Genomic DNA, 56,687 nt, shown 5'->3' on the forward strand with positions numbered 1-56,687 from the left:
AACACGGCCCATTGCCCTTCCAAACCGCTCATGCCATACCAACGAATCACCGAGCGGAAAGCCACGAGTTAAAGATCTGCACGCCCTTACTGATCATTTCAGAATGAGTGTGCGCAGGCGCCGGACACAGAAATCCAGATGACAGAGTGATCCACTGATGCCTACGGTCCGCCCGTGACTTTTGACCTCGCCAGTCTTGCCCGCCGTCCGATCACCGCGACGGACTCCGCCGCGCTGGCCGAACGGCTCAACGCGATCGAGGTCGTCGACGTCCTCGGCGAGTACTACTCCGAGGAGGACACCACTGACCAGATCAACGCCCCTCTGCTCGACCTCGAGCGCGGCACGGTCGGCGTGTTCGACGGCGACCGCATGGTCGGCTACTCCTCCGCCGCGCACAAGCCGCTCGCCGAGGAGGTGCACCGGGTTGTCGTCAGCGGCGGCGTACATCCGGATTATCGGCGCCGGGGGATCGGTGCTGAGCTGCTGGCGGCAGGGATCGCGAGCGCGAAGACGCTGCATACGATCCATCACCCCGGCCTGCCGCTTGCCGTCGACGTCCAGAACAACGCGCTCAACGACAGGGCACGCGCCTGCTACCAAGCCGTCGGCATGACGCCCGTTCGCTGGTACTCGCACATGCGGCATCCACTCGGAGCCGCCATCGTCGATGTGCCGCCGCCGGACGGACTGGTCTTCGAGGGCTATTCCGCCGACAACGACGCCGAGTTCCTCGCAGTCAGGAACGAGGCCTTCCTCGACCGCTGGGGCGGGGGCGCGACGCCCCAGGAGCAGTGGCGCGCGTTCCTCGGCTGGCCGGCCTTCCGCCGGGCCCTCAGCTTCCTGCTGCGCGACGCGGACAGCGGCGTGGCCGTCGGCATGCTGCTGACGTACTCCTGGGACGCGGACACCGAGGCGACCGGCGTCCGTGACGCACACTTCATGACCATCGGCACCCACCGCGCATACCGCAAGCGCGGCGTGGCCAGCGCGTTGATCAGCCACGCACTGCGTTCCGCACAGGACGACGGCTTCGACCGAGCGAGCATCGAGGTGGACGCCGACAGCCCGACCGGAGCGAACGGCCTGTACGAGCGAGCCGGTTTCACCGTCGCCCGCACTGAAGTCCGTTACACCCTCAACGCCTGAACGCAGATCCGTCGATTGCGGCGCAGCTCTTGAGTCGCCTGCTTGGCGAGCCATGCTCAAGACCTGTGGATCGGTTCCGGGAGGGCACGCGGAGGGCGTACCTTCCCGAATGATCCTCAAGGTCTCCGAGTAGGCCCGCCTTGCAACGCGGGTCGGGAAGGCCGACTTGGCGGCCGAGACTGATGAGGCCGGCCGACGGTGTTGCCGCCCACAGAGGCCAGCAGGATCATCGCCCGCCGGTAGCGCACGCTGTTCGTGTTGCCCCGCCCGACGATCTCTTCTGCCCTTCGTAGTCGGCGATCCTGCGGACTTGAAACCCCTGGTGTCACCACGTTTCCTGACGCTGGATCGGGTCGATCGATCCCACCCGATCGCATCGGCAGCCAGACAGGACACCCGTGAACCGGTGAACCGTCCCGGTCGCAGCACAATCGTGTTGACCGCCCCCGGCAGGCAGTGCTTGAGTCGGCGCGTGGACAGCATTTCTTCCAACCGGCGGTTCTGGAACCAGATCAGCAGCGCCTACCAGCACAAGCACGACCCGCAGATCGGCGCAACGCCCCGGCTGTGGGGCACGTACGCCATCCCCGACGCGCACCTGCACGCCCTGGGCGACGTCACCGGCAAGCGCGTCCTCGAACTCGGCTGCGGCGCCGGCCAGTGGTCCAGGGCGCTCGCCGCCGAGGGCGCCACCGTGGTCGGGCTCGACCTGTCCGAAGCCCAGCTCGCCGCGGCAGCTCGCGCGATGGGAGCGGCCCGCTACCCGCTGGTGCAAGGCGCCGCCGAACACCTCCCCTTCGCCGCCGACAGCTTCGACCTGGTGTTCTGTGACTACGGCGGGCTCAGCTGGGCGCCCCCGCACCTGGCCGTCCCGCAGGCCGCACGCATCCTGCGCCGCGGTGGGCGCCTGGTGTTCAACGTCGCCAGCCCATGGTTCGAAGCCTGCTACGACGAAGCCGCCAGCCGCGCAACCACGACGCTGCACCAGGACTACTTCGGGCTGGACACCATCGCCGAAGGCCAGGGCGCGGTCAGCTATCAGCTCACCTACGGCGACTGGATCAAGGTCCTGCGCGGCGCAGGCCTCATCATCGACGACCTCATCGAGCCGCGGCCCGAACCCGGAACAGCCAACGGCTACAACCAAACCGACCCGCCTGACTGGGCATACCGCTGGCCGGCAGAAATGCTCTGGGTCACCCACAAACCGTAAACACCGCCGCACCGAGACGTGAAGGTATCCCCTCCCCGGGTGGCCCTAGGTCGTGTCCGCAAAGTCAGGGCAGCCGGAGTCGTAGGCAGGCGAGGGTGACCAGGGCCTGGTAGTGGCGGGCGCGTTTGTCGTAGCGGGTAGCCAGGGCTTTGTTGTGCTTGAGTCGGTTGAAGCAGCGCTCGACGACGTTGCGGCGCCGGTAGGCCGCCCGGTCGAGTCGGCGGCGGCTCTCGCCTCGTCGGATGCGTCCGTGATCTGGCCGATCCGCTCGGGGACTCGCATTGCGCCGTCCACGGGTCGGCCAACTCCTCGATCAAGTCGCCGAGATATGCACGATCAAGGCCGCAGAAGGCAGGATGGGACATGGCCGCGTGGGCCGAGAAGGACGTCACAATCCACTCAACCCGCGCGGCCGTCGCCATGTCACGCGCTACGGGGCCGAGCTGCCTTGTTCGATCTGGTGGATAAGGCGCTTGAGGTGGGTGATCTCATCTTGGAGAGCTTGGCCGCCGGCCGGGGTGAGGGTGATCCAGGTGCGTGGGCGCCGGCCCTCGTAGCCCTTCTCGATGTGGATGAGTCCGTTCTTCTCCAGGAGGGTGAGGTGCTGGCTGAGGTTTCCGGCGGTGAGCTCGAGGGTGGTGCGCAGGAAGCCGAACTCGACGCGGCGGGCTTGGTGAGTGACGGTGAGGATGCCGAGGCGGACGCGCTGATGGACGACGTCATCAAGGCCATTGACGGGATGCTGATCGGCTTGGTCGGTCATGACGTGGTGTGCTGACGGGGAGGCTGGGTCAGGGCGAAGCCGAGGGCGCCGAGCAGGAGGAACGCCGCAGGGACAGCCAGGCGGGGCAGACTCGACCAGGGTGAGATGGCGGGGATACCCACCCAGCCGGGAGCGATCGGCGCCAGCTCAAGGGCCAAGTAGGCCAGGGTGAAGAGCAGCAGGACGCGGCTGCGTTCCACCCAGGACAGCACCAGCAGCGGGATCCCAACGAACGCGGCTGGTCCGGTGAACCGCTCGAGGAGCACCGTCGGTCCTGCGTTGGGATCGAGGTGCAGGCCCCAGAAGTCGATCGTGGTGCTGGGTGTCGTCATGTGAGCGGTACCCCAGAACTCGGTGGCGGCGAACAGGACGGCGATGCCGATCCCGGCGAGGACGTAGGGGCGGACAGTCGTGCCGACTCCGCGCTTGCGAGAGCGGCGGATGTAGAAGAACGCGATCGCGGCATAGGCGAGGAGGCACCCGATCGACCAGTAGAACGGCGTGCCTTGCTTGGTGAGGACGCAGCTCGTCGTGCCCGGTGGGGTGTGACCTGCTGGGCAGGGGGTGGTCTGGATGCTGAAGGTGAAGCGGTTGGCGAGGATCCCGCCGAGGGTGACCACGCCGAACAGCAGGAGGGGGAACCAGGTGCCGCGCTGGGCGGCGCGGACCTTGCGGGTGAGGTCGCCGAGGTCGGCGAGGACTTCGCGCGGGGAGTCCGGCGAGGGCACTGATGCGGCTGCCATACGGATAGCTTTGCATCACAAACTAGTCATGGCAAGAGACTGCTCGCGTCAGGCGTTGGCGCCCTCTTCGTGGACGGTCTGTTGACGGACTCCGTGACGCGCACGCCGCAGCACAGCAGCTCACTTCCTCCGTCTGAAGTGGCGAGAGAGCGGCCCCGCCTGGTGCGGGGTCGACGGCCGCGTTGGTGCAGAAGAGCTCGTAACCCGATCGCGCACAGATCAGAAGGCGCTTGCCGCCCTTCTCCGCCAGTCGAGCGGTGACAGGCCGGTCGCGACACTCCCCTTTCGCACGAACATGGGAGCCGTTCACGCACCCCGGCGATCAGTCGGGTTGGTCGACCGCACGACACCGCCGTTCATACAACCGTCTTACACATGCGTCTTGTACATGCGTATAGATGTCCTCTACGGTGAGCCCATGAACATCGACAACGCCACGCGTTCCGCGCTCACTGTCGACGGCCGCACCCTGTCCTACGTGGACTTCGGCGGACCGGGCCGCCCGCTGCTCGCCCTGCACGGACACATGTCCGAGGGCATGTCGTACGCCGATTTCGCCGCCCGTCTCGCTCGGGACTGGCGGGTCATAGCGCCCGACCAGCGCGGCCACGGCGACTCGGACCGGGCGGCCGACTACAGCCGGGAGGGCTACCTCGCCGACCTGGAAGCCCTCATGGGCCACCTGGGACTGGACCGGGCGGCTCTTCTCGGGCACTCGCTCGGCGCGATCAATGCCTACCAGTTCGCCGCCCGCCACCCCGAGCGCGTGACCGCGCTGGTCAACGGCGAGGGCTGTGCCGAGCTCGGCCTGGACGGCAGCAACCCGCTAACGTTCGTGCTGAACCTTCCGGAGGGTACTTGCCCCAGCCGGGAGGCGTTCGTGGCGCAGCTGGGCCCGTTCGCCCCCTTTCTCGAATCCGCTGTTCGTGAGCGGCCGGACGGAACTTGGGGCCTGCACTTCCACCCCAAGGACATCTACGAATCCGAGGACCAGGTCCACGGCGACCACTGGGCCGACTGGACCGGCTCCGCCTGCCCGGCGCTGCTGATACGCGGTGCCGAAGGCGGTGTGCTGTCGGCGGAGCAGGCAGCACGGATGGTCGCTCGGCGGCCCGGTACCCGTCTCGTCGAACTGGGGACGGACCACTTCTTGTACGCCAACGACCCGGTCGGCTTCGCGGACGCGGTCCGGGACTTCCTTGCCTCGGCATAGCCGTGGCCTCAGCCTTTCCGGCGCCCCGCCGATGGATCTCGATGCGGCCTTCTTGAGGCGCCTCCAGCAGATGAGGCTGCAGGCCAGTGAGATGAAAGCGTCGTGGACTTCGAGGCGCCTCTCCCAGCGCACGGCAAGGCGTTTGAACTGGTCGAGCAGGGCGAAGGTCTGCTCCGTGGAACGGCTCTGTCCCACCCCACGGCTAACGGCCTGCCCCGCGATTGATGTTGGGCCGTGCTGGCCTTGTCGTTCGGCTGGTGGGTGATTCAGCTGGGCGTCGTGCCGACGAGCACGAGTTCGGCAGTCGGTTTGTGCCGGCTGGGCCGCTGGGCTGCTCGGTCAGAAACCAGGCTGGCGATGGCGCGGTGGGTCTCGGCGTACTCCTCGCGTCGTCCGGTGTACCGCTGTAGCGGGCGCCACTGCCGGTGCTCGGCGTTGGCGTGCTCGACGCAGATCCGTCGAGAGGATTGACGGCGGCGCATCTCACGCCAGCCGTACCGCTCGGTCAGCGGTGTGTTGCCGATGTCCTTCGGTTTCCTGGGCGGTGCGCTGACCTGGCCGGGGAACTCGTTGGCCAGACCTCGGTAGCCCTCGTCGACCTCGACTTTCACGGCGGGATACTGCCGAAACTGCTCTGCGATGCCCTCGGTGCGCACGGCGGTCTGGTCATGCATCCGGCCGGGCCGGGTGGCGCCGGACCACAGCGTGCGGCCCTGGTGGTCGCTGATCGTGGTGGTTTTGATCGTGTTCTGCCTACGCTTGCCAGAGACGAAGGCCCGGCGCCCGGGGCGGTGCGCCTGCGGGCGGCGGACCTGGGTCTCGGTGCCGTCGATCCCCAGCGTGACGTTCTCGGCCGCGGCATAGGCGAACACGTCCTCCAGCGTCCGTAGCCGAAGGCCAGGCCGGTCCGGCACCGCGAATCCACGCGCGGCCAGCAGCGGACGGATCTCGCTGATCGGCCGCCCGATGGTGGAAGAACCCACCTCGTAGATCACTCCGAGTGCCTCGTGGGTCAGTCCCGTCCGCAGGTGGACGAGTGTCACCAGGACTCGGTCGGTGAAGACCAGCTCGTACTTCGGACCGGCGCCAGCTTTCCGCCTCCGGGCTCCGTGCCGCCGCTCGTGCCGGGTTGCTTCACACCGTGCGCCCCAGCGTGTCGCGAGCTCGGCGACCAGCTCTCCCACATGACGAGCCGAGATGCCGCAGAACGCACGGTGCGACATGGCGGCACGAGCCTGCTTGATCTTCACACCTCAAGAACCTAGCGGGGCGCATCCATGTCACGGCAGAGTGCTGACGGATTACTCGCGTCTACCCTCACCTGTATGACCACCGATTGGATGGCGGAATACCAACGCATGGCTCGGGGGCGGCGCTTTGATGAGCTCAGCCGTCCACCCGCGAGGCAGGTCGCCTCCCCGCCGCCGCTGTCCGAAGCGGAGATCTGCAAAGCAGAGGCGGAGTTGGGCATCGCGTTCCCGGACCAGTACCGAGAGTACTTGCTCCGACAGAGCGCCGGCGGCGCGGTGAACCGCCTATGCCGATCCGCGGCAGGCTGGGGCTGGCATGGGGACTCAAGCACCAACTACGACTTGCTCACTACTGACTTCCCGCATCCCGACTCCTACCGTGCTTACGAGGATGAGCTGGACGCGCGTGAGCCGCTGGCGCAGGACTTCCCGGACCACAACGCCTACCGGGCGGCATGGGAGCAGTGGGACGCTGAGTACGGAGTGTTCCAGGAGCGCAAGACGTCCGGCGCTGTATTCATCCAGGAAAACGGCTGTGGCTTCTCGACCCTGCTCGCTGTCACCGGTCCGCACCGGGGCTCACTGTGGTTCGACGGCCGGGCCACCTGCGACCAGATCCTTCCTCTTAACCTGGGCGGTCAGCCCGTATCGTTCATGGACTGGCTCGCTCGAGGGTCCATGAATCTGGTCGGCTGGTGAACACGGCCGGGCCGCCACCGGGCGGAGCCGGTCCGGCAGCCCGGTCGCAAAATCCTCGACTTAACTACCGATGAGAACTCGGTCGGGCTAGGGCCTGTCCGGGCGATCACGAGCGAAGCCAGGTGACCAGGGCTGCGACGGTGACGGTGCCGAGGAAGACGTAGCCGCGTTTGTCGAAACGTGTCGCGACGGCCCGGTGGGCCTTGAGTCTATTGATGGCGCGTTCGACTGTGTTGCGCTTTTTGTACCGCTCCTTGTCGAAGCGGGGTGGCCTACCGCCGTGCGAACCCCGGCGCAGGCGGGCGAACTTGTGGTCCTTCTTCTCCGGAATGGCGTGGCGGATGCCGCGTCGTCGCAGGTAGGCGCGGATGGTGCGGTTGCTGTACGCCTTGTCCGCGCTGAGGCTGTCCGGGCGTCGGCGGGGGCGGCCGAGCCCGGCGCGGGGCACGCGGATCTTGTCCATGACCGATTCGAACTCGGTGCAGTCCGCCTGCTGTCCGGGGGGGACGGTGAGGGACAGCGGGCGACAGCGGCCATCCGCGCTCAGGTGGACCTTGGTGGTGAACCCGCCGCGGGAGCGGCCCAGGCCCTCGCCCGCCGCACCACCGCCACCCGGCGGCCGGGCAGCCTCGACCCGGACCTCTCGCCCTGGTGTTCTGCCACGACGGCCCCCTTTGAACCGTGCGGGGCTGGCGGCGGGGTCCTGCCGGCGCCAGCGGCGTGCTGGTGGGCCCGCATCACCGTCGAGTCCACTGAGATGTCCCAGTCGATCTCACCGTCCGCGTCGGCGGCGGCCTGCACCTGCTGGAACAGCCGCTCCCAGGTGCCGTCGGCCGACCACAGCCGATGGCGCTCATACGCGGTCTTCCAGGGGCCGAATCGTTCCGGCAGGTCCCGCCACGGCACCCCGGTCCGCACCCGGTGCAGTATCCCGTTGATCACCTGCCGGTGGTCCCGCCACCGCCCGCACCGGCCGTTACTCACCGGCAGCAACGGCTCCAGTCGCTCCCACTGCCCGTCCGAAAGATCTCCCCGCCCCGTCATGCCACGGTCAATGCTTCCGACCAGCAGATGGTCACGGCCCTAGACTCGACGGAGGCTTCCTGGGGGAGCGGCATCGACGAGCACGAGGGTGCGAGTTCACTCTGAGTACAGGACGAAAGGGACCGCCAGGGTTCTGGCGGTCCCTTTCGGCGGTTACCTCTGCTGTCGGCGTTGAGCGTTCTTCTCGAGCGTCTGACGCTTCACTTGTCTCCACGAGTACACCGTGAGGACGAGAGACACGCAGCCGACCGCCAGGAACATCAATCGCTTGGCGATGCCATCAAGATTGATGGCGCCTCCGAATCCTCCCACGAGGCCGCAAATGCCGAGGAAAAGAGATCGCCAGCCCAGCAGCTCATCAGCCAAGCCTCTGATGAATCCGCCGCCTTGCAGCGAGTTCCAGTATTCTCTCAGTGTCATCTCATCACCGCGTCAGGAGATCGGGGGCTGCGCAGGACGGTTGAACGGGCCGGGTGCGATGTAGCGGACCGGACCGCCCTGCGGGAGCAAATAGACTACGACCGTCGCTCCGAGAGCCACGGGCACACCGAACACCACCTGGCTTCGCTCGTGATCGCCCGGACAGGCCCTAATCGCGGGTCAGGTCGTAAGGTCCAGACCATGACCCAAGGTGATCGGATACGGGCCGAACAGACCCGCGCCGCCTGGGCACGGATCGAGGCATGGCTCAGGAACAACGCGCCCCGCAACTATGCCGCGCTGCCCCCGCCGTGCACCGAGGAGGAGATCCGTGCCCATGAAGCGCGGCTCGGAACCGGCCTGCCCGCCGATGTGCGGGCCTTCTACCTGCTGCGCAACGGCACCGGGCACGAGGACGAGTTCGACGGGCCCGAGCCCAAGAGCATGGGCCGCAGACGGAACGCGGAGGGGGAGCGGTGGGAACCCCTCGCGCCATGCTGCTACTTCCTGCCCGAAGACACCGGCATCCACCCACTCCAGACCCTACTACCTCGACCTCCACGGGTTGGAGGAGTGCGCATACCTGAAGTACCTGCCGCTGATCAGCAACGGGGAGGACGGCCTGTTCGGCGACTTCATCGACCTGACCCCTGGTTCGGAGACCTACGGGCAGTTCGGCTACTACAGCCGCTACGACGCCCCCAAGATGCGCGCGCAGACGCTGGCCGAGTACCTGACCGGCATCGCCGACGCGTTCGACCAAGGACGCGGATGGCCCGACGGGGACTTCGGGCCCCCGCCGGTCGTCAGAGGCCGCCTCGACTGGGACTCGTAGTCACCGGCTCCCGCCTCCGCATCAGGGGCGTTGTCCGTTCGAGATCCACTTCTGGCGGGTTCTGGCTTCGTTTCGGTCGGACCTGATGGTGTGTCCGGAGATGCGGAGAGCGTGTTCAAGGTCCCAGCGGCCGCGCCCGCCGTCCTCCTCGACCTCGTCCCGGGCTACTGCCCGCAGCAGGCGGCCCTCCGCGTCCGGCACGTCGGCGACCTCGGCGAGCATGGACCTCTGCTCCAGTCCCGTGTGTCCGGCCGACACCCGACGCAGCGTCGCGTCGTCGAGCTGCTGCGCCCGGCCGAGCCCGACTGACCCCGGTCAGTCCTTCCGGTGAATCCACGTCCGGGCGAGTTCCGCGACCCAGGTGGCCACCGTGTCGGGAGCGGGTGGGGGTGCGCCGACGACCACGAGTTCTGTGACGCCCGCTGAAGCGAGGGCGGGCAGGTGCTCCGGTGTGCCGTCGCTCAACGCGACGGCAACGGTGAGCTCGTCGAAGGCGCGACCGTGGCGGGCGCACTCGTCGGCGAGGATGGCGACGCGCGAGCGGACGTCGGCCGCCGGGATGTTGAAGCCGTACCAGCCGTCGGCGAGCGTGACCGCGCGGCGCAGGGCGGCGTCGCTGTTGCCGCCGACCACGACCGGGAGCCGGCCGCCGGGCAGCGGCTTCGGGTTGACGCGGATCGCGTCGAAGCGGGTGAACTCCCCCGCGAAGGAGGCCGGGTCCTCGGTCCAGAGGGTGCGCATCGCGGCGAGGTACTCTTCGGTGCGCCGCCCGCGCTTGGCGAAGGGGACTCCGAGCGCTGCGAACTCCTCGGCCGACCAGCCGACCCCGACACCGAGGGTGAACCGCCCGGCTGAGAGCACGTCGAGTGTGGCGGCCTGTTTGGCGACCACGACCGGGTTGTGCTCAGGCAGCAGGAGCATGCCGGTGGCGAGCTCGATCCGGCTGGTGACCGCTGCCGCGAAGCTCAGGGCGAGCAGCGGGTCCAGCCAGTCCGCGTCCGCGGGCACCGCGATCCGGCCGTCCGCGGAGTAGGGGTAACGGGAGATGGGCGCGTCCACGAGCACCACGTGCTCGCCGCACCAGAGCCTCGCGAAGCCGTGCAACTCCGCGGCTGTGGCCATCGCCTCGATGACCTCCGGACGGGCACCGTCACCGATGCCGAGTGCGTGCAAGCCCACTCGCATCCGCCACCTCCTGGCGGCACCCTAAGTGCGCAGCGCGGACGCGTTCGGGTGACGTGGCATGCCGCGCGTGGAGTCGGCACGGCATGTCACCCGCACGGGCGAGGCCACCGCCTGTGCCTGCGCTGTCATTCCGGCCCTGGGTGGGGACGTTTTGCGGGCGTGAAAGCATGGGGGCGGCGCCAGGCCGGAGCCGTGCGGAACTCCGCGTCGGGCGATTACCGGCTTGATGCCGCGCTTCCACAGGAGCCGACGGTACTTGTCGAAGTCGTAGCCCCGGTCGGCGAACAACTGCCGCGGCCGGTGACGGGGGCGACCGGTCACTCCGCGGATCCGCGGGATCGCGTCGAGGAAGGGCAGCAGCTGGGTGATGTCGTGGCGGCTGCCACCGGTCAGGGTGATGGCGAGCGGGGTGCCGCCTGCGTCGGTGATGACGTGGTGCTTCGAGTCGGGCCGGGCACGGTCGACCGGGCTCGGCCCGGTTTTGGGCCGCCCCGACGGGCCTGGTGGTGGGAGCCGTCGATCACCGCCGGGGACCAGTCCAGCTTCCCGGCACGGTGCAGGCAACCACGGTCGTCCAGTGGCAGCCGGCCGGGATGGCGCGGACGCCGCTGCCTGACCGGCAGCAACGGCTCGATCCGGCCCCACAGGTCATCCGGCATTCTCCACGGAGGACCGTTCCCCTTCCCCATGACTGGTTCAACGAGCCAGCCAGGAAGGGGATATGGCTACGACCAGGCATTCTATTAGGTGCTCTAACTCCCGCAGCTGACGGCCTGGAAAATAGGGTGCGGTCGGCTGAGCTGGGGTGATAGGTAAGCGATGTGACAGAGAGTCCTGAGTACTCCGCCCTGCTGCAACTGATCGACGAGCGGTCGGCCGCGTTCCGGAGTGCGGTTGCCGCCGCGCCCAGCCTTGACGCGCCGGTGCCGTCCTGCCCCGAGTGGACGTTGTTCGATCTGGTGCAGCACCTGGGTACGGGCCAGCGCTGGTGGGCCGCGATCGTCGCCGCGGGCCCGGCCGAGGCTCCGCCGGCCAAGGATGCCGCGGAGGTGCCGCGCGAGCTCGAGGCACTGCTGGCCTGGTACGCCGAGTCGAACGAGCTGCTGCTGAGTGCGCTGCGCGAGGCTGGCCCGGAGCGCGAGTGCTGGGTGTGGTGGGGCGCCGGTGTGTCGCCGGCGAATGCCTGGGGCGTTGCCCGGCGCCGGGTGCACGAGGTGCTGGTGCACACCTACGACGCCCAGCTTGCCGCAGGCGCCGTGCAGCCGATGCCGGCGGACGTTGCCATCGACGGCGTGGCCGAGTTTCTCGACACCTGCAACTCCACCCCGGCGGCCTGGCCACACGAGGCCGCCACCATCCACTACCACGCCACCGAGGGCCGCTCCTGGCTCCTCGCGCTGGACGGTACCGGCGCCTGGCCCGCACCCCTCACGGACGACGCCGCGCCCGCCTCCGCTTCGGCCACGGGCACGGCCGAGCAGCTGCTCCTCTTCGTCTGGGGCCGCCTCGCGCTGAGCGACCTGAAGATCAAGGGCGACCAGCAGGTGTTCGAGCAGCTGATCGCCTGGGAGCCCGAGGAGTAGCCAGTCAATACCGCCAGCGGACTGCCTCGATGACGTCCGCGTCGGTGAACATCGCGAACAGCTCCGCCTCCGCGCGGCGGACGGCCAGTACGGCCTCGTAGAGCTCGGGCCCGAGCGCCTCCCTCAGCACTGCCGACTCAGCCAGGAAGGGGATATGGCTACGACCAGGCTTACTGTTAGGCACTCTTACTGATCGTTTCAGAATGCGGTGCGTAGCCGTCTCAAGCAGATGATGATGCAGGCGAGTTGGAGTCTTGCCCAGGCCGGAGCCGTGCGGGGCGCCGCGTCGGGCGATCTTCGGAACGATGCCGCGGGCCCACAGGAGCCGACGGTGCTTGCGGAAGTCGTAGCCTCGGTCGGCGTACAGGCGCTTCGGTTTGTGGCGGGGACGGCCGCGTCGGCCTCGGATACGCGGAGTCGCGTCCAGGAGCGGGATGAGCTGGGTGACGTCGTGCCGGTTGCAGCCGGTGAGTGAGATGGCGAGTGGGGTGCCGTGGCGGTCGACGATCACATGGTGCTTGCTGCCGGGGCGGCTGCGGTCGACAGGTGATGGCCTTGTGTGAGCCCCCCTTTGAGGGCCCTGACGTGCGAGCCGTCGATCGCACAGTTGTCCATGTCCAGCATGTCGGCGTGTCGCAGCTCGACGAGCAGGGCCTCGTGCAGCCGGAGCCATACCCCAGCCTCGGTCCAGTCCCGCAGCCGCCGCCAGCAGGTGACCCCCGAGCAGCCAATCCGTTCCGCAGGCACGTCAGCCCAGGAGGCCCCTTTGCGCAGGACATTTAAGGTCCCGGCCAGCGCAGGCTGTTCCGGAAGTCCGCGGCGGCGGGCGACTTCTCCGGCATGATCAACCTGGCCACCCTGCTGAGGCGGTCCGGGCGCCGGGCGGAGGCCGGGCAGTGGCTCCGCAAGGCGGCGACGGTACCGACCCCCGCGTCACCGCTCGCGCCGGCCGACTCGCCGCTCGCCGGCTCCGACCGCGACGCCGTCACCCGCTGGCTCTCCGGGGCGGCCTGCACGGGGGCGGCGGGAGCCGCGAGCGACACTGGGGGCACCGCGGGGGATGGCCTACGGCGCCCCGACGAGGACGACTGACGACCGCTGTGCCGTGCCGCCTGCTGCCGTCCTTGTTTCCCTCACGGAAAACGCTACGTTGCGTTCACGGATGGGCCAATTCCTTCGTTGAGGCCTCGTCCAAAGGACGGCCCTCCTCATGGGGAGGGCCCGCGTTGACGCATGGAACTTCCCAGTCAGCCGTGACAAGTTGCGTCAGCTGCTGGTGGGGTGGGCGAGCACGCCGGAGGGACCAAGGGCTATGCCCGTCCATTCGTTGACGAGGAGCGGCGCGACGCCCGGGCTCGGCAGGTCCTGCCCGTGCGGGCGTCGAGAGCAACCGGACCGTGGCTTACTTGGCCGCCGTGCGGAGGATGTCCCGCTCGGTCGCGAGCTTGCGTTCGCTGGCCTCGAGTTCCCGCAGGCGTGCCTCGAGCTGCCTGATCCGCTCATCTGGATCGCTAGACGAAGCCTCCTGCCCGGCCCCGGCCACCGCCTTTCCGGCGGCCGGCGGGGCGGCCGGGTCGACGCCGCGGCGCCGACGGTCGCGCAGCACCCAGTTGCGCAGGGTGTTCCTGTTGATGCCCAGGTCAGCGGCTATGTTCTTGTATGTCGCCCGGGCGTGGACTCGTACAGGGCCACGGCATCGGCCTTGAACTCGTCCGAGAGCACGGCCGGCTTTCTCGTCGAACTGCTGATGGCAGAGTGCGACGACCGGGTCCGCCGCCGCTCGAAGAGGCGGGTCAAGCTTGCCGCGTTCCCGAGGAAGAAGTCGCTGCGAACCTTCGACTTCGCCGCCGATCCGAACGTTGCGGTCTGCTGCTCGCTCCACGGCCGGCAGGTGGGCGGCCACCCTGCTGTGAGGGCGTCGCCGGGTGCCGTAGCACGGATGCGATGCGTGCCTGTTGCCGACAGGCTGGGGGAGACACATCTGATTCCCTTCGGGGACGAAGTGCCCTGGAGGTTACGGCCTGGTCTGCGGGTGATGGTGGCCCGCAACGAGGTTCCGCAGTATGGGGTTGGTGGGGCATGCGCAATGATCCGGTGGAACGAGACGAGTTCGTATCCGGCCCCGCCGAGCCGGTGGCCGCCTGCGTCCTGGATGGTGGCCGACGCGAGGGCCACGCGGGAGCGGACTGTCCCTGGTGCCGATCATTGCAACGGGCCGGAGAGGCGGCTGCCGTCGGTCGGCGAATCGATCGGCCCGCCGCGCCAGAAGGTCGAGGCCCGTAGAGAAGGAAGCCGCAGGACACTCGGCCCGCGGGGAAGGCGCGGCCGTGAAAAGGAAGCGCACAAAGAACGGAGCAAGATCATGCAGACTTTCACCGCGTCAGCCGATCGAGTGCGGGACCATGCCGCGGAGCATGACTTCCTGCTGGCCCCGCCCGTTTCTGCAACCCGCATTGCTTGCCGCGTCGATCCTCGTGACCTGCGGCGGCTGGACCTGCTTGCGGCGCTGACCGTGGCGGGGATCGCCCCCTGGCCAGGAGACCGGGAGGCGATTGAGGTGCTCAGTGCACTGCCCGACAGCGTGCACGAAGCTCTGCACCGCTGGTTCAGCTACGGCAGGTGACGCGTTGGACGCTCCCGTGAAAGCGCTCGGAACGTGGGCCTTCCGCCATGAGAAGTCCGGGAAGGCAAGTGTGCGTCCGCGCCGAGCAGCAGACGCCTGAGTGGCAGGCCCGTTATGCGGTCCGTTGCGGAGTGGAGGTCTCGGCGACAGCACGTTGGCCACAAGCTGCTTGCTCTATAAACGGATCACTCAACGGGTCACTGCTCATCGTGACCGGAGCACGGCACGGTACCCGGGGCGTACCGAAGGTGCGCACCGTGACGTCAAACGCCTGCCTGGCGGCGGGAATGCGAAACTGCCCGTAGTACGGGCAGTTTCGCATTCCCGCCGCCACCGACCGCGACCGGCCACCGCGTCGGCGACGTGCTGGGCCGTCATCGCTGACCGCCTTCGACGTCATTGTTACCGACGCCGACCTGACCGAGGCGGCGGCGGAGGGCATCCGGGCCGGCGGCTCGTTCCTCGTCCTGACGCGGTCCTGATGGCTCTACCGGTGGGACGGCCGGAACAAGGCTTCTCGGCCGTGTGGTCCGTGTGGCCGGGACGGGAGAAGATTGGGGTGACCTTCGCTCAGGTGTCGACTCCATCTGCAACTCCGGCGATATTCTTTATCGTTGAGCAGCAGCGCGCGAATACCTGACGGGACGGGGCCCACATGGTGGACAAACGCTTGGACTTGGCCGATGCCGTGGCGAGCATAAGGGAACAGCTGACCGCGCTGCAGGCCGACCGCGCCGAAGAGGATGTCCTTTTCGAAGTCGGGCCGGTCGAGCTGGAGTTCGCGGTTGAGGCCGCCTGGGATGCCGGCGTCGAGGGCAAGGCTCGGTTCTGGGTGCTGGAGAGCGGCGCCGACGTACGGCGGTCCGGCGGCTCAACCCACAAGGTACGGGTCGTCCTCACCCCCAAGGACAGCCGTTCTGGCCGGCCGCTCCAGGTGTCCGACCGGGGCCGCGGTCTCCCCGACCGTCCTGGCCCCGACTATCCCGGGCCGGACCACCCCGGACCTGACCGGCCATGATCGCGGATCGGGCCGCCGAGGTCTCGGCCGTCGGCCCGGGCGGCACGGGCACGAAGGGGTCGGGCTTCCTGGTGGGACCGCGCCTGGTGCTCACCGCGCGCCACGTGGTGGGGGAGGCGGCGAGCAGGGGCGGGTCCGGATCCGAATCCGTTGTCCGGCCACTGAAGGACAACACAAAGTACCGCTGCCGGACGGTGTGGGCCAGCGCCTCCCGCGACCTGGCCCTGTTGGAGATCATGGACGGTGACTGGGCGCAGCCGCCGGTCCGGCTGGGGTGCCTGACCACCTCCACCCCGCACATCCCCTGCGAAGCGGTCGGCTTCCCGCGCGCCCAGTTGCACGACGACGGCTGGGGCGACAGCGAACACCTCACGGGATCCCTCAACCCCGCAACGGCCGTCGTCAGCGACCGGCACCAGCTGGTGGTGACGAGCGGCAGCGCCCCCGACGGTTGGCCGGGGATGTCGGGCGCGGGCGTCGTCAGCGGTGACCTGGTCGTCGGGGTCATCGTGGAGGACCGGGTCGCGTTCGGCGGGGCGCGGCTGGTGGTGGAGCCCATTGCTGCCGCCGCCGGCGACGAGGACTTCGTCCGCGCCTGGCGGGACGCCACCGGCAGTGATCCGCCTGAGCTGGAGTCCGTGGAGTTCGCCCCCGTCTTCGGCCACCCGGGCGGCGACCAGTCCCTGCCCTCGCCCGGCTCTCTGCTGCGTGCGACCGCCTCGGTGGTGCGCTTCCGCGGACGCGACCGTGAACTGGAGCAGCTGCGCACGTGGTGTTCCGGCGACGGCTTCTGTCTCCAACTCGTCTCCGCACGCGGTGGCGAGGGCAAGACCCGGCTCGCCCGCCAATTCGCCGCGGAGCTGAGGCAGCGCGGCTGGACAGCCGGCACAGTCCGGCCGTCCGCGCCGCAGGAGGCGCTGCAGCGCGCGGCGGCCACCACCACACCGCTCCTCCTGATCGTCGACTATGCCGAGACACGGGTTCCCCAAGCCGCCCGGATCATCGAACAGTTGGCCGACTACCGAGGGTCCTTCCCCGTCAGGCTGCTGCTGCTCGCGCGCTCGGACGGCGAGTGGTGGAAGCAGCTCACCGAGCAGTTCCCCGTACCAGTCGGCCAGCCCCTTCGCCTCGGCCCGGTGGTGGTCGCGCCGGAAGACCGGACCCGCGCCTACCAGGAGGCCACCGAAGACCTCTCCCGCGCCCTCGCCCGGGTCCCCGGCGTGCCGCCCACCCGCACGCTCCCGCTGCCACCGTCCGGCGCCCTGCTGCCAGGCGCCGAGGATACCTCCGTACTCGCCCTGCACGCCGCCGCGTTAGTGGCCCTCCTCCAGCAAGGACCCGGCGCCGTGGGTGCCCCCAGCGGCGAGCACGTCTGGGATACCCTGCTCCGCCACGAACGCCGCTACTGGCGCAGGGCGGCCGAGGACCACCGGCTCGACCTGCGCGAGGAGATCCTGGACAGCGCGGTCACGTGCACGGTGCTCTGCCTGCCGGCCGACGAGCCCGAGGCCCGTGCCCTGCTGGCGCACATCCCAGGCCTCCACGACCAGCCCCACGACATACGCCTGCGCGTCGGCTCGCTGCTTCGCCACCTCTACCCCGGGCAGACCGACGACGCGGGTCCCTGGAGCCCACTGCAACCCGACCGGCTCGCCGAACACTTCGCCGTGGCGACGCTGCGCGCGGAGCCACGTCTGCTGCGAGCGCTGCTCGCAGCGGGGTCGGACGCGCAGATCGAACAGGCCTTCACCGTGCTGAGCCGGGCCACGGTGCACCGGCCCGAGGCCGCCACACTGCTGCGCGACGCGCTCGTCGAGGCGCCCCCGCTCACCGCCCACGCGGTGCGGGCCGCGCCGCGCACCGACCATCCGGGCCCGCTCGCGGGCGCGGTCATGGAGGTGATCGGTCGGGGGCTGCTGTCCGCAGAGGAACTGCGGCGGGTGGCCGACGGCATCCCGTTCTCCAGCGTGACGCTCGGCCCGGTCGCCCTGGACGCCTACGAGGCGCTGGTGCAGCAATACTGCATGCTTCTGGAGGACCATCCGGGTTATCTGCCCGACTACGTCCACGCCGTCGCGCAGTGCAGCGACCGACTGAGCGCCGCCGGCCGGGTGGAAGAGGCGCTCGACCTGTACCAGGAGGCGCTCGAAGCTGTGGAGCTGCTGGAATACGTCCGGCCCGACGTCGCCTTCTCGCACATGCTCTCGGCGTTCGCGAACTACTCCAACTTGCTGGCCAACGCCGGCCGTTACGAGGACGCCCTGCGCGTCGCCCGTGCACTCGCCGACGTATACCGTCGGGTCGGTGAGGACATTGCCGCCGCCGATGAGACCTCCGTCTTGATGCACGTGGTGGCCCGGCTGAAGGTCGCCGGCTACCTCGTGAAGACCGGGGCCACGGACGAGGCCCTCGCCGAGAGCGAGCAAGTGCTCGCCATGGCCCGCCGGATGACGGCCGAACACGCTGGCATGGGCGATGACCTGCTCGCCATGACACTGCAGCAGGCGGCCATGGTCCTCAAGGCTGCCGGGCTGTGCGACCGGGCGCTCGCCCTGCAGCGCGAGCTGGTGGCGTGTTGGGAGCGGGGCGTCGCCAAGGGCGTCGACGGCGCGCTGTCCAAAGTCGCCTGGTCCCTGCTGGGCCTCGCTGAGGACCTCAGGGACAGCGGGCAGACGATGGAGGCACTGGCTCTGGGGGACCGGGCCGTCGGCATCTGGCGCGACCTGATGGTGGACCGGCCCGACTCCTGCCGGCCGCATCTGGCGACGGCCTTGTACCAGCGGGGCTGCACGCTCGCCGCGACCGGGCGGTACGTCGAGGCAGCCGAGGCTGCCCGCGAATCCGCGCACCTGCTCCGTGAACCGACTCGGGTACGGCCCAGGGAGTACCGCCTGGGGCTGGTGGAGGTGCTGGCGAACGCCGTTCTTTGGAGCGGGGCGGCGGGGGAGCCGCATGAAGCCGAACTGGAGGAGTTCTACGCCGAGTTCGATGCCTTGCGGGCGGCCGATCCCGAGGCCGCGGCTGCCGTGGACCGCACCCTGGGGCAGCTGTGGCACCCGGCCGGTGCGAGCCCGCCCGGTCCCGCCGTCGAACTCCCGGAGCATGGCGACGCACCCGTACACCGCGCCCCTGACCCCTCTTCATCCCCATTCCCACAGCTTCCCGCAAGGAGTCTGCAGCCCGCTCGAACCACCCCCAGCACAGGAACGAAGGAGGCCGACGCGGTGCCCGAGACGCACATCCCATTGAGCGAACAGCTCCGGCAGCAACTGGACGCGGATCCGCACAACGCGGCGCTGCGGCTGGGCCTGGCGTCGCTGCTCTCCACCGAAGGCCACCGCGAGGAGGCGCTGGCAGAGGTCGCAACGGTGCTGCAGCGGGAGCCCGGTTCCGCAGAGGCCCAACGGCTGATGTGCCACCTGCTGAACGGGCCCACGGCCCCGCAACGCCCCGATCCGCGGCAGCCGTCGCCGGAGTCGCCCGCCATTCAGCCGCCCGCCCCTCACGAGCACGGCGCACCACCACAGCCAGTCGCCGGGCCGGTGGCGGGACCGGTGGCCGAGGCCCCGCCGGACGACCTGCTGGAGGTGCAGCGGGAAGCGGTACGGCTGACCGACGTGGCTGGCATGGCCACCGTCAAACGACGGCTGGAGCTGACCTTCCTGGGACCGGCCCGCAACCAGGAGGTCGCCCAGCAGTTCGGCCATCGGCTGCGCGGCGGTCTGCTGCTCTACGGCCCGCCCGGCTGCGGCAAGACGTTCATCGCTCGGGCGCTCGCGGGCGAACTGGGCGCCAACTTCCTGTCGGTGACGCTGGCCGACACACTTGACATGTGGATGGGGAACTCCGAGCGCAACATCCGCAGCCTGTTCGTGACCGCCCGCAGACACCGGCCCTGCGTCCTGTTCATCGACGAGATGGACGCCCTCGGGGGCCGGCGCAGCCGGATGCACTTCAGCGGCATGCGCAACGTGGTGGCCCAACTGCTCACCGAGATGGACTCGGTCAACAGCGACAACGAAGGGATCTTCGTGCTCGGCGCCACCAACCAGCCCTGGGACGTGGACGCGGCGCTGCGCCGTCCGGGACGCCTGGACCGGATGCTCTTCGTCGCACCGCCGGACGAGCAGGCCCGGGCGGCCATCATCCACGGGGCACTCGACGGCAGACCTGTTGGCACGGTGGACGTGAACCAGCTGGTCGCCAAGACGTCCGGCTACTCAGGAGCAGACCTGGTCCACCTCTGCCAGAGCGCCATGGAGTCGGCGCTGGCCGACTCGCTCACGGCGGCCGGTATCCGCCCGGTCAGCATGCGCGACTTCACCCAAGCGCTGAAGGAGGTCAGTCCCTCGACCGTCGAGTGGTTCGAATCGGCGAAGAACGTCGTGAAGTTCTCCAACCAGGACCACGCCTACGACGAGCTGATCGCGTACCTGGACGCCCACGGCAGGAGGCGCTGATGCCGTACGACCGCGAGTTCGAAAAGGCCGCGATGCTCGCCTCGGTCGGCAAGAACGACGAAGCGATGGGCGCCCTGGCGGGCATGCTCGCCCGCGACCCGCACGATCCCGATGCCCTGGTCCTGAAGGGAATGCTCCTGCTGAGCTCGGGTCGGCCGGCCGAGGCATACACCGCGGCAGGGCAGGCCTGCGCGGCCAACCCCGATCACCCCTTCGCATACCTGGTGCGGGCCGCCGCCCTGCTGGCCGAGGAGCGCCCCGACCTCGCCGAGGCCGATGTCCGCCGCCTGCTCACGCTGGCCCCTGACCTCTCGGACGGCTGGGCGCTTCGCGCCCTGACCACCGGACTGTCCGTCGCGCAGCAGGGCCTGCCACTCCGGACACAACGGGACGAGGTCGTCGGCGACGCGGAGCAGTTCCAGCGCCTCGGCGGCCTCGACGACCCCGGCATGACGGCCATGACGGCGATGGGCCTCGCGGCTGTGAACGAGACCGGCCGGGCGGAGCGAATCTGTGCGGAGGCACTGCGCCGACACCCGCAGGACGCCCAGCTGACGGCGACCCTCGCACTGGTCAGGAGCGGCCGGCCCGTGGACGTGCAGGCCTTCCCGCTCTTCGAGCGGGCGATCCGCACGGACTCGGGTACCACCCAGGTCGCCACGCTGGGTATGGAGATCACCTGGCTGCGGCGGATCTCCCGAGTGCAGGGCACTGTCGTGTGGGTCATCGCCTTCTGCACGGTGGCGGTGACGGCGGAGTTCACCCACGGCTGGAGTGCGTGGTTCCGGACCGCGGTCGGCGGGGCCCAGGTGCTGGCCGCGCTGCTCATCGTGGTCACGGGTATGCGGACGTCGGACGCGGTGCACGGACACCTGCGCGAGCGTCCGGGCGTGCGGTCGTCCCGCGTATTCACCGTCCTCTCCCTGCCGGCCGTCGCGGCGGGTGCCGTGCTGCCTCGCTCGCCGGCGGTGCCGGCGCTGGGGGTAGCGGCCGTTTTGGTGCTCGTCTCCGTGCACCTCACCCACCAGACACTCAGCGCCTTCGTCCGCCGCACGCGGGCCGAGGTACAGCCGATCTTGAGGGCGTGGGTGATGGTGCTCATCAGCACCGGCATGGTGGCCTCGATGCTCGCCGTGCCCATCCTGGTCTCGCTGCTTGCGGACCGCTGGGACGAACTGCGATTCCTCGCGGCGGGCATGCTGGTCGGGGCGTCAGCCGCCGGCATCGTGTCGGCGTACCCCATGTGGCGCTGGCGGGTCATCGAGGTGATGCGGGTACGGACCGGACGGCGCGGACCCGTGTACACGGCGCTGCTGGTCCTGCTGGCGCTGGCCGCGGCCTGGGCACCGCGCTGGTGGGGCGTCGCGCTGATCGGACTGATGGTTCCGGTGTGGTTCCTGTGGACCGGAACCCTGCGCTGGATGCTGTATTGCAGCGATCCGCGCTTCAACCAGAGGTACTCTCGGATGTCCCTGTGACAGGAGGGCCGGTGTCTGTGGGCTTGCGCAGGCTCCCCGTGCGGCGGGCGGGATGAGATCGGCCGGCGCCCACTCGGCCCCGTCCTTGAGCCGCGCCACCTCAGCGGTCCGGTCGTGCGGGTGCCGATATCACGGCGGTGCGGTCGGGGAAGATGCGGATGACGTCGGTACGGCGCCGGCCTCCTGGCCTGCCCTTCTGGCCATCCCCCGCCGGACGCATCCAGTTCGTCCACGACCGGTCCCTTCAGCAGGTCGCCGCGGTGGCGGATGGGCTGGGCCGGCGCGTGGATCTCCAGGGCTTCCGGGGAGGCGGTCACGTCCAGGACCTCGACCGGGTGGGTTGCGGTGACGCCTTCGCGCAGCAGTCAGTAGCCGTCGGTGAACTTCAAACGTGTACTCCCTACTTGACTGCACCCACGGCGATGCCGCGGGTGAGAGTCCGCTGGAAGACGAGGAAGAAGACGAGGGCGGGCAGGATGCCCAGCAGGGCCGCCGCGTTGGTCATCGTGGCGTCCATCAGGCGCTGGCCCTGAAGGACACCGAGCGCCACCGACACCGTCTGGTTGTCGTTGGAGATCAGCATGACCAGCGGGAGGAGGAACTCGTTCCACGTCCAGATGAAGAAGAAGACGAGCAGCACGCCGATGGTGGGGCGGCTGACGGGGACCACGATCCGCCACAGCACCTGCCATGTGTTCGCACCGTCGATCCGGGCGGCCTCGATGATCTCGCGTGGGAACCGCCCGAGGACGGAGGAGAGCAGATAGGTGCCGAAGGCTGCCTGGATCACCGTGAAAACGATGATCACGCTCAGCCGGGTGTCGTAGAGGCCGGCCTGCTTGCTCAGGTAGTACAGCGGGTAGACCAGCGCCTCCTGCGGCAGCATGTTGGCGAGGACGAAGAAAGCCAGCACCCAGGTGCGTCCCTTGATACGGCCGATGCCGATCGCGTACGCGTTGAGGATCGACAGGGCCGCCGCCAGGACCGCCACACAGCCGCTGATCAGGACGGAGTTGACGAGCTTCTGGCCGTAGTCGACACGCTGCCAGAAGTCCTTGAGACCGTCCAGGTACAGGCCCCTCGGCAGGCTCAGCGGGCCGTGCTGGGAGTACTCGGCCGGTGACTTGACCGCGTTGACGGCGACGATGACGAACGGCAGCACCATGAACAGGGCTGCGATGCTGAGGGCCACGAGAACGGGGTAGCGTCGCAGGGCACTCGTCGTCATGCGCGGACTCCTTCCTCGGCGTCCTCGGCGCGGGTCTGGAGTTTCAGGCCGATCAGCGAGAGCAGCATGATGATCACGGTCAGCACGGTGGAGATCGCGGCACCGTAACCGACCTGGGTCTTCTCGAAGAACGTGGTGAAGGAGAAGTACGACGGGACGTCGGTCGCGCCGCCCGGGCCGCCCTTGGTGAGTACGTACACCGCGCCGAAGACCTTGAGTGCGGCGATGCTGCACCAGGTGAGCACGACGGAGATCTCGGGTCTGATCTGCGGCAGCGTGATGTGCCAGAAGCGGCTCCACCAGCCGGCGCCGTCCAGTTCGGCCGCCTCGTACAACTGTGGGTCGACGCGCTGGAGCCCCGCCATGAAGACGACGAGCGGGAAGCCGATCTGCACCCACACCATCACCCCCATGACGCTGTACAGGGCGATGTCCGGGTCACCGAGCCAGTCCCGCTGCCAGGAGCCGAGGCCGACCGCCTTCAACAGGGTGTTCAGGGTGCCGTTGTCGGGCGCGAGCATCCAGCTCCAGACGATGCCGGCGACCGCGATGGGAAGCACTTGGGGGAGGTAGAAGCAGGCGCGCAGGACGGTGGCCGGCCTGCTGCCGAAGTGCTTGCCGATGTAGTCGAACAGCGCGGCGGCGAGGACCAGCCCGAGCATCGTCGGCAGGACGGCCATGGCGACGACCATGAACAGGCTGTGCCGGAACGACGACCAGAACTCCGAGTCGTCCATCAGCTCACGGTAGTTGGCGAGGCCGGACCAGCGGGGGCTGCCGACCCCCTGCCAGTCCGTGAAGCTCACGCCGGTGTTCATCAGGAAAGGCACGACGATGACGGCGAGGAAGGCGAGGACTCCGGGGACGAGGAAGAGGACGTACGACTGGTGCGGGCGCGGGCGGCGCGGGCTGGCATGCTGGTGCGTGCCGAAGGCCCGCGACTCCCGGTCGACGGTGACCGTCACGGTTTCGGCACACCCTTGTCGTACGCCTTCTGCAGCGCGTCGAGACAGGCGTCCGGTGTCGCGCTGCCCGTGATCAGCTTCTGTGTCTCGGAGACGAGGACGTCGTAGAAGCCGGGGACGGGCCAGTCGGGGTAGAAGGCCAGGCCGTCGCGGCCGGAGAGGGTGTTGAAGTCGGCGATGAGGGTCTTGGCCCGCGGGTCGGTGATGGCGGACGGGTCTGCCGCCACGGGCACGCCGCCCTTGTTGCCCAGCAGGTTCTGGATCTTCTTCGACATGGTGATGTCGATGAAGTCGTACGCGAGGTCCTTGTTCTTCGCGCCCTGAGGGACGACCCAGAGGTTGCCGCCGGAGCCGAGGGTGAGGCCGGAACCGGGCCACAGGACGGTGCCCCAGTCGAACTTGTTCTCCGTCGTGAAGCGGCCGTACCACCAGCTGCCGCTGAACAGGATCGGGTTCTTGCCCTGGATGAAGGCGACGCCGGCGTCCTCGGCCTTGGTGCCGCTGGACGTCTTGCTGATGTACCCCTTCTTCACCCAGTCGGCGAAGGTGGTCGCGCCGTATGTCCAGGCGGCATCATGGAAGTCGGTCCTGCTCCGGTAGAGCTCGTACGAGTCGACCCAGGAGCGGTCGGCCTTCGACAGTGCCAACTGGTACAGGTACTGCTGGGCCATGTACTCGGCGCCGGCGTTGGCGAGCGGGGTGACGCCCTTGGCGACGAACTTGTCCATGGCGGCGGTGAGGTCGTCGAAGGTCTTCGGCTCGGCGACTGCGTACTTCTTGAAGAGTTCCTTGTTGTAGAAGACCATGGTGTATTCGGCGTAGTTGGGTATCCCATACCACTTGCCGGACCCCATGACGCCGTTGGTGTCGTACTGGCTGGTGGTCTTCACTCCCGCGCTGAGCTCCTTGTCCCAGCCGCGCTTGGTGACCTCGGGGGTCAGATCGGTGAGGAGCCCCAGCTTGGAGAGCAGACCCGCGGTCGCGTTGCCCTTGTTGTACTCCATGATGTCCGGCGCGTCGGAGGAGTTGAGGACCATGGGCGCGGTCTTCTGAATCTGTTCGAAGCCCTTCTCCTCGAACTTCACCTTCACGCCCGGGTGCTTCGCCTCGAACTCCTTGATGGCCTCGTTCCAGGCGGCGCCCATCGCGCTGTCCGGGCCCTCGTAGTGCCACAGCCGGAGCGTCTTGCCGTCCGAGGAACCGCCGTCCGAGCCACCGCAGGAGGCCAGGAGCAGAGATCCGGTGAGGACCGCCGCCGTCGCCACCACACGCTTTCGTGCCGTCAACATCCAGTGCCTCCAAGGGAGTCGGATGGGGTCAGTGGTCGTCACGCAGCTCTTGTCGAATCGTTTCGATGTGTGATGTCGAAGCGCTTCGACGGTGGAACGTAGGGGGAGGCGGTGTGCCCGTCAATGGAGTGGGCGTGAATCGACCAGTATTCGTTTCGTCGGCGATGGGCGCCGGGGGAGCGGCGAGTACTCCGGCCAAGCCTCGTGGGGGACGAATGTCCAGGCGAAAGCGGGTGGCGAGGTGAAGTGCGAAGCGGCGGCGGCCGGGCTGCGGCCGCTGAGGGGATCGGGACGCTGTTTAGTGACCGTGCGTGGTGGTGGACTGTTGGAGCGGTTCGACGGGCCCCGCGTTACGGCTGACGCGCGGCGCGCCGCCCAGGCCGCGGCGAGCAGCCCGTGTAGTAACCGGGGCACCGCCGTGGTACGCCTGCCTCAATGATGCGCTGCGACAGCCGGGCGAAGTCGCAGCCGGCGTCGGGGCGGAGGAGCCCATGAGCCGGAGCGGTGCCACCAGTGTGATCGGCGTGGACACGGTGCCCGGGGTCAGCTTGCCCCGCACGTTCAGGTCCAGCTCACCGTCCAGCACCAGGTTCCCCGCCGCCCGGACGCTCGTGTAGTCCCGGTCGCCGGAGATCGTGACGGCAACGCGACCCTGCTTGCCGATGGTCGCGTTCCCGCCGACGTGCAGGACATTGCCTGCGGCGCCGGAAGCGCCGGTGATCTGCGCGGCCTCGTCGGCTGTGACACCGGGCCGCAGCACGCCGTCGCCGACGTTGATGCTGTCACCCACGGTGCCGCTACCGCCGAGCGTTCCGCCGCGCACGTCGATAGCGCTCGCGTGCGATCCGACAACCGAGAGTTTGCCGTTGAGGACGGCGTTCGTCCCGTGCCAGGTCTCGCTGCCGGTGAGGAACAGGGTGCCGGCGGCACGCTTCGTGAGGCTGCCCTCGTAGGCGCGGGCCTTGCGGGCCTGCTCACGTCGGACCCCGATGGCGTAGTCCGACTTGTCGGCGTCGCTCGCGCTGGCCGGCAGGCCCTCGGTCCAGCCCTTGTCGGCCTTGGTAGCCGCCCAGGCGGCCGCCTCGGCGGCGTCCTCCTGCTGGTGGGCCCGGCTCGCGACGTCCGAGATGTCGTCCGACCACACGTCGTCGCGCCCCTGCGTGTCGACGACGAACGGCCCCAGGAACTGGCCCGGGCCGTTCATGGCCTCCCGCAGGCTGACCGTGCCCCAGCTGTTGCGGCTGTCGGCACCTGCACGATCTGGCCGCCGGTGGGGTTCAGCACGGTGTTGCCCCCGTGCACGCCTGGGGACCTCATGCGACACCCCCTTCCTGCATTCGGGAGCTGCGCCGTCCGGGCCGCGTGGAGAGCGGCCACGGGGCGACATTCCCTTGTGCGTGCGCGGCATCAGGGACGCCAGGTTGGGCGTCTTCGCAGCGCATTCGACACAAGCGATCCGGAGCGGGACCGGCACGCCGAGGCTGTGACCCCATCCGAGGCCGCTCCTGGTCATCCAACTTGGCGAGGCTGGGGCGAGTCTGTCGATGCTCATGACGAAGTTGCGGCACAGAAAGCGGACTCTGCCACCCCTCCTGACCGTCATCTGACCAACCCCCTGCGGGTATGGCGGCGTACGCCGGCGCGAGACCTGTGACCCGGGCTGTCCGAGCGCTCGCGGTCGGGGCCGAGCCGGATTTCCCGTCCCTGCCAGCGCTCCCGCAGCCACCGGTCATGGCTTGCCAGCACGATCGCGCCGGGGCCGGTGCCCAGCGCCGCCTCGAGCTCGTCGCACAGGCGCGGCGACAGGTGGTTGGTGGGCTCGTCGAGCAGCAGCAACTGCGGCGGTCGCGCCACCAGAAGCGCCAGCCCGAGCCGTCGGCGTTGTCCGACCGAGAGCCGGCCGACCGGCTTGTCCAGGTCCGCCTCGTGCATCAGCCCGAGCGAGCCCAGCGGCACCGCCTCGGCCCGCTCGGCTCCCAGCGCCAGCTCATAGGTGTCCCGGACGGACCGGCCCGGCCGGTCGAAAACGGTGTCCTGGGCGAGCAGCCCCACAGTCAGTCCGCGCCGCCGCCGCACCTCGCCCTCGGGCGTGAGCCGCCCGGCCAGCACGGCCAGCAGAGTCGACTTCCCGGCCCCGTTCCCACCGGTGACCAGCAGGCGGTCGGTCGCCGACACCTGCGCACTCACCGGTGCGAGCCGGCCCGGCACCCCTACGTCGTCCAGGGACACCAGCGGACCGCCGCCCTCCGTCGCCGGTGCGGCGAGCGCCGTGCTCTCGAACCGCAGCGGCCTCGGCGGCTCGCCGACCTGGGAACGCTCCAGCTCGTCCAGGCGGCGGGCGGCGTTGCGCACCCGCCGGGAGATCTGGCTCTGCACCCGGCCCGCGCGGTGGCCGTAGCCCATCTTCTCGTTGTCGCGCGGTCCCCGGTCCGGTGTGACGCGGTGCGCGGTGACCTTGACGGAGACCCGCAGCGCTGCCAGTTCCTCCTGTTCCTCGGTCCACCGTCGCTCCCAGCGGTCCCGCTCGGCACGCTTCTGAGCCAGGTAATCGCTGTAGTTGCCGCCGTAGCGGACCGGGCCGTCCATCGCGGGGTCGAGGTCGATCAGGTCCGTGCACACGGCGTCCAGAAAGGCCCGGTCGTGGCTGGCCACCACGACGACCCCGGGCAGGGTGCGCACCTGTTCCTCGACGAAGGCGGCGGCACCGTCGTCGAGATGGTTGGTCGGTTCGTCCAGCAGCAGCGCGGCAGGCCGCCGGACCAGCAGAGCGGCCAGCGCGAGCCGGCCGCGCTGCCCGCCGGACAGCGACCCGAGCGTCCGGTCGTGTCCGAAGGCGCCGAGGCCGAGGCCGTCGAGTACGAGCGCGGCACGCCGGTCGGCGTCCCATGCCTCGCGTTCCTGGGCCTGTTCGAGCCGGACGCCATACGCGTCGAGCAGGCCGGAGTACTCCCGCGCCTGCTGCGCGGTCAGTGCGAGCCGCTTGGTGAGCCGTTCCAGCTCGGCGAGGTCCTCCCTGGCTTGGCGCAGGGCGTCGTCAAGTACGTCGGCGATCGTCGCGTCGGCGTTGTACCGCATCTCCTGCTGAAGAAAGCCCAGGTCGGGCGGGCGCGTGATGCTGCCTGCGTCGGGTTCGTCCGTCCCGGCCAGCAGGCGCAGCAGGGTCGACTTGCCGACGCCGTTCTCCCCGATGAGCCCGATGCGGTGCCCGGGCGAGGCGGTCAGGGAGACACCGTCGAGGAGCCGTCGGTCGCCGAGGGTGTGGACGAGGTCGAGGGCGAGCAGAGCGGGGTGAGGCATGGGGTCCGTCCAACGTGATCGGTGCTCGGCCCGCGGGGCGGCATGCCTCGGACACGGGCCAGGTCGACACGCCGACGGCTCACACCTCAGGGGCTCCCGTCTCCTTCAGCTCGCCGTCGGCCAGCCGCAGCCACCGGTTCACGCCGATCTCGCGCAGGAACCGCTCGTCGTGACTGACCACCACGAAGGCCCCCTGGTAGGAGTTCAGGGCGCTCTCCAGCTGGCCGGCGCTGACCAGGTCGAGGTTGTTCGTCGGCTCGTCCAGGAGCAGCAGATGCGGAGCTGGTTCCGCGCACAGCACGCAGGCCAGGGTGGCGCGCAGCCGTTCGCCTCCGGAGAGCACCCCTACGGGCAGATGGGCGCGACGCCCCCGGAAGAGGAAGCGGGCGAGCAGGTTCATCCGCTCGGCCTCCGGCCGCGCCGGGGCGTGGACGGCGAAGTTCTCGGCGACCGTACGGCCCGGATCCAGCAGGTCGAGGCGCTGCGAGAGGTAGGCGATGCGGCCGTCAGCCTGCTTGATCTCGCCGCTGTGCGGTGTCGGGTCGCCGTTGAGCAGGCGCAGCAGCGTGCTCTTGCCGGCACCGTTGGGACCGGTCAGCGCGATGCGCTCCGGGCCCCGGATTGTCAGGTCGACGCCCTGGGCCGCGAACACGTCCTTGTCGCCGAGGCGGACGCGGAGCTGCCGGCCGAGGAACAGGTTGCGTCCGGCAGGCACGTTGGTGTCCGGCAGGTCCAGCGTGATGCGCTGTTCCTCGCGCAGCGCACGCCCGGCCTCGTCCAGCCGGGCTTTCGCCGCGCTGACCCGGCTGGCGTGCATCTGGCCCGCCCGGCCCGCGGACTCCTGCGCGCCCCGCTTCATGTTGCCGGCGAAGATACGGGGCAGGCCGGCGTTCTTCAGGTCGCGGGCGGCGTTGCTCTGCCGGCGTTCGGCGCGTTCGCGGGCCTGCTGCATCTCCCGCTTCTCCCGCTTCAGCTCCTGCTCGGCGTTGCGGACGCTCCTCTCAGCGGATTCCTGTTCGGCCCGCACGGCCTCCTCGTATTCGGTGAAGTTGCCGCCGTAGAAGTGCAGTTCGCCGCGGCCGAGTTCGGCGATGCGTTCCATGCGGTCGAGCAGGACGCGGTCGTGGCTCACCAGGAGCAGGCAGCCGTTGAAGTCCTCCAGCACGCCGTAGAGCCCCCGCCGGGCGTCGAGGTCGAGGTTGTTGGTGGGTTCGTCCAGCAGCAGTACGTCGGGCCGCTTCAGCAACTGGGCGGCGAGCCCGAGGGAGATGACCTGGCCGCCGCTGAGGGTGCTCAGGCTGCGATCCAGGGTGAGGTCGGCCAGGCCGAGGCGGTCGAGCTGGGCGCGGGTGCGTTCCTCGATGTCCCATTCGTCGCCGATGGTGGTGAAGTGCTTCTCGTCGGCGTCCCCGGACTCCACGGCGTCGATGGCCTGGATGATCGCGGCGACGTCCAGTACCTCGGCGACTGTGAGGTCGCCGGTCAGGGGGAGGTTCTGCGGGAGGTAGCCGAGGGTGCCGGCCACGGAGATCGACCCGGTGCCGGGCCGCAGTTCACCGGCGATGAGCTTGAGCAGCGTGCTCTTACCGGTGCCGTTGGGTGCGACGAGGCCGGTGCGGCCGGAGCCGACGGTGAAGGACAGGTCCTGGAAGACAGGACTGTCGTCGGGCCAGGTGAAGGACAGGTTCGAGCAGACGACGGAGGCGTCGGACATGGAGGCGACCTCGCGGGGAGGGGGGCAGGGAAGACACTTCTGCCCCGGCAGCAGACAGAGGGAAAGAGGGGACGACAGTGAGGCCACGTCGGCGGCGCTTCCACGCACCGACCGGTGGCCTGTCGGGTCCGGGTATCACCCGGAGATGTCGTCGTCCACCACCATGTCTGGGCTCCTCAACAAACGATCAACGTCTCTACCAGTTTAACAGCAGGTGGCGTTGGACCGGGAACACGATGGATCATCCGGTCAGGACCTCAGCCGACCGCGCGCAGGGCTTGGTGGGCTTCGTGACGTACCCGTGGCGGGTCCGCTGCCTGATCGACCTGGCGCCAGACGGCAGCAGTTCATGACAGCGCCACCCCGAGCGGCGGCGGCCGCGACCGCTTGAGCTAAACCACCGAGAGCTCGGCGTATTTGACGGTGCGGCAAGATGTTTCTTTCAGTGTGCACACACCTTGACCGGACGGATTTCCGCTCACCAGTTTGCGATCACTGAGCGTTCGGCAGCCACCCCCCGGCCACGCCCAGCCCCACCCTGGGAGTCACTCATGTGCAACGCTTGCTGCCCGATCCCGCCTGGTCCCCGTATGTTGGACATCTACCTGGGCGAGAAGGACCGCTGGGGCATGGTTACGCCACCGATGCGCTCCGCACCATGTGCTGGTACGGGTTCGACGCACCAACCTCAACCACCCTTGTCACACCGTTCGTTTGACAGGCGCGCACAGGTCGGTTGAGCGCCGAACGCCTTCCGGATCGCGGCCCGAGCAGACCGGGTCGCCGGTAGTCGACCGTACAACAACCAGAACTTCCCATGGAGTTGGCGCCTGAGCGGGGTGTTGCGCGGGCGTTCCGTTCTCTGTCGATCGCGGTCTTGTCAGTGGGCCGTGTGGGCGTTGAGACTGCCGATATGAGTAATCAACGGAGGTCTGTGTCTCCTGTTGTGGCGGTTGCTTCGCATGTGGTTGCTGCCGTTGCGGTGGTCGGGCTGCGGTCCACCGGTGCGACTGTTCGTGGTGCAGGGACGGCGCTGCGGTGATGTGGCGCATGTGCGCGCCGATGGCCGAAGGCGTACTGGACCCCGCGCGTGGACCGCCCTCTCCCGAGTGTGTGAACTGCACGATCCGTTGATTTCCGGATGGAAGGTGGAGCAGCTCGTGGGTCATGTGCGCAAGACGGGAGTGAGCCGGCGGCGTGTGCTGGGCACGGCAGCCGGACTGGCCGCGGCCGCGGCGGGGGTGCCCTACGCAACCGCGTTCGCGGCACCGGCGCAGACGCTGCCCGAGAAGGCCCGCTGGAACCAACACGCCGCCCACGTGACGATCACGCGGGACGACTGGGGCGTTCCGCACATCGCGGGCAAGACCGATGCCGACGCGGTGTTCGGAATGATGTACGCACAGGCGGAGGACGACTTCAACCGGATCGAACAGAACTACCTCGTCGCCCTGGGCCGCCTGGCCGAGGCCGAGGGAGAGAGCGCCATCTGGCAGGACCTGCGGCAGCGGCTGTTCCTCGACCCGGAGGTGCTGAAGAAGGATTATGCGAGGGCTCCCGCGTGGCTGCGCACGTTGATGCAGGCCTGGGCGGACGGGATCAACTACTACCTCGCAACGCACCCCGAGGTGCGACCGCGTGTGCTCGACCGGTTCGAGCCGTGGATGCCGCTGAGCTTCTCGGAGGGCAGCATCGGCGGCGACATCGAGTCCGTGCTGCTCACCCAGCTCGAAGCCTTCTACGACAAGCGGGACGTGCCGATGACCGACGAGGAACGCGGGCTGGTGCTGCGCGAACCCACGGGGTCGAACGGCTTCGCGATCGCGCCGAGCCACACGCGTGACGGCCACGCGTTGCTCCTGATCAACCCGCACACCAGCTTCTTCTTCCGCTCGGAACAGCATGTGACAAGCGACGAGGGGCTCAACGTCTACGGTGCCGCCACCTGGGGCCAGTTCTTCATCTACCAGGGATTCAACGCGCACACGGGGTGGATGCACACGACGAGCGGCGTCGACAACATCGACGAGTTCACCGAGACGATCGTGACGGGGGCCGACGGAATCCGGTACTACCGCTACGGCGACGAACTGCGCCCTGTCACAACGACGACGATCACCTTGTCCTTCCGTACCACGGAGGGCGGACAGGGCAAACGCAGCTTCACCAGGTTCGCCACCCATCACGGCCCCATCGTGCGCGAGGCAGACGGCAAGTGGATCGCGTGTGCGTTGATGAACAAGCCCGTCGAGGCGCTCAAGCAGAGTTTCCTGCGCACCACGACGGGGAACTACGCGGACTATCTCCGGGTGGCGGGCCTGAAGGCGAACAGCTCGAACAACACGCTCTTCGCGGACTCGAAGGGTGAGACAGCCTTCCTGATGCCGCAGTTCATGCCGGTGCGAGACGATCGCTTCGACTATCGCAGGCCCGTCGACGGCAGTGATCCGGCGACCGACTGGCACGGACTGCACCGTCTGGACGACATGCCGCACGTCGTGAGCCCGAAGAACGGCTGGGCGTTCAACACGAACAACTGGCCGTGGACCGCCGCCGGTACGGACAGTCCCAAGGCGGCAGACTACCCACGGTACTTCGACAAGGTTGGCGAGAACCCGCGTGGGCCACAGGCGGAGCGGGTGCTGTCCGCGCGTGATGACTTCACGCCGCAGACATTGATCGAGGCCGCGTTCGATCCGTACCTGACGGCTTTTGCGCGGCTGGTTCCCGGGCTCGTCGCAGCGTGGGACCAACTGCCCGAGGGTAACGCACAGAAGGCGACGCTCGCCGGCCCTGTGGGTCTGCTGCATGACTGGGACCACCGGTGGGCCGCGGAGTCGACTGCGACGTCAGTGGCCGTGTTCTGGGGTGAGGACATGTGGGAGCTCACCTCCCAGGCGGCGGCGGACGCAGGAATGTCGGTGTGGGACTATATTGCCGACCGCGCCACTGACGCGCAGCGACTCGATGCGCTCGAGACCGCGACACGGCGACTGGCACGGGACTTCGGCAGCTGGAAGGTGCCCTGGGGCAACATCAACCGCTTCCAGCGCAACGACGCAGCGATCGTCCAGCAGTTCAGCGACGCCAAGCCGAGCATCCCGGTGCCCTTCGCTTCATCGCGCTGGGGCTCCCTCGCCTCGTTCGGAGCGAAGGCCTACCCGGGAACGAAACGCTACTACGGCACGAGCGGCAACAGCTTCGTGGCAGTGGTGGAGTTCGGGCCGCGACTGCGGGCCTGGGCGGTAACGGCGGGCGGCGCAAGCGGGCACCCCGATTCACCGCACTTCGACGACCAGGCTGAACTCTACGCCGGCGGTAACCTGCGGCCGGTCTACTTCTATGCGGATGACCTCAAGGGTCACATCGAACGGAGGTACCGCCCAGGCAAATAAGGTCGGCCCTTGCGTCGACCAGGCAGATCTCGTGGCCCGCCTGCTGTCCGCGCGGCGCCTGGAGCGCAGGACGCGCTGGTGTCGACTCACCGCGGACCGCCAGGCCCTGCTGGGGGCGCTGAATCCGGACATCACGATGCGGGGGCGCACCACGCCCTCGTCGTCAGGGTGGACGCAGCACAGGTCGTCGCCGGAGCAGCCGCCGGGCCGTCCAGGACGCCGATCCGGCGATGCCTCTCGGCGGAGCCGTTTTCCACTCCGACAGTGAGTGAGCCCTTTCCAGCCTCAGCTGGAGCCCACAGCAGGCGGCCGAAAGGGTCGGCGATGGTTTGCACGTCCGAAGCCACCCGCGAGCTGGACGTAGGTGTGACCGCAACGCAGATGGGCCAGTCGGGTTCCGCCGTCCCAGGATCATGTCCGTGCGTGACTGCAGCGCCGCATCCACCGTTTCCGGCTAGGAACACCCCTCGGCGATCTGCTCGAAGCGCCGCGCGTGCTCCAGAGGCGTGAGTGGTCACGCTCGGGGTCGACAGGGGTACGGCCGACGCGGTTCGGGTCCACGATCGGGACGCCGGTCTCCAGCCATTCGGAGGCGCAGTTCCGCATCTGGGCGAATCGGAGCCTCGCGTTCCGGCCCGGTCCACGCGATGTGCGGGAGCTGCTGGCGTCGCCGACGACCACGGTGCGGCGGGCACGGAAGAACACGAGCAGCACACGGCGACAACGGCGGACCCGGCCGTTCGGTCTTCGAGCCGGCGGCGGCCGCGTGGGCCTTGTCCCACCGCATGCGTATGGCTCGGGTCGGGCCCAGGGGCCCGTGTGGCTGTGGCACGAGCGGGCACACGGTGGGCATGGTCGGTGACACGGACGACGACCTGCAGGCGCGGCGGCAGGGTGAGAGCGGGCACCGCGCGGTGCCCCACACGACCAACGTGCGTGTCGAGGCATGGGGCGTGACCCGGGAACGTTGCCTGGCGGAGGCGGCGCTCGGGATGGTGGAGTCATTCGCCGAGGCGTCCGCGGTGCGGGCGAGCGCCATGGAGCGGGTCCGGCTGACCGAGTGTCCCGAGGAGTACGTGCTGACCGCGCTGCTGGAGGAGGTCATCCTCCGGCTGGACGAGGGCAAGGTGCCGGTCGACGTGGAGGCTGCCACCTTCCACGGTCGCCTGGAGGTACGGCTGGCACTCGCCGAGCTGGCGGACGTGGAGATCACGGGGGCCGTGCCGAAGGGCGTCACGTGGCACGAGCTGCGCATCGGGCCGGATCCGTACGGCTGGTCGTGTGCGGTGACCATCGACACATGAGACACACAAGGCGTGAGTCCTCAGCCTTGGACCACGCCGAGTGGAACCAGGCGGGCCACCGTGCGGCACGGCCATGCGTCCTCCCTCGAACTGCCGGAGGAGGTTGGCCAGTTGAGCAGCCTGGGCCGCTGACACCGAGAGCGATCCGAGCGCCGGGGCCCAGGCCGCGGGCGCAGGGCCGAAAGGCTCGTGCCGACACGCGAGGTTTCGCTGTCCGAGCAGGCGATCTGCACCGCGCACGGAACGGCAGAAGGGACCGGGAGAGGTTCGGCTCCCCGGCCTCCCCTGCGGAGAGGCCGATCCCTTGGTGACGTGGGCGCGGGACGCGCCGGAGTGGTCCGCCGACAAGCCTGCACCCGTCACGTACAGTCAGTGTTGTGACAGTGAGTGATGGAATGTACGGCTTCGGGCAGCCGACCGGCCACCTGCTCATCAAGACCAGTCGCGCCGGGCTCGGCCGCAAGGCAGGTCACGACCTCACGATCGAGGCCACCCGTTGGTCCGGCAACGCGGTCGTCACCGCCGACGACCCCGGGAGGTCGTCGGTGACCGTGACGGTTGAAACGGGATCGCTCACCGTCCGGGAGGGAAGCGGCGGGCTGAAACCCCTCACCGATGACGACCGAGCCGAGATCAAGAAGACCCTCGAGGGCCAGGCCGTCCTGCACGTCGCGGAGCATCCCGACATCACCTTCCGCTCAACCGGCATCACGGGAACGCCTCAGTCCTTCGAGATCACCGGTGACCTCACCATCAAGGACCAGACGCATCCGGTGACCGTCCATGGAGGTAGCGACGGGGACGGAATGGTATGCGGCTGGGCGACCCTCGCCCAGTCCACCTGGGGAATCAAGCCCTACAGTGCCTTCCTCGGCGCGCTGAAACTGGCCGACGAGATCCGGATCGAGTACCAGGTGACAGATCTCGTGCCGATTCCCGGCCCCGAGCAGCCAACCGGTTAGGTTCCAGCGCGCCAGCGCGCGGAGCATCGTCCAGTGCGGCCCGGTTCCTGCCGGCGCGGTGACGAGCATGGCGCGGCATGGGGGTACCCGAGATCTGGTGGTCTCGGCCCTTTCGGCCGTTGTCCTGTAGTGGCTGACCGTGGGAGGCGCTATGCGGTGGCCCAGCCGAGCGACGACTGCCGATCCACAGCTGGATCTGCGGGGCTCGTGCCGTCGCGTGTTCACCGTACGAACGGAGCCGGCGGCGGTGCGGCAGGCACGTGCTTGCACGCAGGCGACTCTCACCGAGTGGGAAGTTGCGCGGGGATCCGCCCTGGTGGACGCGGTGCTGCTGGTTGTCAGTGAACTGGTCACGAACGTGGTGCGGCACGCAGGTGATCGCTCGCCCACTGTCGACGTTCTCATCGCGGTGGATTGTGATGCCCTGATGGTGGGTGTTGCCGACCGCGACCCGCGCATTCCGCCCACGACGCGTGAGGAGGCCGGCGAGGGGCTGAGGAGCGTGGTCGATCTCGCCCAGCTGTACGGAGGCGGGGTAACCGTTGCTCCAGTTCAGGAGGGACGAGGCAAGGTCGTCTTTGTCCACTTCCGGTGCCCCACAGTCTTGACAGGTGATTGATCACGGGCCCCATTTCCTCAAGCACGTACGCGCCTGAGCCACGCTGCCGTGCCGAGGGCTGCCGTCAGGCAGAGATGCTGCGCCGGATCCTGGGGCACTTCGGCCCGACCGGGTGTTGGCCGCACCCTGTCCTACGTGGACTTCGGCGGACCGGGCCGCCCGCTGCTCGCCCTGCACGGACACATGTCCGAGGGGATGTCGTACGCCGATTTCGCCGCCCGTCTCGCTCGGGACTGGCGGGTCATAGCGCCCGACCAGCGCGGCCACGGCGACTCGGACCGGGCGGCCGACTACAGCCGGGAGGGCTACCTCGCCGACCTGGAAGCCCTCATGGGCCACCTGGGACTGGACCGGGCGGTTCTTCTCGGGCACTCGCTCGGCGCGATCAATGCCTACCAGTTCGCCGCCCGCCACCCCGAGCGTGTGACCGCGCTGGTCAACGGCGAGGGCTGTGCCGAGCTCGGCCTGGACGGCAGCAACCCGCTAACGTTCGTGCTGAACCTTCCGGAGGGTACTTGCCCCAGCCGGGAGGCGTTCGTGGCGCAGCTGGGCCCGTTCGCCCCCTTTCTCGAATCCGCTGTTCGCGAGGGGCCGGACGGAACTTGGGGCCTGCACTTCCACCCCAAGGACATCTACGAATCCGAGGACCAGGTCCACGGCGACCACTGGGCCGACTGGACCGGCTCCGCCTGCCCGGCGCTGCTGATACGCGGTGCCGAAGGCGGTGTGCTGTCGGCGGAGCAGGCAGCACGGATGGTCGCTCGGCGGCCCGGTACCCGTCTCGTCGAACTGGGGACGGACCACTTCTTGTACGCCAACGACCCGGTCGGCTTCGCGGACGCGGTCCGGGACTTCCTTGCCTCGGCATAGCCGTGGCCTCAGCCTTTCCGGCGCCCCGCCGATGGATCACGATGCGGCCTTCTTGAGGCGCCTCCAGCAGATGAGGCTGCAGGCCAGTGAGATGAAAGCGTCGTGGAGTTCAAGACGCCTCTCCCAGCGCACGGCAAGGCGTTTGAACTGGTCGAGCAAGGTGAAGGCCTTTGTGGTCAGCCGGGTTACCCCGGTCGGCTACGCCGAGATCGTCGCGGCGATCGCCTCCCACTCGGCGGGTCCCGGCACCCGCGCCAACATCGACGAGTTCACGGAGACGATCTCTGCCGCCATCGCCTCGGTCGGCGGCGCACTGCGCGGCAAGGCGGTCATCGTGCTCAACCCGGTCGAACCGCCCCTGATCACGAGGGACACCGTCTACTGCCTGACCGGTGACGTGGACGAGCAGGCGGTCGCCGATTCCATCACCGCCATGGTGGCGTCGGTCGCCGAGTACGTGCCCGGCTACCGGCTCAAGCAGGAGGTCCAGTTCACCCCGGTGCCGCCGGACGAACCGTGTACCCGCTGCTGCCGCCGGGCGTACCCGAGGTCACCACCAAGGTCACCGTCTTCCTAGAGGTCGAGGGCGCGGCCCACCGGGGATCGTCTTAACGCCACCTCCGTGAAGGCCCACCTGCTCAACGCCGAGAAGCTACGGCCGCACGGGAAGCGCGTCATCGGCCTGACCCCGGCCGCCATCGGTCCGTACGTCATCCCCGCGGTGAATCTGGCGGAGCACCTCGACGCGCCGAACGTCGACGTGGTCACCTGCGGCGATCAGGCCACGATCCCGATCGTGGCCGCGATCGGAGCCGCGGCCCCTGGCGGCGGTGCGCTCATCCGGCGTCGCGCGCCGGCACCATCAACTGCCGACATGTCCACACCAGTTGGCTGAACTCCTTGACCTGGACGAGTACGTGGTCGCGGGCGGCGTTCTCCGCCGTCTCGGCGTCGCCGCGGGTGATGGCGTCGGCGATCTCGCGGTGCTCGGCCAGGGAGCGGCGCATGCGGTCCGGGACGCGCAGCTGCAGTCGCCGGTACGGCTGCAGGGCTCGCTTGAGCGCGTGGGCCTGCTGTCGCAGGTATTCGTTGCCACAGGAGTCGTAGACGATGCCGTGGAACCGGGCATTGGCGTAGTAGTAGCGGTCCGCGTCGCCGGCCGCCGCCTGGCTCTCGCACTCCTGCAGGGCGCGTTCGAGGTCGTCCAGCGCCTCCCGGTCGATCCGGCGGGAGGAGAGCCGCGCCGCCATCCCCTCCAGCTCGGCCATGACCTCGAAGCGCTCGGCCAGCTCGGAGACGCTCAGCTCGGTGACGTACGTGCCCTGCTTGGGGCGGATCTGTACGAGTCCGGAGCGCTCCAGGGCCTGGAGGGCTTCCCGGATCGGCGTGCGAGAGCAGCCGAACTCCTGCTCGAGCCGCGCAGGATCCAGACGCTCGCCGGGACGGTAGTGACCGTCGACGACAGCGTTCTCGAGTGCGTCGCGAACGCGCTGGGATTCCGGGAGCCGGGCCATGTGCACCTCCGAGGGGTCAGGTTATCCGGGCGTGCAGAGGGTGGTGCACGAGGCTCGATGTGTCCTACGCTGGCGCTGTTATATATATCGTCTGCGGTCATGGATTTAAAACCGGGGGCGACACCAGAGGCGAGCGAGCCCAGGAGCGTACGGAAGGTGCGGACATGGAACGTCACGACGGCTGGCTGCTGACCGACCTGTTCCAGGCTCTCGGGCGGCGGCGTGGCGCGGATCCGGCGGCCGGAGAGCCGCTGGACTCCCCGCTGGACCAGCTCCTCGCCGCCTGCGAAGTCCTGATGAGCGACGTGGGTGAAGCCTCGATGCGCGCGGTCGCGGCCAGGGCTCTCGCCGCATACGTCGAGCTCGACGACGACGGCAGGTGGGCCTTCTTCAGCCACATCACCCAGACCTATGACGCCGACGCCGATCAGGTCCGTGCCGCCTTCCGCCGCTGGGAGGACGCCCGCAGCGCCGGGTCCCGGGGCGAGGAGGAGCTGATCCGGCTCTTCGACGTGGTCGAGCCGGCCCGCCAGCAGCTGCTCCGCCGGATGAACCACGCACCCGACGCCACGCTCGCCCTGGTCGGGATGCGCGCGGACCTGCGCCGGCTGATGCGCCGTCACCCCAGGCTGCGGCCCCTCGACCATGACTTCCACCACCTGCTCACCTCGTGGTTCAACCGAGGCTTTCTCCGCATGGTGGAGGTCACCGGGGACGCACCGAAGGAGCTGCACCAGCACCTGATGCAGGGCGAGAAGGTCCACCCGATGGGGAGCAGTGCCGAGCTCCGCCGTCGCTTGGAGCCGGAGGACCGTGCTGTCTATGCGTTCTTCCATCCGGCCACCGGGGAGGTACCGCTGATCTTCGTGGAGGTCGCTCTGGTGCGCGGCCTGCCGGACCGCATCGCTCCGCTGCTGGAGCCCGGCCCGGCGCTCAGCCCGTCGGACGCGGACACGGCGGCGCTCTACTCGATCAACAACGCCCTGGACGGCCTGGCCGGAGTCTCCTTCGGCAGCTTCCTCATCAAGCAGGTCATCGAGCAGCTGCCCCATCTGACACAGTTCGTCACGCTCTCGCCCCTCCCCGGATTCCGGCGCTGGCTCGGTGAGCAGGCCGGACGGGACGCCGAGCTGAGGTTGCTCGTCCGTGAGCTGGACGCCCTGGAGGGGCCGGCGGACCTCGGTACGGCGGACGTCGAACGGATCCGTGCCCGGCTCCTTCCCGCCCTGGCCCGGTACATCGCGGTCGAGCGGCGCGAGGACGGACGCCCCCTCGATCCGGTCGCCCGCTTCCACCTGGGCAACGGGGCCGCCGCCTGGCAGTTGAACTGGCCGGCGAACAGCTCGGCCGAAGCCTGGCGGCAATCGTACGGCGCGATGATCAACTACCGCTACGAGCCGGGGCAGCTGGAGCGCCGGCACGAGGACTTCGTCCGCCGCGGCGCCGTAGCCCTCGGCGGACCGCTGCGCGACGCCTTCCCCGAGGCCGCGGAGGTGCCCTGTGCTAGGGACGCCTCCACCGCCGCTACCGCCTCAAACGATCGATGAGAGAGGAACACCCCTGATGGCACCACCCTTCACCACCATCTACCGGTCCTTTGCCGAGCAGGTGGAGCGGCAGCCGGACAAGGCGCTCTTCGAGCTGCCCGGCGGTCGGCAGATCACCTACGGCGAGACGGCGCGGACCGTGGGACGGATCGCCGCCCGGCTCGTCGCCGGCGGTGTCACCCCCGGTGACCGGGTCGCCATGCAGGTGGACAAATCCCCGGAGGCCATCGCGCTGTATCTGGCGACGCTGCAGGTCGGCGGCGCCTTCCTGCCGCTCAACACCGCTTACACCGGTGCGGAGATGGAGTACTTCATCGGCGACGCCCAGCCGCGTGTGCTGGTCTGCTCCCCGGAGCGGCGGGCCGACCACGCACACCGCGAAGGGGAGGACCTCGTCGTCGAGACCCTCGGCACCAAGGGCGACGGCACCCTGCTGGAGGGTGACGGCCGCCACGACGAGGTCGTCGACGCGTCGGCCGACGACCCGGCGGCGATCCTCTACACCTCCGGCACCACCGGACGCTCCAAGGGCGCGGTGCTGACCCACGGCAACCTTGCCTCCAACTGCCAGGCGCTGCTGGAAGCCTGGCACTTCACCGACCAGGACCGGCTGATCCACGCCCTGCCGATCTTCCACGTCCACGGGCTCTTCGTCGCCGCGAACATGACCCTGGCGGCCGGTGCCTCCATGTATTACCTGCCGAAGTTCGACGTGGAGACGGTCGTGGACCTGCTGCCCCGGGCCACGGTGCTCATGGGCGTGCCCACCTTCTACACCCGGATGTTGAAGAACGACCGGCTCACCCCCGAGACCTGCGCTTCGATGCGGCTGTTCGTCTCCGGCTCGGCCCCGCTGCTCGCGAGCGACCACCAGGCCTTCGAGGCCCGCACCGGCCACGCCATCCTGGAGCGCTACGGGATGACCGAGACCGGCATGAACACCACCAACCCGTACGAGGGCGGCCCGCGCAAGCCCGGCACCGTCGGCAAACCGCTGCCCGGCACGGAGGTCCGGGTGGTGGACGGCGAGACCGGACAGGCGCTGCCCGACGGTGAGGTCGGCAGCATCGAGGTCCGTGGCCCCAACGTCTTCAGCGGGTACTGGCAGATGCCGGAGAAGACGGCGGCCGAGTTCCGTGCGGACGGCTTCTTCATCACCGGTGACCTGGGCCGCATCGACGAGGACGGCTATCTGTGCATCGTCGGCCGGGGCAAGGACCTGGTGATCTCCGGCGGCTACAACATCTACCCCAAGGAGATCGAGGAACTGCTCGACGCCCACCCCACGGTGCTGGAGTCCGCCGTGATCGGTGTCCCGCACCCGGACTTCGGGGAGACGGTCGTGGCTGTCGTCGTCCCGGCGCCGGGCCAGGAGCCCCAGGAGACCGAACTGCTGAAGTTCATCGCCGGCGACCTCGCCCGGTTCAAGCACCCGCGCGCCGTGCGCGTCGACGAAGCACTGCCGCGCAACGTGATGGGGAAGGTGCAGAAGACCGAGCTGCGCAAACGCTACCAGAACCTGTTCGTGGGCTCGAACACCTGACCCGGAGCGGGGCCGACAAGGGCGGACACGTGACGTTCAGGAAGCCGCAACCGTAAGGGAGTTGAGAGCGCTATGGACCGCCGGGCGGCGCGCGGCACGACCGCGCGCGGCCCGGCGGCCGGTCAGTTGGCCTCGGCCGGGACCGGGGCGAGGGAGCGGGACCGTACGATGAGCTGGGCGACGGCCGTGACCACCAGGTTCGGGATGAGGGCGATGAGCCCGGTGTCGACCGTGCCGACGTCCACACCTCCGAAGGTGAGCCAGACCAGGACGCCGACGCCGGTCAGGATGCCGAGCAGCGCGGGCACCGCGTCCAGACGGACCTTCTTCGCCAGGCCCATGACGATCGCCGGGGCGAGCTGGGTGAGGCCTCCGTAGGTGAGCAGCAGCAGGTCGGACAGGAGCCCGGGCCTGGTCAGGCCGAGTACGAGGGCGAGGCCGGCGGCCGCGACGACGCACAGGTGGTTGGTGCGCAGCTGCGCGCGTTCGTTGCGGACGCTGAGCAGGTTGCGGGACAGCAGGCTGGAGATGCCCACGACGATGGCCGCGGACGGCACCATCGCCGCCGAGGCCGCGGCGACCGCGACGATGCCGACGAGCCAGCCGGGCAGGGTCTGGCCCGCGAGGGTCAAGGCGACGGCGTTCGCGGGGGAGTCCGGCTTCACCAGCAGGATTCCGGCGAAGCCGACGATCACGGGGATGCCGAGCGCGATCTGGTAGAGCGGCAGCCAGACCGCGTTCTTGCGCAGCGCGCGCCCGCTGCCGGCGGCGAGGACCGGCGGCCACAGATGGGCCATGGTGCCGAGTCCGCCACCGAGGCCGGAGATGATGACGGCGGTGACGAAGAACGTGGCGTCGTAACCTTCCTGCCGGAACGTCAGCAAATTCGGATGGCTGTCCCGTACGGTCTCGAACAGGCCGCCGATGCCGCCGTTCACCGACAGTGTCACGCCGACGATCAGCACCACGAGCCCGACGATCATCAGGGCGTCCTTGAGGTAGGCGACGCGCGCGATGCCGCGGATGCCGGACCACAGGACGAAGGCGACGGTGAGGAGGGTGGCGAGCACCATGCTCAGGTTGCCGCCCGTACGGCTGCCGGTGGCGAGCTGCACGATCAGCCCGAGCCCGGTGATCTGGAGCTGGAGGTACGGGAGCAGGAAGACGGCGCCGACGACGGCGACGACCTTGCCGAGCAGGGGACTGCGGAAGCGGTCGGCGAAGAAGTCGGCCTGCGTCAAGTAGCCGCCCTTGCAGCCCAGTTCACGCATACGGGGCGCGGTGAAGTACTGCAGGATGAAGTTGATCGCGAGATAGCACAGCGCGAAGGCCGCGGCGACGCCGCCGCCGAAGGCGATACCGGCGAGGCCGAGGAAGCTGAAGGTCGTGAAGGACTCGCCCGCCTGCAGGAACCAGGTGGTGAAGGTGGAGAACTTGCGCTTCCCCACGGTCCATTCGCCGAATTCCCCGCGGCTCGGCCGGCGCCCGCTCATGCCGACGACGGCGATGGTCACGATGCCGACCAGGGTGATGGCCATGGTGGTGTTCACGCGGCGACCTCCTCGTACGCGTCGCGCGTCACGTGGTCGTCCTCGTCGTCCTCATCGGTGTGGTGAGCGAAGTGCTCGACGAGCGCGAGCGAAGCTGTCGTACCCACCGTCCACAGCAGGCACCAGGCGAGGACGGAGGGGATGCCGAACCAGAGGTGCGGGCCGTTGACGAAGGGCAGGAACGGTGTACTGAGGAAAGCCACTACGGGCACGACGGCCCAGAGGACGTGCGGATTTCTCATCGGGGCTCCATACGGCTACGGGAGGGAGGGGCGACGGCGTCCGTGCCCGGTGGCGGCCTCGTAGGCGGCACCGGTCTCGAGCACGGTCCTCTCGGCGCGGGGTGGGCCCACGATCTGGAGGCCGACGGGAAGCCCGGCTGGAGTGAAGCCGGCGGGAACGGAGAGGGCGGGTGAGCCCAGAACGGTGACGAAGTACGCGGAGCGCATCCAGTCGAGGTAGGTGCGCTGCGGCTCCCCGTCGATGTCGGTGGGGTACTCCGACTCGATGGCGAACGGGGTGACCTGGCTGACCGGGGCGATCAGCACGTCGTACCGCTCGAAGAAGGCGGTGGCGGCGAGGTGGATGCGGGCGTGCCCGGTGGTGGCACGGACGAGGTCGGCGCCGGTCAGGCGCCGCCCCTCCTCGATGTTCCAGACGAGGCTGGACTTCAGGGACGCGCGGTCGCTGTCGAGCAGCGCGCCGAGACCGAGGTTGAACTCGTGGGCGCGCAGTGTGCGGAACACGTCCTCGGCGCCGTCCAGGTCGGGGCAGTCCTCGACGACGACGCAGCCGAGGTCCTCGAAGACCTTGGTCTGGCGTTCGAAGATGTCGCGCACGTCGCGGTCGACGGAGACCCGGCCGCCGAGGTCGGGGGCGAACGCGACGCGCAGCCCGGCGGTGTTCCGCCCGAGTGGCGCGCGGAAGCCGGCACCCGGCTCGTCGAGGGAGATCGGGACGCGCGGGTCGGGTCCGGCCATGACGGACAGCAGCAGCGCGGTGTCGGCGACGGTGCGGCCCATGGGCCCGGCGACGCCGAGGGTGTCCCAGAGGTTGCCGGAGGGGTGCGAGGGGACGCGGCCGGGTGTGGGGCGCAGGCCGACGACGTTGCAGAAGGACGCCGGGTTGCGCAGCGAGCCGCCCATGTCGCTGCCGTCGGCGAGCGGCTGGAACCCGGCGGCGAGCGCGGCGGCGGCCCCGCCACTGCTGCCGCCTGCGGACCGCGTCATGTCGTACGGGTTCCGGGTCGCGCCGAAGACGGGGTTGAAGGTGTGCGAGCCGGCCGCGAACTCGGGGACGTTGGTCTTGCCGATGCGGATGGCGCCCGCGCCCTGGATGCGCTGCACGAGGAGCTCGTCCTCGTGGGGGACGTGCTCGGCGAAGAGTGGCGAGCCGTGCGTGGTGCGCATGCCGCGGGTGAGGTGGGTGTCTTTGAAGGCGATGGGCAGGCCGTGCAGCGGGCCGAGCTCCTCGCCGCGCGCCTGCCGCTCGTCGGCGGCAGCAGCAGCGGCCAGCGCGCCCTCCGAGTCGAGGGTGACGATCGCGTTGACGGCGGGGTTGTGACGCTCGATGCGGTCGAGGTGGGCCTGGACGACCTCGCGGGCCGAGAGTTCTCCGCGGCGGATGCGGGCAGCGAGGTCGACGGCGTCAAGCATGCAGATCTCGTCCCGGTCGGGGACGGCGGGGCCGGATGCGGCGGGTTCGACGAAGCTGGGGGCGACGGGGCCGGGAGCAACGGGCATGGCAGTCCTAGGGCAGCAGGCACGGTGGGCGTCGCCGCGGTGATGCTGATCCGGCCGGTGGCCGAGGCGCGACGCGTGTGGTGCACCACACTGAAGCTACTGACCCTTTCAGTCAATAGGTTAGCCATGGTGAAGCTTTAAGACGTGAGGCCGTCGAGGCTGAAGATTTCAGTCGTTTGACGAGGACTCGCGACCGGTGCCGGGGAACTCGACACCACTGCGCTTCAAGGACTCGACGACCAGATGGGACTGCACGGCCTCCACGTGCCGCACCCACGGCGAGGCCGTGAGGAACGCGTGCAGCGCGGCCTTCGACGGCTGCGTCACGTCGACCAGGAGCTGATGCTCACCCATCACGACGGCCGCGTACCTCACGAGCGGCGACTCGACGAGCAGCCGGCCCACCTTCTCGACCACGTCGGGCCTGACCTTGATCCACAGCAGCGCCTCGACCGGCAGGCCGAGCAACGCGGGCTCGACGGCGGCCCGGATGCTCACGAGGCCTTCCCGCGTCAGCGTCTCCACACGGCGCCGCGCGGTCGCCACGGACACCCCGGCGACGGCCGCCAGGTCCTCGTGCGTACGCCGCCCGTCCTCGGCGAGCGCCCCCAGGATCGCCAGTTCCTCCGGCCCGACCTCGATGTCCGGGAGAGCGAGCTCGTCGACGATCCCGGACGGCCCCCCGAGCGCCTCGACCTCCCCGGCGTCCAGGATCCCGGGCGACCACTCGTGCACCGTGCGGAAATACCGCAGAACCGGTGACACGCTGTGCGAGACGAGCCCCGGCAGCGCGGGCACCTCGTCGAGCATCAGCGGCGCCAACCGGCCCGGCGGGCACTGCAGTTCCGCCACGCAGTCGACCGGCCCGGCGAGCGCGTACGAGAAGATGCAGTCCGCGCGCCGGGCCGCCGCCACCGCCGCGTCCCGCACGGCGCCCGGCCGGCACGTCATCCGCAGGATCACGGTCTCACCCCGCACGACAAGCCCGCGCACGGCGACGTCCCCGCTCTCCAGCAACCGCAACCCGCGCCGCGCCACCTTCCGCTCGGGCTCCCCGAGGGCCGCCGCGATCCGCCGCCACGAGGCCCGCCCATCGATCTGCAGAGCGGCGACGATCCGCCGGTCGAGCCCGTCGAGAGGACCGCTGGGCGCGCCACCGTGCGCGCCGGCGGGCACGCTCGGGTGCGTGGAGGGGCGCGCGGGCGGGGCTGCGGGGGCGGTCGGGTTGGCCGGCACGGCCGGTACTGGGTACGTCACGGGAACGACCCTAACGACCGGAGCAACCCCGTACCCAGGGGCGTCGGGCTCTGCGGCTCGGCTGAGCCCGGATCCACCGACGCGGTTTGAAGGTGATCTTTGGGCGGCACCTGCGGTCGGCGGTCGGGTGGGCCTTGCTGGTCTGCCCGCCCCCGGAGCGTCCAAGGAGAGCGGCCTTCGGCCGGAGTTTTCGCCGACGCCGGAGGCGTCGCCGCTCTTCCCGCTCGGGATCGCTCTCGGCGTCCTGCCTGTTCCTGCGATGGGCATGACCGGCGGTTCCAGCGGTGGCCCGTGGATCTACGGTAAGGACGACAACGTCTACTACGGTGGTTACGTCAGCGGCGTGAACAGCAACGTTGACGACGGGAACAAACCGACTGAGACGCGGTCTCCCTACTCCGCCACCTGGGTGGGGGACGCCTTCAACAAGTACTCGAAGTTTTGAGCGTTCGCGCCTAGGCAGGCAGGGAGGCAAACAGATCAATGGCCGCGTCTCTACGAAGACTGTTCGCGCTCTGCCTCACTCTCGGCCTGCTGACCGGCTGCGCAGCTGCTCATCAGGGCGGCGAAAACCCCTTTGCTGCGCCCGAGGTCTCCACCGGGCATCCCGATCAGGAGACGCCCTGCCCGCAGGACTCCCCGCGGCAGCAACCCCAAGACCCGACACCCACCACGGAGAAGTCAGGGGAGGGCGCCGCAGACGCACCAGGGGACAGCCAATCGCACACGGTTGTCCCCGGGGCGCCCTGCATTATTTCCAGCGGCATCCCGCACATACCGGTCGACCCGTAGAACCGGCGCTGGCGGAGCCCATTCGGGTTTCGTCGATCGCCAACGCGCTCGACCGCCGCCTGATCGTGCCGCCGCACCGGGACGGCGGTCAAGGCCAGTTCGTGACCACCCTGGTCCCCGCCCCGGACAACCACCCGCTCGCTGAGCTTCTCCTCTGGGTGATCGAACGGCTGGACCATCCGCTGACCGTGGAGGACCTGGCCCGCCAAGCGAGGATGAGCTCGCGCAACCTGGGCCGCCACTTCAAGTCGGTGACCGGCACCACCCCGTCGCAGTGGCTGCTGACTCAGCGGATCCACCGCGCCCAGGAGTTGCTGGAGACCACCGACGACAGCGTCGACACCATCGCGGCGGCCACCGGCATGGGCACCGCGACGACGCTGCGTCGGCACTTCAACCGCACGGTCGGTGCGCCTCCGGACACCCACCGCCGCACCTTCCGCTCGGGAAGCCGCCCCGGCCCGAACGACGGCGGGCAACACCACCAACGCCCTGAGCCATGAGGAGCAACGCTGGGGCGGCTCACCGACGGGCATTCCACCGCAACCCCCGGCCGCCGTCAGGCGAGGTCGACTGCCAGGTATTTCACCGACAGGTACTCGTCGATCCCCTCGAAGCCGCCCTCGCGGCCGAGGCCCGAGGCCTTGACGCCGCCGAACGGCGCGGCGGCGTTGGAGACCAGGCCGCGGTTGACGCCCACCATGCCGCAGTCGAGGGCATCCGAGACACGGAAGGCCCGGGCCAGGTCGCGGGTGTAGAGGTAGCCGACCAGGCCGGCGTCCGTGGCGTTGGCCTGACGGATGGCGTCGGTCTCGTCCTTGATGCGGTGGATCTGGGCCACCGGACCAAAGATTTCCTGGTTCGCCATCAGCGCGTCCTCGGGGAGGTCGGCGACCACGGTGGGCTGGTAGAACCAGCCTGGGCCGGACTGTTCGGAACCGCCGGTCACGATCCGGGCACCGCGTGAGACGGCGTCGGACACCAGCGCGGTGATCCGCTCCCGCTGCTGCTGGTTGATCACCGGCCCCAACTGGGCACGGGGATCAGTGCCCTGGGCGAGCCGGATCTGCGACATCGCCGTGGCCAGGCGGGCGGTGAACTCCTCGGCCAGGTCCTGGTGGACCAGGAAGCGGTTGGCAGCCACGCAGGACTGCCCGCCGTTGCGGAGCTTGGCCAGCATGGCCCCGGCAATGGCGGCGTCCAGGTCGGCGTCTTCAAACACCAGGAACGGGGCGTTGCCGCCGAGCTCCATCGAGGAGCGCAGCAGCCGGTCTCCCGCGGTGGCGGCGAGGCTGCGGCCGACCTCGGTGGAGCCGGTGAACGAGAGCTTGCGCAGCCGGGGGTCGGCCAGCAGGGCGGTGACCAGTTCGGCCGGGCGGCTGGTGGGCAGCAAGTTGACCACCCCGGCCGGTAGTCCCGCGTCGAGCAGGACCTGGGCGAAGAGCAGGCAGCTGAGCGGCGTCTCCTCGGCGGGCTTGAGCAGGGCGGTACAGCCCGCCGCCAGGGCCGGTGCGACCTTGCGGGTCATCATCGCGAGCGGGAAGTTCCACGGGGTGACGAGCAGGCAGGGCCCGACGGGCTGACGGGTGGTCAGCAGGCGGCTGGCGCCGTCCGGAGCGAGCCGGTTCTCCCCGCCGATCCGGACGGCCTGCTCGCTGAACCACAGCAGGAAGTCGGCGGCGTAGGCGACCTCGCCGCGGGACTCCGCGAGCGGCTTTCCCATCTCAAGGGTGATCAGCAGCGCGAACTCCTCGGCCCTGGCGAGCAGCAGGTCGTAGGAGCGGCGCAGAATTTCGGCGCGCGGCCGTGGCGGGATGGCGGCCCAGCCCGGCTGGGCCCGGCAGGCGGCGTCGAGGGCCTCGGCGGCCTCGGCCGGGGTGGCGTCGGCGACCCGGGCGAGGGGCTCGCCGGTGGCCGGGTCATGGACTTCAAAGGTTGTGGCGGCCGGCCTCCAGACGCCGTCGATCAGGCAGCCCCTGGGCACTGCGGCCAGGACGTCGTACTCCGGTGTGGTGGACATGGGCAGGACGCTCCTGGGTGGGTTGGGTGTGCGACCCGCCCTCCCGGCTGCGGGTGCTGGGAGGGCGGGTCGCAGGGTGTCAGTCCGTCAGAGCGGCGGTGATCAGCGCCTCCAGCTCGGGCTGGGCGGGGGTGCGGGGGTTGTTGCGGGTGACGGCGTCCGCGAGAGCGGTCCGGGCCAGGTCGGCCACCATGGCGGGCTCGCACCCGAGGGCGGTCAGCGTGGGCCGGGCGCCGACCAGCTCGGCGAACTCCCGGACGGCCGGGGCCACTGCGGCTGCGTTTCCCGCCTCGCCGCGGGCGGTGTCGCCGATGCCCAGGTCGTAAGCGATCGCGGCGTATTCGGGGGTCGCGGCGGACAGGTTGTAGGAGAGGACGTGGTCGAGCACGGCGCCGAGCGCGAGCCCATGGGCCGCGCCGGTGCGGGCGCTGACCGCGTGGGCGATACCGTGCACCAGACCGAGTCCGGAGAGGCTGAGGGCCAGTCCGGCGAGGTGGGCGCCGAGCAGCAGCTGGGAGCGGGCCTCGAGGTCGGCGCCGTCGGTGACGGCGGCGGGCAGCCAGCGGTGGACGAGTCGGACGGCCTGGTGGGCGTAGGCCTCGGAGAGCGGGGTGCGGCCCCGGGAGGTGAGCGACTCGATGCCGTGGACCAGGGCGTCCAGGCCGGTGGCAGCGGTGGCGGCGGGCGGCAGGCCGAGGGTGAGTTCGGGATCGAGGATGCAGACCCGGGGCTGGGCGGTGTCGTGGCCGAGGTAGACCTTGCAGTGGTCGACCCGGTTGTCGATGACGCCGAAGCCATTGGTCTCGGCTCCGGTGCCGGCGGTGGTCGGGATGGCGATCAGCGGCAGCGCAGGGTGCGCCGGCTCCTCCGAGTAGTCGAAGGCGACCGCCTTGGCGTTGTTGGCGGCGGCGAGCGAGATGCCCTTGGCGGCGTCCAGGCTCGAGCCGCCGCCGAGTGCCACCACGGCGGTCTCGGCCAGGGCCGCCTCGCCAAGAGTGTGCAGCCGGTCGGCGGCGGAGTCGATGGTGTCGGTGGTCGGGTTGGGCTCGACCTCCGCGAAGACCGTGGTCCTGACGCCCGCGGCGGCCAGCACCTCCAGTACCTCGGCGAGCACTCCGCAGAGCTGGATGCCGGGGTCGGTGACGATGAACGCCCGGCTGCGCCCGACCAGTTCGAGCGCGGCGGGCAGTCGGTCGACGGCTCCGGGGCCGAACTCCAGGTGTCCGGTGGAAGTCGCGGTGAAGCTGGTCATCCCTCACACTCCCTTGCCGGCCGGGAGGCGCAGTGCGATGCCGGCCAGGTCCTCGTAGAGCTTGACCGGGATCATCTCGCCGGCCAGGTCGCCGTACTGGGCGCGGCCGCGCCGGTAGATCTGCTCGACCAGGGCGGAGAGCTCGACGGGCAGCCCGACGTCGCGGCCCAGGTCGACGGCGAGACCGAGGTCCTTGCAGGCCAGCGCCATGCCGAAGGACTCGTCATAGTCTCCGGCCGCCAGCAGGGCCTGGATGTCGTGCTGGAGGAAGTTGCTGTTGGCCGGGCTGGCGATCAGCGAGGTGCGCAGCACATCGAGGTCGACGCCCGCCTTGACGCCCAGGGTGAGCACTTCGGAGGTGGCCACCAGATGGGCGAACCAGAGCAGGTTGATCATCAGCTTGACGGTGTATCCGGCGCCGCGCGGGCCCACATGGAAGATTCGCTCGGCGTCTCCCATGGCTTCCAGCACCGGGCGGTGCTCCTGGTACACGTCCGGGGAGCCGCCGACGAAGATCTGCAGGGTGCCGGCGATGGCGCCCTTGGCCATTCCGCTCACCGGGGCGTCGAGGTGGTGGACGCCGCGCGGGTCCAGGGTATCGGCGGCGATCCGGCGGGCGGCCTCGGGGGCAGAGGTCGACATGTCGATCCAGGTGGCCCTCGGCCGCAGCGCTGCTGCGGCGCCCGCGTGCAGCAGGACGGCCTCCACCTGGCGGGGGCCGGGCAGCATGGTGATCAGGACGTCGGCGGCGGCCGCGCAGTCGGCTGCGCTGACGGCCCAGGTGGCGCCGGCCGTGAGATGGTCGGCGGCGGCCTCGCGCCGGGTGTCGTGGACGGTGACCGGGAAACCGGCCTTGAGCAGGTTCCGGGCCATTGCCCCGCCCATGTGACCGAGGCCGATGAAGCCGATGCGCGGCTGTTTGCCGGACAAGGGTGATTCAGCCAAGGTTGATCCAGGTGGTCTTGAGGGCGGAGTAGCCGTCCAGGGCGTGCAGGGACTTGTCCCGGCCGTGGCCGGAGTCCTTGAAGCCGCCGAAGGGGGTGATCACGTCGCTGGCGTCAAAGGTGTTGACCCAGACCGTGCCGGCGCGCAGGGAGCGCGAGACCCGGTGCGCGGTGGTCAGCTCGCGGGTCCACACCGAGGCGGCCAGGCCGTAAGGGCTGTCGTTGGCGATCCGCAGGCCCTCCTCCTCGCCGCGGAAGGTGATCACCGACAGCACCGGGCCGAAGATCTCCTCGCGGGCGACGCGCATGTCATTGGTGACCTGGTCCAGGACGGTCGGCTGGAGGTAGAAGCCGCCGCTGTCGGGGTGTGCCCGGCCACCGCCGAATGCGGTGCTGGCGCCCTCCTGCCGGGCCAGGTCCAGGTAGGACTGCACGGTGTCGAACTGGGCGCGGTCCACCAGCGGGCCCATCACGGTGGCGGGGTCGAGCGGGTCACCGACGGTGAAGGTCTCGCCGGCCTTGAGCACCGCGGCCAGCAGATCGTCCTTGACGGCCTCGTCCACGACCAGGCGGGAACCCGCGTTGCAGGTCTGTCCGGCGTTGTAGAAGATGCCCCAGGCCACGGCGGAGGCGCAGGCCTCCAGGTCGCCGACGTCGGCCAGCACCAACTGCGGGGACTTTCCGCCGGCCTCGATGGCGACCGCCTTGGCGTTGGACTCGGCGGCGTAGCGCAGGAAGAGCTTGCCGACCGCGGTGGAGCCGGTGAACGCGATCTTGTCCACCTCGGGGTGCCGTCCGAGCGCCGCGCCGGCCTGTTCGCCGCGCCCGGTGACCACATTGAGCACGCCGTCCGGCAGCCCGGCCTCACTGCCGAGCCTGGCGAGGAGCAGCGCGGAGAGCGAGGACTGCTCGGCAGGTTTGAGTACGACGCTGTTGCCGGCGGCCAGGGCCGGGGCGATCTTCCAGGCGGTGATGATCAGCGGATAGTTCCAGGGCACCACGGCGCCGATCACACCGAGCGGCTCCCGGGTCACCAGGGCGAGGGCGTCCCGGCCGGTGGGGGCGATCTCGTCGTACCGCTTGTCGATCGCCTCGGCGTACCAGCGCAGGCAGTTGGCGGCGCTGGGTACGTCGACCCGGAGCGACTCGCCGATCGGCTTGCCGACGTCGAGTGTCTCCAGGAGGGCGAGCTGCTCGTGGTGCTCCATCACCAGTTCGGCCAAGCGCAGCAGGATTCGCTTGCGCTCCTTGGGCGTCAGGTCGCGCCAGCGGCCGTCTTCAAAGGCTCTGCGCGCCGCCCGGACCGCCCGGTCCACGTCCGCCTTGTTGCCGGCCGCGACCTGTGCCAGCCGGGTGCCGTCGCGGGGGCTGACGGTGTCGAGCGTCGCACCGTCCTGCGCGTCGGTGTAGTCGCCGTCGATGAACAGCCTGGTCTCGGGCCGGAGTTCGGCCGCCCGTCGGGCCCAGTCGGTGTCGGTCATGCACGGCTCCCTTTCAGTTGACGCGCGAGCGGGCGATGACCGCCTCGTCGAGGACGGCGCCGATGCCCGGCCGGTCGGGGACCTCGACACAGCCGTCCGGGTCGATCCAGACCGGCTCGGCGAGCATGAAGTCCCGCCGTTCCGGGGTCCAGCCCGGAGGGTCGTAGGGGAACTCGAAGTACGGGCCGCCGCCCACGCCGGCGCTGACGTGCAGGTTGGCCAGCACACCGATGCCGTTGGTCCAGCTGTGCGGGGTGAAGAACCGGTGCTTGAACTGGGCGAGTTCGGCCAGGGTCCGGCAGCGCAGCATGCCGACCGCGAGCACCACGTCCATCTGGTAGATGTCGAGGACGTCGTTCTCCAGGTAGTCGACCAGCGCCCCGAAGGAGTCCAGCATCTCGCCGCCGGCGATCCGCACCCCGGTCTCGGCGCGCAGCCGCTTCAGTCCGGCGGTGTCGGTGTACGGCAGTGGCTCCTCGACCCAGTACACGCCGAGCTCGGCGAGTCGGCGGACGGTTCGGCGGACCGAGCCGAGGTCGAGGGCGGGGTCGACGTCACCGGACATCCGCCAGGCCTGGTTGAGGTCGACCATGATCTCGAAGCCCTCGCCGACCGCCTCACGGGTGGCGGTGACTGCGGCGATGCCCTCCTCGATCCGGTTCCGGTCGATCCGGATCTTCATCGCCCGGAAGCCCTGCTCGCGCAGCGCGAGAGCCGATTCCGCCCTCGCGGCGGGCGACTTGAGCTCTCCACAGGAGGCGTAGGCACGCAGCCGTTTGTGGACGTTGCCGAAGAGAGCGGCAACCGGCTGGCCGGTGACCTGGCCGATGATGTCCCAGAGCGCGACCTCCAGCGGCCAGTAGCGGCCGGAGTGGAAGTTGATCGTCTCGATCACCCGGACGTGCCGGACGATGTCCAGCGGGTCCTCGCCGACGAAGAGTTCGGCGTACGCGTCAAAGCCGTCCATGGCGTCCCCGGAGCCGATGCCGGTGATGCCCTCGTCGGTCTCCACCCGTACGACGGTGGCCGGGAAGCGGGTGCGGGGCACCGGGTCCCAGGCCGCGCGGAACGGCGGCTCGAGATCGAGTATCAGCCGTTCCAGACGGATCGCGGTGATCTTCACGGTGCGGCTCCGGTCGGGGTGAAGAAGGGGTTGGCCACCTGGTCCCGGGCCGCCAGCACCTCATCGATGTGCGGTGCGCGGGCGACGCCGGCGGCGAGTGCGTTGCGGGTGGCGGCCCGGTTGTTTCGGTAGACCTGCTCGGCGTCGTCGGCCGCCCAGTCCACCCAGACCGCGGCGATCAACAGCAGGTCGTCGGCGGCGTACTGGGGGATGACGCCCTCCGCGACCGCGTCGGCGACCCCGCCGGCCACCCCGGCCTGCGCGGCGCCCCAGGTCATCGAGGCGTGGGTGTCACCGCGGATGTCCGCCTTGTTGACAAAGAGGGTGAGCGGCTTGACCGGCAGGCTGGGCTTCAGGACGGCTACGAAGGGGGCGTAGCCGGGCCGCGGGGTCGCCAGGGCGGTGGCCCAGGCGGTCTCGGCGGCCGTCCCCCGGCGGCCGAGGACCGTGTTGAGGTGGGCTGCGTTGGGGCCGCTGCCGACGAAGGATTCGCCGATCATGACCTCCCGGCCGAAGTCCTCGCCGGCGCTCATCCGACGAACCCGTTCTGCTTCAGCCAGCCCTGGGCGACCTGGTCGGCGGGCTTGCCGACGACGTCCACCTGGGCGTTGAGGTCGCGCAGGGTCTCGTTGTTCAACTTGGCGGCGATCGGCGCCATGATCTGCGCAATCGAGGGGTACTTCTCGGCGGTCTCGACGCGCAGCGTCAGGGCCGGGTTGTAGACCGGGAAGAACTGCTTGTCGTCCTCCAGCGTGGTCAGCTTGAGGTTGGAGATCCGCCCGTCGGTGGCGAAGACCTCGCCGAAGTTGCAGGTGGTGCCCTTGGCGGTCTCGGTGTAGACCACACCGGTGTCGACCAGTTTGATGTTGGCCTTGGGGATGTCGATTCCGTATGCCTTGGCGAGGCCCGGCCAGCCGTCGTTGCGGGTGGAGAACTCACTCTCCAGGCAGACGGTGGCGTCGGCGGGGTGGGTCTTGGTGAAGGCGGCGAAGTCGCTGAGCGACTTGAGGTTCCACTGCTGGGCCTTGGCCGCGAGCACCGCCAGCGCATAGGTGTTGTTGGCGGGCGCGGGGGCCAGCCACTGCACACCGTTCTTGGTCTTGTCCTCCTCGGAGACCGCCTTGTACTGGGCGTCCGCGCCCTTCACCGGGTCGGTGTGCTTGAGGTAGACGATCCAGCCGGTACCGGTGTAGTCCCAGTACAGGTCGACCTTCTTGGAGGTCAGCGCGGTACGGGTGTTGGAGCTGCCCTTGATGTTGGTCTTGTCGTTGACCTTGGCGCCGGCGGCCTGGAGGGCGAACTTGGTGATCTCGCCGAGAATGATGTTCTCGCTGAAGTCCTTGGAGCTGACGGTCAGGGTCTGACCCTTGAGGGCCGGGTCGACCTTGATCGAGCCGGCCCCCTCGGCAACCGTGGCGCCGCTGTTGGCGTCGGTGGTGACGTGTGTGGAGCAGGCAGCCAGCAGCAGCGGCAGGGCGAGCGCAGCGGCCGGTGTGCGGATACGGCGGTTGACGGACATGGCGATCCCCTTGCAGGTGGAAAGAGGGTGGGAGCGAGGAAGAGGGCTCAGCGGGCGCGGAAGCGGTCCTCGACCACTGCACCGAGCCAGTCGACCAGCAGCGCCAGCGAGGCGACCAGGACGGCACCGGTGACCAGCACCGGGGTGCGCTGGAGCTTGATGCCGTTGACGATCATGTCTCCGAGGCCGCCGGCGTTGACGAAGGTCGCAAGGGTGCCGACGCCGACGTTGAGGACCAGCGCGGTACGGACACCGGCCAGGATGACCGGTACCGCGAGCGGGAGTTCGATCCGGAAGAGCACGGCGAGTTGACCCATGCCGAGGCCGCGGGCCGCGTCGACGACAGGGGCGTCGACCTGCTGGATGCCGACGATGGTGTTGCGCAGCACTGGCAGTACGGAGTACGCGACCAGGCCGGTCACGGCGGTGCCGAGGCCGATGCCCCGCCACAGCGAGAGCAGGACCAGCAGGCCGATCGCGGGCGCGGCCTGGCCGATGTTGGCCACGCCGGTGGCGATCGGGGCGAGCCAGCGCATGGCCGGCCGGGTGAGCAGGATGCCGGCGCCCAGGGCCAGTACCAGCACCAGCACCGTGGAGATCGCGGTCAGCCACAGGTGCTGGCGTACCGCGTCGGTGATGTAGCCGGGGTTGAGGGTGCGCTGCTCGATGGAGTCGAGCGGCAGGGAGTGCACCCAGAGGTACAGCGTGGCCAGGACGGCCGCGATCACGGCTGGGGTGACGAGGCGGCTGCGCAGCCGGAAGCTCATGCCGCACCGCCGGACGGCAGCACGGAGGGCTCGGCCACGGCCCGCATCAGCGCCTCGATCCGCACCTCGCCCTGCAGCCGACCCTCGGCGTCGAGGACGCCGATCCGGGTCGAGGCTGCGGCGACCATGGTGTCCAGTGCCGCATGCAGGGTCGCCGCCGCATCCAGCGCGGCCGGCGGCGGCTGGTCCGGGACGGGGTCCCAGTCGACGTCGGAGAGGCTGCGCAACCCGAGCCGCTTGAGCGAGGAACCGTTGCCGACGAAGCGGGCGACCACCTCGTCGGAGGGTCGGGCAAGGATGGCCTCCGGTGTGTCGAA

General features: G+C 69.5%; 48 protein-coding genes and 8 pseudogenes (1 of these 56 running past the window's edge). 25 read left to right on the forward strand and 31 right to left on the reverse strand.

The window, feature by feature from the left end; genetic code table 11:
• The first annotated feature begins 174 nt into the window (after positions 1–174).
• Together ACIHCX_RS34830 and ACIHCX_RS34835 are read left to right on the forward strand one after the other, a co-directional pair.
• A complete protein-coding gene (locus ACIHCX_RS34830; RefSeq protein ID WP_400036796.1) occupies positions 175–1,149 on the forward strand; it encodes a GNAT family N-acetyltransferase in 975 nt (324 codons plus the stop codon).
• A 472-nt stretch (positions 1,150–1,621) separates the two neighbouring features.
• Positions 1,622–2,362, forward strand: a complete 741-nt coding sequence (locus ACIHCX_RS34835) for a class I SAM-dependent methyltransferase (protein ID WP_400036798.1) — start codon at positions 1,622–1,624, stop codon at positions 2,360–2,362.
• A gap of 64 nt (positions 2,363–2,426) precedes the next feature.
• On the opposite strand, the pseudogene ACIHCX_RS34840 reads toward ACIHCX_RS34835, so the two are convergent.
• From ACIHCX_RS34840 to ACIHCX_RS34850, 3 genes and pseudogenes are all read right to left on the reverse strand, one after another.
• Positions 2,427–2,638, reverse strand: a pseudogene (locus ACIHCX_RS34840) (IS5/IS1182 family transposase); the annotation flags it as partial.
• Positions 2,639–2,792: 154 nt separating this feature from the next.
• Positions 2,793–3,125 (reverse strand): winged helix-turn-helix domain-containing protein, encoded by a 333-nt coding sequence (locus tag ACIHCX_RS34845; protein WP_400036801.1) that lies wholly within the window; start codon positions 3,123–3,125, stop codon positions 2,793–2,795.
• Positions 3,122–3,868, reverse strand: coding sequence for a hypothetical protein (locus tag ACIHCX_RS34850; RefSeq protein WP_400036803.1), 747 nt, complete (start codon positions 3,866–3,868; stop codon positions 3,122–3,124). Before ACIHCX_RS34850 ends, ACIHCX_RS34845 begins: the two co-directional genes overlap by 4 nt.
• Positions 3,869–4,286: 418 nt before the next feature.
• Between ACIHCX_RS34850 and ACIHCX_RS34855 the strand changes: the two genes are divergently transcribed.
• Positions 4,287–5,081: an alpha/beta fold hydrolase gene (locus tag ACIHCX_RS34855; protein WP_400036805.1), complete on the forward strand. Its 795-nt coding sequence runs from the start codon at positions 4,287–4,289 to the stop codon at positions 5,079–5,081.
• Positions 5,082–5,347: 266 nt separating this feature from the next.
• Here the strand turns inward: ACIHCX_RS34855 and ACIHCX_RS34860 are convergent, their stop codons facing one another.
• Positions 5,348–6,304, reverse strand: a complete 957-nt coding sequence (locus ACIHCX_RS34860; RefSeq protein WP_400036987.1) for a transposase family protein — start codon at positions 6,302–6,304, stop codon at positions 5,348–5,350.
• Positions 6,305–6,406: 102 nt separating this feature from the next.
• Between ACIHCX_RS34860 and ACIHCX_RS34865 the strand changes: the two genes are divergently transcribed.
• Positions 6,407–7,030 (forward strand): SMI1/KNR4 family protein, encoded by a 624-nt coding sequence (locus tag ACIHCX_RS34865; protein WP_400036807.1) that lies wholly within the window; start codon positions 6,407–6,409, stop codon positions 7,028–7,030.
• 106 nt (positions 7,031–7,136) lie between these two features.
• Here ACIHCX_RS34865 and ACIHCX_RS34870 read toward each other — a convergent pair.
• Both ACIHCX_RS34870 and ACIHCX_RS34875 read right to left on the reverse strand, forming a co-directional pair.
• Positions 7,137–8,074 (reverse strand): IS5 family transposase gene (locus tag ACIHCX_RS34870; protein ID WP_400036809.1). Its coding sequence is split into 2 segments (ribosomal slippage): positions 7,137–7,741 and positions 7,741–8,074, totalling 939 coding nucleotides; the frame shifts between segments, so codons are not numbered across the junction.
• 153 nt (positions 8,075–8,227) lie between these two features.
• A complete protein-coding gene (locus ACIHCX_RS34875; RefSeq protein ID WP_400036811.1) occupies positions 8,228–8,494 on the reverse strand; it encodes a hypothetical protein in 267 nt (88 codons plus the stop codon).
• A 201-nt stretch (positions 8,495–8,695) separates the two neighbouring features.
• On the opposite strand from ACIHCX_RS34875, the pseudogene ACIHCX_RS34880 reads away from it, so the two are divergent.
• From ACIHCX_RS34880 to ACIHCX_RS34890, 3 genes and pseudogenes are all read left to right on the forward strand, one after another.
• A pseudogene (locus ACIHCX_RS34880) lies at positions 8,696–8,893 on the forward strand (SMI1/KNR4 family protein); the annotation flags it as partial.
• A 166-nt stretch (positions 8,894–9,059) separates the two neighbouring features.
• On the forward strand, positions 9,060–9,329 hold the full coding sequence (locus tag ACIHCX_RS34885) for a hypothetical protein (protein ID WP_400036996.1): 270 nt from the start codon (positions 9,060–9,062) through the stop codon (positions 9,327–9,329).
• A gap of 111 nt (positions 9,330–9,440) precedes the next feature.
• Positions 9,441–9,638 (forward strand): hypothetical protein, encoded by a 198-nt coding sequence (locus tag ACIHCX_RS34890; RefSeq protein WP_400036813.1) that lies wholly within the window; start codon positions 9,441–9,443, stop codon positions 9,636–9,638.
• Positions 9,639–9,644: 6 nt separating this feature from the next.
• Here ACIHCX_RS34890 and ACIHCX_RS34895 read toward each other — a convergent pair whose 3' ends face one another.
• The gene (locus ACIHCX_RS34895; protein WP_400036815.1) at positions 9,645–10,514 is read right to left on the reverse strand and encodes an LLM class F420-dependent oxidoreductase; all 870 of its coding nucleotides are present in this window, start codon (positions 10,512–10,514) and stop codon (positions 9,645–9,647) included.
• 180 nt (positions 10,515–10,694) lie between these two features.
• Positions 10,695–11,203 (reverse strand): annotated as a pseudogene (locus ACIHCX_RS34900) (transposase); the annotation flags it as partial.
• A 132-nt stretch (positions 11,204–11,335) separates the two neighbouring features.
• Between ACIHCX_RS34900 and ACIHCX_RS34905 the strand changes: the two are divergent.
• A complete protein-coding gene (locus ACIHCX_RS34905) occupies positions 11,336–12,097 on the forward strand; it encodes a maleylpyruvate isomerase family mycothiol-dependent enzyme (protein ID WP_400036817.1) in 762 nt (253 codons plus the stop codon).
• Between the two features lie 4 nt (positions 12,098–12,101).
• On the opposite strand, the gene ACIHCX_RS34910 is transcribed toward ACIHCX_RS34905, so the two are convergent.
• On the reverse strand, positions 12,102–12,281 hold the full coding sequence (locus tag ACIHCX_RS34910; RefSeq protein ID WP_400036819.1) for a hypothetical protein: 180 nt from the start codon (positions 12,279–12,281) through the stop codon (positions 12,102–12,104).
• Positions 12,282–12,295: 14 nt separating this feature from the next.
• Positions 12,296–12,994: pseudogene (locus ACIHCX_RS34915) on the reverse strand (IS5 family transposase).
• Between ACIHCX_RS34915 and ACIHCX_RS34920 the strand changes: the two are divergent.
• The gene (locus ACIHCX_RS34920) at positions 12,938–13,189 is read left to right on the forward strand and encodes a hypothetical protein (protein WP_400036821.1); all 252 of its coding nucleotides are present in this window, start codon (positions 12,938–12,940) and stop codon (positions 13,187–13,189) included. The pseudogene ACIHCX_RS34915 and the gene ACIHCX_RS34920 overlap by 57 nt on opposite strands.
• Positions 13,190–13,499: 310 nt before the next feature.
• On the opposite strand, the gene ACIHCX_RS34925 is transcribed toward ACIHCX_RS34920, so the two are convergent.
• A complete protein-coding gene (locus ACIHCX_RS34925) occupies positions 13,500–13,703 on the reverse strand; it encodes a hypothetical protein (RefSeq protein ID WP_400036823.1) in 204 nt (67 codons plus the stop codon).
• A gap of 117 nt (positions 13,704–13,820) precedes the next feature.
• Here ACIHCX_RS34925 and ACIHCX_RS34930 point away from each other — a divergent pair.
• From ACIHCX_RS34930 to ACIHCX_RS34950, 5 genes and pseudogenes are all read left to right on the forward strand, one after another.
• Positions 13,821–13,958 (forward strand): annotated as a pseudogene (locus ACIHCX_RS34930) (ATP-binding protein); the annotation flags it as partial.
• Between the two features lie 501 nt (positions 13,959–14,459).
• Positions 14,460–14,720 carry a hypothetical protein gene (locus tag ACIHCX_RS34935; RefSeq protein WP_400036989.1) on the forward strand — a complete coding sequence of 87 codons (261 nt, stop codon included), beginning with the start codon at positions 14,460–14,462 and terminating at the stop codon, positions 14,718–14,720.
• Positions 14,721–15,390: 670 nt separating this feature from the next.
• Positions 15,391–15,738, forward strand: coding sequence for a trypco2 family protein (locus ACIHCX_RS34940; RefSeq protein ID WP_400036825.1), 348 nt, complete (start codon positions 15,391–15,393; stop codon positions 15,736–15,738).
• On the forward strand, positions 15,735–20,198 hold the full coding sequence (locus ACIHCX_RS34945) for an AAA family ATPase (RefSeq protein ID WP_400036827.1): 4,464 nt from the start codon (positions 15,735–15,737) through the stop codon (positions 20,196–20,198). Before ACIHCX_RS34940 ends, ACIHCX_RS34945 begins: the two co-directional genes overlap by 4 nt.
• The gene (locus ACIHCX_RS34950) at positions 20,198–21,676 is read left to right on the forward strand and encodes a tetratricopeptide repeat protein (protein WP_400036829.1); all 1,479 of its coding nucleotides are present in this window, start codon (positions 20,198–20,200) and stop codon (positions 21,674–21,676) included. The genes ACIHCX_RS34945 and ACIHCX_RS34950 overlap by 1 nt, the downstream gene beginning before the upstream one ends.
• Positions 21,677–22,076: 400 nt before the next feature.
• Here the strand turns inward: ACIHCX_RS34950 and ACIHCX_RS34955 are convergent, their stop codons facing one another.
• The 6 genes from ACIHCX_RS34955 to abc-f all read right to left on the reverse strand — a co-directional run bounded on the left by ACIHCX_RS34955 (position 22,077) and on the right by abc-f (position 30,169).
• On the reverse strand, positions 22,077–22,904 hold the full coding sequence (locus ACIHCX_RS34955) for a carbohydrate ABC transporter permease (RefSeq protein WP_400036832.1): 828 nt from the start codon (positions 22,902–22,904) through the stop codon (positions 22,077–22,079).
• Positions 22,901–23,869: a carbohydrate ABC transporter permease gene (locus ACIHCX_RS34960; protein WP_400036834.1), complete on the reverse strand. Its 969-nt coding sequence runs from the start codon at positions 23,867–23,869 to the stop codon at positions 22,901–22,903. Before ACIHCX_RS34960 ends, ACIHCX_RS34955 begins: the two co-directional genes overlap by 4 nt.
• Entirely contained in the window at positions 23,866–25,158 is a 1,293-nt protein-coding gene (locus tag ACIHCX_RS34965; RefSeq protein ID WP_400036836.1) for an ABC transporter substrate-binding protein, read from the reverse strand. Before ACIHCX_RS34965 ends, ACIHCX_RS34960 begins: the two co-directional genes overlap by 4 nt.
• Before the next feature lie 298 nt (positions 25,159–25,456).
• Positions 25,457–26,362, reverse strand: a complete 906-nt coding sequence (locus ACIHCX_RS34970) for a hypothetical protein (protein WP_400036838.1) — start codon at positions 26,360–26,362, stop codon at positions 25,457–25,459.
• A 395-nt stretch (positions 26,363–26,757) separates the two neighbouring features.
• On the reverse strand, positions 26,758–28,455 hold the full coding sequence (locus ACIHCX_RS34975; protein ID WP_400036840.1) for an ABC-F family ATP-binding cassette domain-containing protein: 1,698 nt from the start codon (positions 28,453–28,455) through the stop codon (positions 26,758–26,760).
• A 79-nt stretch (positions 28,456–28,534) separates the two neighbouring features.
• Positions 28,535–30,169 carry a ribosomal protection-like ABC-F family protein gene (gene abc-f, locus ACIHCX_RS34980; RefSeq protein ID WP_400036842.1) on the reverse strand — a complete coding sequence of 545 codons (1,635 nt, stop codon included), beginning with the start codon at positions 30,167–30,169 and terminating at the stop codon, positions 28,535–28,537.
• 1,004 nt (positions 30,170–31,173) lie between these two features.
• Between abc-f and ACIHCX_RS34985 the strand changes: the two genes are divergently transcribed.
• The 7 genes and pseudogenes from ACIHCX_RS34985 to ACIHCX_RS35015 form a co-directional block, all read left to right on the forward strand.
• Positions 31,174–33,564, forward strand: a complete 2,391-nt coding sequence (locus tag ACIHCX_RS34985) for a penicillin acylase family protein (protein ID WP_400036844.1) — start codon at positions 31,174–31,176, stop codon at positions 33,562–33,564.
• 851 nt (positions 33,565–34,415) lie between these two features.
• Positions 34,416–34,868: an archease gene (locus ACIHCX_RS34990; RefSeq protein ID WP_400036846.1), complete on the forward strand. Its 453-nt coding sequence runs from the start codon at positions 34,416–34,418 to the stop codon at positions 34,866–34,868.
• 395 nt (positions 34,869–35,263) lie between these two features.
• Positions 35,264–35,830, forward strand: a complete 567-nt coding sequence (locus tag ACIHCX_RS34995; RefSeq protein ID WP_400036849.1) for a YceI family protein — start codon at positions 35,264–35,266, stop codon at positions 35,828–35,830.
• 151 nt (positions 35,831–35,981) lie between these two features.
• Positions 35,982–36,449, forward strand: a complete 468-nt coding sequence (locus tag ACIHCX_RS35000) for an ATP-binding protein (RefSeq protein WP_400036851.1) — start codon at positions 35,982–35,984, stop codon at positions 36,447–36,449.
• 135 nt (positions 36,450–36,584) lie between these two features.
• Positions 36,585–37,319: an alpha/beta fold hydrolase gene (locus tag ACIHCX_RS35005; protein WP_400036853.1), complete on the forward strand. Its 735-nt coding sequence runs from the start codon at positions 36,585–36,587 to the stop codon at positions 37,317–37,319.
• A gap of 175 nt (positions 37,320–37,494) precedes the next feature.
• Positions 37,495–37,916 (forward strand): annotated as a pseudogene (locus ACIHCX_RS35010) (acetaldehyde dehydrogenase); the annotation flags it as partial.
• A 13-nt stretch (positions 37,917–37,929) separates the two neighbouring features.
• Positions 37,930–38,142, forward strand: a pseudogene (locus tag ACIHCX_RS35015) (acetaldehyde dehydrogenase (acetylating)); the annotation flags it as partial.
• A gap of 13 nt (positions 38,143–38,155) precedes the next feature.
• Here the strand turns inward: ACIHCX_RS35015 and ACIHCX_RS35020 are convergent.
• Positions 38,156–38,833: a GntR family transcriptional regulator gene (locus ACIHCX_RS35020; protein WP_400036855.1), complete on the reverse strand. Its 678-nt coding sequence runs from the start codon at positions 38,831–38,833 to the stop codon at positions 38,156–38,158.
• A gap of 164 nt (positions 38,834–38,997) precedes the next feature.
• On the opposite strand from ACIHCX_RS35020, the gene ACIHCX_RS35025 reads away from it, so the two are divergent.
• A complete protein-coding gene (locus ACIHCX_RS35025) occupies positions 38,998–40,380 on the forward strand; it encodes a malonyl-CoA decarboxylase domain-containing protein (protein ID WP_400036857.1) in 1,383 nt (460 codons plus the stop codon).
• 16 nt (positions 40,381–40,396) lie between these two features.
• Positions 40,397–41,923 carry a malonyl-CoA synthase gene (locus tag ACIHCX_RS35030; RefSeq protein ID WP_400036859.1) on the forward strand — a complete coding sequence of 509 codons (1,527 nt, stop codon included), beginning with the start codon at positions 40,397–40,399 and terminating at the stop codon, positions 41,921–41,923.
• A gap of 122 nt (positions 41,924–42,045) precedes the next feature.
• On the opposite strand, the gene ACIHCX_RS35035 is transcribed toward ACIHCX_RS35030, so the two are convergent.
• From ACIHCX_RS35035 to ACIHCX_RS35050, 4 genes are all read right to left on the reverse strand, one after another.
• Positions 42,046–43,473, reverse strand: coding sequence for a sodium:solute symporter (locus ACIHCX_RS35035; protein WP_400036861.1), 1,428 nt, complete (start codon positions 43,471–43,473; stop codon positions 42,046–42,048).
• On the reverse strand, positions 43,470–43,715 hold the full coding sequence (locus ACIHCX_RS35040) for a hypothetical protein (protein WP_400036863.1): 246 nt from the start codon (positions 43,713–43,715) through the stop codon (positions 43,470–43,472). Before ACIHCX_RS35040 ends, ACIHCX_RS35035 begins: the two co-directional genes overlap by 4 nt.
• Before the next feature lie 15 nt (positions 43,716–43,730).
• Positions 43,731–45,215: an amidase gene (locus ACIHCX_RS35045; protein WP_400036865.1), complete on the reverse strand. Its 1,485-nt coding sequence runs from the start codon at positions 45,213–45,215 to the stop codon at positions 43,731–43,733.
• 168 nt (positions 45,216–45,383) lie between these two features.
• Positions 45,384–46,472: an Lrp/AsnC family transcriptional regulator gene (locus tag ACIHCX_RS35050; RefSeq protein WP_400036867.1), complete on the reverse strand. Its 1,089-nt coding sequence runs from the start codon at positions 46,470–46,472 to the stop codon at positions 45,384–45,386.
• Between the two features lie 127 nt (positions 46,473–46,599).
• Between ACIHCX_RS35050 and ACIHCX_RS35055 the strand changes: the two genes are divergently transcribed.
• Positions 46,600–46,917, forward strand: coding sequence for a hypothetical protein (locus tag ACIHCX_RS35055; protein ID WP_400036998.1), 318 nt, complete (start codon positions 46,600–46,602; stop codon positions 46,915–46,917).
• A 376-nt stretch (positions 46,918–47,293) separates the two neighbouring features.
• A pseudogene (locus ACIHCX_RS35060) lies at positions 47,294–47,767 on the forward strand (GlxA family transcriptional regulator); the annotation flags it as partial.
• A gap of 56 nt (positions 47,768–47,823) precedes the next feature.
• Here ACIHCX_RS35060 and ACIHCX_RS35065 read toward each other — a convergent pair.
• The 9 genes from ACIHCX_RS35065 to ACIHCX_RS35105 form a co-directional block, all read right to left on the reverse strand.
• Positions 47,824–49,284 carry an NAD-dependent succinate-semialdehyde dehydrogenase gene (locus ACIHCX_RS35065; protein ID WP_400036869.1) on the reverse strand — a complete coding sequence of 487 codons (1,461 nt, stop codon included), beginning with the start codon at positions 49,282–49,284 and terminating at the stop codon, positions 47,824–47,826.
• Between the two features lie 79 nt (positions 49,285–49,363).
• On the reverse strand, positions 49,364–50,536 hold the full coding sequence (locus ACIHCX_RS35070) for an iron-containing alcohol dehydrogenase (RefSeq protein WP_400036871.1): 1,173 nt from the start codon (positions 50,534–50,536) through the stop codon (positions 49,364–49,366).
• Positions 50,537–50,539: 3 nt separating this feature from the next.
• Positions 50,540–51,481: an NAD(P)-dependent oxidoreductase gene (locus ACIHCX_RS35075; RefSeq protein WP_400036873.1), complete on the reverse strand. Its 942-nt coding sequence runs from the start codon at positions 51,479–51,481 to the stop codon at positions 50,540–50,542.
• Complete coding sequence (locus ACIHCX_RS35080; protein WP_400036875.1) at positions 51,474–52,961, reverse strand: aldehyde dehydrogenase; 1,488 nt, start codon at positions 52,959–52,961, stop codon at positions 51,474–51,476. Before ACIHCX_RS35080 ends, ACIHCX_RS35075 begins: the two co-directional genes overlap by 8 nt.
• 13 nt (positions 52,962–52,974) lie before the next feature.
• Positions 52,975–54,084: a mandelate racemase/muconate lactonizing enzyme family protein gene (locus ACIHCX_RS35085; RefSeq protein ID WP_400036877.1), complete on the reverse strand. Its 1,110-nt coding sequence runs from the start codon at positions 54,082–54,084 to the stop codon at positions 52,975–52,977.
• A complete protein-coding gene (gene fae / locus ACIHCX_RS35090; RefSeq protein ID WP_400036879.1) occupies positions 54,081–54,617 on the reverse strand; it encodes a formaldehyde-activating enzyme in 537 nt (178 codons plus the stop codon). Before fae ends, ACIHCX_RS35085 begins: the two co-directional genes overlap by 4 nt.
• Positions 54,614–55,603: a glycine betaine ABC transporter substrate-binding protein gene (locus ACIHCX_RS35095; protein WP_400036881.1), complete on the reverse strand. Its 990-nt coding sequence runs from the start codon at positions 55,601–55,603 to the stop codon at positions 54,614–54,616. Before ACIHCX_RS35095 ends, fae begins: the two co-directional genes overlap by 4 nt.
• 47 nt (positions 55,604–55,650) lie before the next feature.
• Positions 55,651–56,370, reverse strand: coding sequence for an ABC transporter permease (locus ACIHCX_RS35100; protein ID WP_400036883.1), 720 nt, complete (start codon positions 56,368–56,370; stop codon positions 55,651–55,653).
• Positions 56,367–56,687 carry the end of an ABC transporter ATP-binding protein gene (locus tag ACIHCX_RS35105; RefSeq protein ID WP_400036885.1) on the reverse strand. It continues 669 nt past the right edge of the window, so 321 of the gene's 990 nt are visible here — the last part of the coding sequence; the start codon falls outside the window, past its right edge; the stop codon is at positions 56,367–56,369. Before ACIHCX_RS35105 ends, ACIHCX_RS35100 begins: the two co-directional genes overlap by 4 nt.

The organism is Streptomyces sp. NPDC052043 (assembly GCF_044548235.1).
Classification (GTDB): domain Bacteria; phylum Actinomycetota; class Actinomycetes; order Streptomycetales; family Streptomycetaceae; genus Streptomyces.

Coding starts and splice junctions, on each gene's coding strand:
- ACIHCX_RS34845 (WP_400036801.1), bottom strand. CDS start 3,125: ATGACCGACCAAGCCGATCAGCATCCCGTCAATGGCCTTGATGACGTC.
- ACIHCX_RS34850 (WP_400036803.1), bottom strand. CDS start 3,868: ATGGCAGCCGCATCAGTGCCCTCGCCGGACTCCCCGCGCGAAGTCCTC.
- ACIHCX_RS34855 (WP_400036805.1), top strand. CDS start 4,287: ATGAACATCGACAACGCCACGCGTTCCGCGCTCACTGTCGACGGCCGC.
- ACIHCX_RS34860 (WP_400036987.1), bottom strand. CDS start 6,304: ATGTCGCACCGTGCGTTCTGCGGCATCTCGGCTCGTCATGTGGGAGAG.
- ACIHCX_RS34865 (WP_400036807.1), top strand. CDS start 6,407: ATGACCACCGATTGGATGGCGGAATACCAACGCATGGCTCGGGGGCGG.
- ACIHCX_RS34875 (WP_400036811.1), bottom strand. CDS start 8,494: ATGACACTGAGAGAATACTGGAACTCGCTGCAAGGCGGCGGATTCATC.
- ACIHCX_RS34895 (WP_400036815.1), bottom strand. CDS start 10,514: ATGCGAGTGGGCTTGCACGCACTCGGCATCGGTGACGGTGCCCGTCCG.
- ACIHCX_RS34920 (WP_400036821.1), top strand. CDS start 12,938: ATGATCAACCTGGCCACCCTGCTGAGGCGGTCCGGGCGCCGGGCGGAG.
- ACIHCX_RS34935 (WP_400036989.1), top strand. CDS start 14,460: ATGCAGACTTTCACCGCGTCAGCCGATCGAGTGCGGGACCATGCCGCG.
- ACIHCX_RS34945 (WP_400036827.1), top strand. CDS start 15,735: ATGATCGCGGATCGGGCCGCCGAGGTCTCGGCCGTCGGCCCGGGCGGC.
- ACIHCX_RS34950 (WP_400036829.1), top strand. CDS start 20,198: ATGCCGTACGACCGCGAGTTCGAAAAGGCCGCGATGCTCGCCTCGGTC.
- ACIHCX_RS34955 (WP_400036832.1), bottom strand. CDS start 22,904: ATGACGACGAGTGCCCTGCGACGCTACCCCGTTCTCGTGGCCCTCAGC.
- ACIHCX_RS34965 (WP_400036836.1), bottom strand. CDS start 25,158: ATGTTGACGGCACGAAAGCGTGTGGTGGCGACGGCGGCGGTCCTCACC.
- ACIHCX_RS34970 (WP_400036838.1), bottom strand. CDS start 26,362: ATGAACGGCCCGGGCCAGTTCCTGGGGCCGTTCGTCGTCGACACGCAG.
- ACIHCX_RS34975 (WP_400036840.1), bottom strand. CDS start 28,455: ATGCCTCACCCCGCTCTGCTCGCCCTCGACCTCGTCCACACCCTCGGC.
- abc-f (WP_400036842.1), bottom strand. CDS start 30,169: ATGTCCGACGCCTCCGTCGTCTGCTCGAACCTGTCCTTCACCTGGCCC.
- ACIHCX_RS34990 (WP_400036846.1), top strand. CDS start 34,416: ATGGTCGGTGACACGGACGACGACCTGCAGGCGCGGCGGCAGGGTGAG.
- ACIHCX_RS34995 (WP_400036849.1), top strand. CDS start 35,264: ATGTACGGCTTCGGGCAGCCGACCGGCCACCTGCTCATCAAGACCAGT.
- ACIHCX_RS35000 (WP_400036851.1), top strand. CDS start 35,982: ATGCGGTGGCCCAGCCGAGCGACGACTGCCGATCCACAGCTGGATCTG.
- ACIHCX_RS35020 (WP_400036855.1), bottom strand. CDS start 38,833: ATGGCCCGGCTCCCGGAATCCCAGCGCGTTCGCGACGCACTCGAGAAC.
- ACIHCX_RS35025 (WP_400036857.1), top strand. CDS start 38,998: ATGGAACGTCACGACGGCTGGCTGCTGACCGACCTGTTCCAGGCTCTC.
- ACIHCX_RS35030 (WP_400036859.1), top strand. CDS start 40,397: ATGGCACCACCCTTCACCACCATCTACCGGTCCTTTGCCGAGCAGGTG.
- ACIHCX_RS35040 (WP_400036863.1), bottom strand. CDS start 43,715: ATGAGAAATCCGCACGTCCTCTGGGCCGTCGTGCCCGTAGTGGCTTTC.
- ACIHCX_RS35045 (WP_400036865.1), bottom strand. CDS start 45,215: ATGCCCGTTGCTCCCGGCCCCGTCGCCCCCAGCTTCGTCGAACCCGCC.
- ACIHCX_RS35065 (WP_400036869.1), bottom strand. CDS start 49,284: ATGTCCACCACACCGGAGTACGACGTCCTGGCCGCAGTGCCCAGGGGC.
- ACIHCX_RS35070 (WP_400036871.1), bottom strand. CDS start 50,536: ATGACCAGCTTCACCGCGACTTCCACCGGACACCTGGAGTTCGGCCCC.
- ACIHCX_RS35080 (WP_400036875.1), bottom strand. CDS start 52,961: ATGACCGACACCGACTGGGCCCGACGGGCGGCCGAACTCCGGCCCGAG.
- fae (WP_400036879.1), bottom strand. CDS start 54,617: ATGAGCGCCGGCGAGGACTTCGGCCGGGAGGTCATGATCGGCGAATCC.
- ACIHCX_RS35095 (WP_400036881.1), bottom strand. CDS start 55,603: ATGTCCGTCAACCGCCGTATCCGCACACCGGCCGCTGCGCTCGCCCTG.
- ACIHCX_RS35100 (WP_400036883.1), bottom strand. CDS start 56,370: ATGAGCTTCCGGCTGCGCAGCCGCCTCGTCACCCCAGCCGTGATCGCG.